A 54,591-nucleotide genomic window follows, 5' to 3' on the forward strand; every position below is an offset into this window, starting at 1 on the left:
AGCCGCAGCAGGCCGGTGCCGAGCGGCGCCGGCGGCACCTCCGCGCGCCATTCACGGGCCGCGGTCTCGACCAGGCCGCGGACGAGCGCGGCGATCAGCACGGTGGCGGCCGGGTCCAGGCAGACGTCGGCCACCCGGATCTCCACGGTCGGGTACGTGGCGGACAGCCGGGCGTCGAAGTAGATCATCCCCCGGTCCCGCAGGGCGCCGGTGCCCACCATCGCGGACACCTGCTCGTGGTACCGGTCCGCCGAGCGGAAGAGTTCCGTGGGCCCGGCCGACGGCCAGCGGCCCCAGACGCTGCTGCGGTAGCTCGCGTAGCCGCTGTCCCTGCCCTGCCAGAAGGGCGAGTTCGCGCTGATCGCCACCAGGACGGAGAGCCACGGGCGGATCCGGTCGAGCACCGCGACGCCCTCCTCGTCCGACTCGACCGAGACATGGACATGGCAGCCGCAGGTGAGCTGTTCCTGTGTGGTCAGCCCGAACTCCTGCGCCATCCAGCCGTACCGCTCACCGGCCGCCAGCGACGGGCTGACGGGCAGCGGCGACGTCGCCAGAGCGGCGACCGCCGCTCCCAGCCGTTCGGCGTGGCGGGCGGCCTCCGCGCGCCAGCGGACGATCTCGTCGGCGAGAGTGTCCATCTCGGCCTGCGGGTGCGTGGCGAACTCGAGCTGCTCCCGCTGGAGCTCCGCCTCGAACACCTGCCGGGCGTCGCCCCCCTCGCGTCCGGCCGCGGCGAGCACCGCCGCGGACAGCGCCTGCGGCTCCCCGGAGTCGGGATCGACGAGGAGCAGCTCCTCTTCCACGCCCACGGTGCGCACGCCCATCACTTCTCCCCATCGGCCGCAGTCGAGACCTCTCAGGTGCCCGGACTCGCCCGCTCGATGCGCGTACGGGCGCCCGCTCCAGAAGTGGAAGCCGGATCGAAGGTCCGTCGTAGCGCCGCGTATGTGTGCGAAGTAGGGGCAGACGCACCCTATGGAGCGCTTTGCCCGGCTGCGGAAGCAGCCCGTCCCCCACCATCCGACCGACATGTGCGGCGTGCGCGCCGACGGCCGGGCCGGGCACGCGGCGAGATTCCGGCCGGAGGCGTGTCCCCTGCCCGGGACGGAGCCGGAGCCGTGATACCGGGCGCGGCGGGCGCCGTCGCTCTGCTGGCCGCTCTGCTGCTCCCGGCACTGCTCCTCGGACTGGTGGTCGCGCTGGACCGCTACGAGGAGCGGCTGTTCTCGACGAGCGGCGCACGGGGGCGGCACGCGGCCCGGAAGCCGGTGGCCGAGGGCCGTCGCGCGGCGGCCAGGGTCCGGCCGAAGCCGCCCGCCGCGACGCAGTGACGCAGTGACGCCCGGAGGCTGCGGCGAACCCTGCCGGTGATCGGCGGTTCCCGCCCACCCCGTCCGCCCCGTTTGCGGGCATTTCCGAGCCACCGGAGGGTAGGCGGGGACGGCCCATGGAAGCAGGGACGCGCAGCGAGGAGGAGTCGATCGTGCCCGAGCAGAACGACGAGGCCAGGAACCCGGTGTCGAAGCACCCGGAGCCGGATTTCCCCCAGCAGGAGCAGCAGCACCCGGGCTGGACCGGGCCGATGGACCCGCCGCCGGACCACGGCGAGGAGAGCTACCGGGGCAGCGGTCTGCTCAGCGACCTCAAGGTCGTGCTGACGGGGGGCGACTCGGGCATCGGCCGTGCGGTCGCGCTCGCCTTCGCACGCGAGGGCGCCGATGTGCTGTTCACGCATCTCCCGGAGGAGGAGAAGGAGGCGGCGCGCACACGCGCGCTGGTCGAGGACGCGGGCCGCAGGGCGGTCGCCGTGGCCTGCGACATCCGGGAGGAGGAGCAGTGCCGGCAGCTGGTCGACCGGGCCGTGACCGAGTTCGGACGCATCGACATCCTGGTCAACAACGCGGCCTACCAGATGTCGCAGCCGGACGGGATCAGCGCGATCACCACGGAGCAGTTCGACCGGGTCATGCGCACGAATCTGTACGGCATGTTCTGGCTGTCGAAGATGTCGCTGCCCCACATGCGCCGGGGCGGCTGCATCATCAACTCCACCTCCGTACAGGCCTACAAGGCCAGCCCGCATCTGCTCGACTACGCCATGACGAAGGGCGCGATCGTCACCTTCACCCAGGGGCTGGCGCAGATGGTCGCGTCGGACGGGATCCGCGTCAACGCCGTGGCGCCCGGGCCCGTATGGACGCCGCTGATCCCCGCGACCATGCCGGACACCGCCGAGTTCGGGAAGCAGTCGCCGCTCGGCCGGCCCGCGCAGCCCGCGGAGATGGCGCCCGCCTATGTCTTCCTCGCGTCACCGCAGGCGAGCTACATCACGGCCGAGATCGTCAACGCGACGGGCGGGACCCCGCTGCCCTGACCGGCCGCCCTGCCCCTCACTGCCCCGCTCCCTGGCCGCGCCCGCCGTCCAGTACGCGCAGCAGCCGGGCCACCTCCGTGGCGACGGCGTCGCGGGCGGGGCCGAGGTATTTACGGGGATCGACAGTCTCCTGACGGGCATCGAGGATGTCGCGGGCGGCCCGGGTGAACACCTTGTTGAGCTGGGTGGCGATGTTCACCTTCGTCATGCCGGCCTCGACCGCCTTGGTGAGGCCGGGGTCCCCGACGCCGGAGGAGCCGTGCAGGACGAGCGGCACGCTCACGGCGTCCCGCAGCCGGGTGATGAGTTCGAAGTCGAGGACGGCGTCGCGGGTGAGCATGGCGTGCGAGCTGCCCACGGCGACCGCGAGGGCGTCGACGGCGGTGGCGGCGACGAAGTCGCGCGCCTCTTCGGGATCGGTGCGTACGCCGGGGGCGTGCGCACCGTCCTTGCCGCCGACCTCGCCGAGTTCCGCCTCGACCCATACGTGCTCGGCATGGCAGCGCGCCGCGATCTCCCGGGTCTTCGCCACGTTCGTCGCGTACGGGAGGCCGGAGGCGTCGAACATCACGGAGGTGAAGCCGAATTCGACGGCCTCGTGCACCAGCTCCGCGGACTGGGCGTGGTCCAGGTGGACGGCGACGGGGGCGCTCGACGCGCGGGCGACGGCGAGCGTCGCGAGCCCGATCGGCGCCAGCGAGCCGTGGTAGCGGACGGTGTTCTCGCTGATCTGCAGGATCACCGGCCGTCCGGCGGCCTCCGCGCCGCGAACGATGGCCTCGGCGTGTTCGAGCTGCACGACGTTGAACGCGCCGACGCCCACGCCGTCCCGGGTCGCGGAGCGGACGATGTCGTCAGTGGGCGTGAGCGGCATGGGCTTCCTCCACGGATGCGGCGGTACGAAAGCGGCGGCTGGGGCCGTCGTCAGGCACGGCTGTTCTCGAGGACGACGGACCGGGTGAGATTGCGGGGCCGGTCGGGGTCCTGGCCGCGCGACACGGCGATGAGGACCGCGAGCCGCTGGGCGCGGACCAGGTCGGCGAGCGGGTCGAGGTCCGGGCCGGTGCCCGTACCGCTGCCGGTGGAGTCGGCGACGAGGGTGCCACCGACGTGTGCGACGTCGTCCGCCAGGCCGTGCGGGAGCGGGCCGAACGCCCAGGCGACGCGGCCGGGACCGGTGATGCTGATCGGGCCGTGGCGGTACTCCATCGCCGGGTACGCCTCGGTCCAGGCGCCGGCGGCCTCCCGCATCTTCAGCCCGGCCTCCAGCGCCAGGCCGTAGGTCCAGCCGGTGCCGAGGAAGGTGAACTGCTCGGCACCGCACACGGCGGCGTCGAGCGGCTCCAGGACGGCCCGTTCGGCGTCGCGGATCGCCTCGTCGAGGGTCCGTACGCCGGCGGGCAGGGCGCCGTCCGCCTCCAGATGGGCGCGCAGCAGCGCGAGGTTGGCGGTGGCGAACCGGGTCTGGACGACGGACTCCTCGTCGGCGAAGTCCAGTACGGCGACGGCGTCGGCGGCCCGCATGACGGGGGTCGCGGGATCGGCGGTGATCGCCCCGGTGGGCACCGTGCCCTTCACCCGGTGCAGCAGGTCGAGGACCTCGGTGGTGGTGCCGGACCTGGTGATGGCGAGGACGCGGTCGTAGCGGCGGCCGTGCGGGAACTCGGAGGCGGCGAAGGCGTCGGTCTCGCCGTGACCGCCGCTCTCGCGCAGGGCGGCGTAGGACTGGGCCATGAACCAGGAGGTGCCGCAGCCGACGACGGCGACGCGCTCCCCGCGGCGGGGCAGGGCCGCGGTGTGCCGGGGCAGTGACTGGGCCGCCTGTCGCCATACGGCGGGCTGGGTGGCGATCTCGGCCGAGGTGCGGGAGGAGGTGTGGGCGGACACAGTGGCGTACTCCTTCGGGGAAGGGCGGGGCGGTGCGGATACGGCTGGGCCAGGACCGGTCTACTGCACCGGACCGGCGGTGGGGCCGGACGCCACCTGGCGTTCGGTGAAGGCGAACACGCGCCTGTCGGCAAGGACACCATGCCTCATCTGCATGAAGCTGCGCAATATGCGTCTCTTTCGAGCAATTGCGAGCACCCGTTCCATCCTGCCGGCGGGGCGTTGTGCGAACGTTGCCGTGATGCCCTCGCTCACCTGCCCGCTCCCGTGTCCCTTAGCGTGTCGAGAGCGCAGGGACCGATGCCCGAAGGAGTCCGACACATGTCCAAACACGAGCGGTGGAGCAGACTGCTGGAGTTGCTGGCCGCCGAGGGCAGGCTGGACGTCGAGGACGCCGCGACGGCCCTGGAGGTGTCGCCCGCGACCATCAGGCGGGATCTGGACGAGCTCGCCGAGCAGCAGATGCTGGTCCGCACCCGGGGCGGAGCCGTCGCGCACGGCGTCTCCTACGAACTGCCCCTGCGCTACAAGTCCTCCCGGCACGCCTCCGAGAAGCAGCGCATCGCCGCGGCCGTCGCCGAGCTCATCGGCGAGGGCGACGTGGTGGGTCTCAACGGGGGCACCACCACGACCGAGGTGGCGAGGGCTCTGGCACTGCGCGCCGGAGCGGGCCGGCGGGACTCGCCGGACGCGTCCGGCCCCTCGCTCACCGTCGTCACCAACGCGCTCAACATCGCGGGTGAGCTGGCCGTGCGCCCCCAGATCAAGATCGTGGTCACCGGCGGTGTGGCCCGGCCCCAGACGTACGAACTCGTCGGTCCGCTGACCGTGGGGGTGTTGAACGAGGTCGTCCTGGACGTCGCCGTCCTCGGCGTCGACGGCGTCGACCCCCGGCTGGGCCTGATGACCCACCAGGAGGACGAGGCCAGCATCAGCCGGCTCTTCGCCGAGCGGGCGCGCCGGGTCATCGTGGTCACCGACTCGTCGAAGATGGGCAGGCGCGCCTTCGCCAGGATCTGTGGGCTGGACCGCGTCGACGTCCTGGTGACCGACTCGGCGCTGTCGGCCGACATGGCGGCCCGGCTCGCCGAGGCCGGTATCAAGGTCCACGCCGTCTGACACGGCCACCGCGGACCACGGACGACGCCGGCGGCCGTGCGGCGGGGTCACCCGGACACGTCAGGGCGCGATCGCCATGTCGAAGACGTGGATGTGCCCGTTGCTCGGCAGGACCACGAACTCCACCTGCTTCGCGGGGTCCAGCGGGATCGAGTGGGCGAAGATCCGGTACGCGATGCCCGCGTTCCCGTACCCGCTCGGCCGGTTGCGGCCGTCGGACGAGGCGACCAGGGTCGCGCCATGGGCGTTCGCGGGATCGAACGACCAGTTGGGGAAGCCGAACGAGCCGGTGCCGCTGGTGCCGTCCGTGTAGTACACGGTGGCGCTGCCCGCCGCTCCGCCGGTGACGCCGGAGCCGAGGAGGACCAGCTTGCTTCCCTGGCCGCTCATGCTGATCGCCTGGCCGGTGCTGGACACGTTGCCCTTGGTGCCCGGCGCCGCGTCGGGCCAGGTCAGGTCGGCGCCCAGTGCCTTCACCCGGGCGCCCGGCGTGAGGCCCACGTCGGCGAGCTTCTGCGCGGAGAAGCTGTTGCCGTCACCGTCGTAGTCGCCCGGCGCGGTGTCGCTCTCGTCGGTGACGCCCACGTTGTTGTAGGCGGCGGCGAGGTTCGCCAGCGGGGTGCCGCTCGTCTGGGTGCGGGTGCCCGTCGCGGAGCCGGCGCCGTCCCCGCCCTTGTAGGCGGCCGTGGCGGTGAAGGTCCGTACGGTGAATCCGGACCGCTGCTCCGGCACCTGGATCCGGAACTCGGCGGCGGTGGTGGCGCCGGCGGCGAACGTGCCGGTGAAGCTGCGCGCCGCCGGCTGGACGGCCCAGCCGGCGGGGCCCTTGAACGACACCTCCAGGGACCGCATCCGGTCGGGTCCGGCGTTCTTGACGGTCACCGTCACCGAAGAGACGGCCGGTCCGTCCAGGTCGACCGGGGAAATCGTCACCTCGGTCGCCGCGGCGGCCGGGGCGGGTTCCGGTTCGGCGGCGACCGCGGCGGGCGCGGGGACGAGCAGCGTCGCTGCCACCGCCATGGCTCTGAGAGAGGTGATCAGTCCGGCTGGTCTCACTGACTGCTCCTTCGGTCGGGGGCGGGTGAGGGTGCTCAGGCGACGGGGGGCATCTCGGAGGTGCGGGAGTCGAGGCCCATGCGCAGATTCACCCAGGAGCCCCGGGTGAAGTCGGGGATCTCGACCGGACGGCCGCCCGCCGCGAGGGACTTGACGCTCAGCGGCACCGGCGCGCACCAGGCGGCGGAGTCGTAGACGTCGATGTCGGGGACGAGTCCGGCCCGCATCAGCTGGACGGTGCGCCACTGCAGCACGTAGTCCATGCCGCCGTGGCCGCCGTTGTTCGCGGCGTCGTCGCCGATCTTCTTCCACAGCCAGTGGTCGAACTCCTTGCGGTACGCGTCGAACGACCTCCACGCGTGGCCGCTGTGGTCGGGCTCGACGTAGATGCGGCCACCGCCGGTCGCCATGACGCCCGCGTAGTCCTCGAAGATGCCGCGGCTGCCGGCCAGGCTGTTGATCCGGCTGTACGGGCGGGGCGAGCTGACGTCGTGCTCGGCCCTGATGACCCGGCCCTTCGCGGTGTCGATCAGACAGGTGACCAGGTCGCCGTTGATGTAGGTCTCGTTCCACGAGGGGTGGGACCTCGGGACGAACCGCTCGCGGTAGTCGGCCAGTCCCTTGGGCTCGGTCGCGGTGGCCCGCAGTACCGTCATGCGGTCGCCGCGGTTGATGTCCATGGCGGCGGCGACCGGCGCGAGACCGTGCATCGCGTAGAAGGAGGCGGTGCTGCGGGTGTGCCACAGGCGCCGCCAGGCGTCGGTGTAGTACGTGTCGGAGAAGAGCAGGGCGCGCAGGTCGTGCAGATAGCCGCCGTGGCCGTTGGTGACGTCGCCGAACAGGCCCTCGTGCGCCATCTTCAGCATCGCCAGCTCGTTGCGCCCGTAGGAGCAGTTCTCCGCGAGCATCAGATGGCGGCGGGTGCGCTCCGAGGTGTCCACGAGGTCCCACAACTCGTCCAGTTCGGTGGCGACGGGCAGTTCCACGATGACGTGCTTGCCGGCCAGCAGCGCGTCCTTGCCCTGGCGGTAGTGGAACTCCCAGGGCGTGGCGATGTAGACGAGGTCGATGTCGTCACGCCGCAGCAGCTGTGCGTACGACTCGTCGGAGCCGCCGTACTCGGCGGGGCGCGGCTTCCCGTCGGCGGCCAGCCGGTCGGCGGTGCGCCCGGCCCGGTCCGCGCGGATGTCGCAGACGGCGGTCACGGTGCAGCCGGGGACGGCGGACCAGCCACGGCTCATCCCGGAGCCCCGGTTGCCGAGCCCGATCACGCCGACGCGGACGGTCCGGTGGACGTCGTAGGGCACGTCGATCATGGACTTCTGGCCCGGCGCCCGCCGCGGTGCGGGCGCCGGCGCCGGCGCGCCGCGGTCGAGGGGCGCCGCGTGCGCGGAGCCGGCGCCGGCCGCCAGCGCCCCGGTGGCCAGCGCTCCTCCCAGCAGCAAACGGCGTGAGACGGCGGGGATTTCAGGCATGAGGGCACGCTCCTCGGTCCGCGATTCGGCATCACTGGCGGGGACGACTCTCGCGGGACCGGCGCTGACATGTCAATAGATGTTCATAAGGCCGCCGTTACGAACAAGAACAAGCAAGGCGACAGGGGTCAGTGAGCACTGTGCGGGACCACCGTCACTCCGCGTCCCCGCGTACGAGCCACTGTCCCGCCGCGCCCAGGAGCGCCCGGACGCCGAGTTCGATGGTCGGGTCCTGGAGTGGGGCGTACAGCGGCGAGTGGTTGTACGGCACGCCCGGCGGCAGCCCGCCGCCCGTCAGCGCGGCCGGTGACGGGTCCGGGAACAGGGCCGGGTCCGCGCCGCCGAAGTGCCAGAAGACAGAGGGCACCTTCATGGAGGACCCGAAGGCGCCGAAGTCCTCGCTGCCGGTGATGGGTCGCGGCAGCGTCCACACCTGGGCCTCGCCCAGCACCGCTTCGAGTCCCGCCGTCGCGGTGGCCGTCGCGTCGGCGTCGTTGAGCATGAGGGGAAAGCTGTTGAGCGCGGTGATCTCCGGTTCCTTCGGCGCGCCGGCCGCGAGCGCCTCCGCCCGTACGATCCGTTCGACCGACGCGAGCACCCGGGTGCGTACGGCCGGGTCGGAGCTGCGGATGTTGATCTTCATCTCCGCCGTGTCCGGGATGATGTTCTCCTGGGTACCGCTGTGCAGGGATCCCACCGTGACGACGGCGGCCTGGTTCGCCCCCACCTCGCGGGACACCACGGTCTGCAGCCGCATCACGAGCGCGGCCGCCATCACCACCGGGTCGACGGTGTGCTCGGGCGCGGACCCGTGGCCGCCGCGGCCGAAGAGCCGTACGAAGAAGCTGTCGGAGGCGCTCATGACGGCGCCGGGCCGGGTGGCGGCGATGCCGGTCGGGATGGGCCCCACATGCTGGGCCAGGCACACGTCGGGGCGGGGGAAGCGCTCGGCGAAACCGTCGTCGATCATGGCCTGCGCCCCGCTGACCTCCTCGGCCGGCTGAAAGACGGCGACCACCGTGCCGCGCCACGCGTCCCGGTTGGCGGCGAGCAGGGCGGTCGCGCCCAGCAGGCAGGTGACGTGCATGTCGTGGCCGCAGGCGTGCATGACGGGCACCTCGGCGCCGTCCGCGTCGACGCCGGTCCGCGTGGAGGCGTAGGGCAGCCCGGTCGCCTCCAGCACGGGCAGGCCGTCCATGTCCGCCCGCAGCAGGACGACGGGCCCGGCGGCGGACCGGAGGACGCCGACCACGCCCGTGCCGCCCACGCGTTCGGTGACCTCCCAGCCCTGGTCCCGCAGCAGCTTCGCGACGACGCCCGCGGTGCGCACCTCCTGGAACGCCAGCTCGGGGTGGGCGTGCAGGTCCTGGTAGAGCTCCCGCAGTGCGGGGAGCCGTGCGTCGAGTCCGGTCAACAGCGGCGTCGCTCTCATCGGCGAGTGCGTCCTTTCCACGGCGGCTGGGCGGGATCACGGCGGTCCCGCGGGATCACCCGGCCACTGTGTCAGCCGGCCGGGTCCTCGCGGCGTGGGTTGGGTGACTCCTTGATGAAGCGGCGCAGTTCGGCGCAGAGGGCGCCGGGGTTGTCGAGCGGGACGAGGGTGCGGGCGCCGGGAATCTCGACGTACTCGCCGCGGGGCAGCAGGTCGGCGAGCCGCCGGCCGGTCGCGGGGGGCATCATCCGGTCCTCGGCTCCCCAGGCGACGAGCGCGGGGCCGCGGAACCCGCGCAGCCGCTCCGCCGCCCGCAGATAGGTGTCCTTGCGGGTGCTGCGCAGGAAGGCGTCGAAGTCCCGCCGGATCCGCCGGTCCGTGAGCAGCGGCCCGTACCAGCGGCGGACCATCGCGTAGGAGATGGGGTGCTTCGCCATGCCGCCGAGCGCGTTCGGCAGCCGGACCAGGAAGGGCACCCGGAAGGACTGCAGCAGCAGGAAGACGCCGCCGGGGATCCGGGACAGGACCTGCAGGGTCCTGCCCTGCACGCCGGGCGGGTAGTTCTCCAGCGCCTCGCACGAGGTGAGCACGAGCCGGTGGACCCGCTCGTCCCGTACGCCGACGAGCAGTTGGGCCGTCCCTGCGTCGTTCTGCACAAGGGTGACGTCCCGCAGGCCGAGCCGTTCCAGGAACTCGGCCACCAGGTCCGCCACGCCCTGTGCGGACACGTCGGCCCCGGGGTTCATCGGGGTGCGGTGGCTGCCGAGCGGCAGGACGGGCACCACGACGCGGAAGTCGGCGCTCAGCTCGTCCGTCACCCGGTCCCACACCGAGTCGTCGAAGGCGAGGCCGTGCAGCAGGACGACGACCTCGCCGCTTCCCCCGGTGTCCCGGTACGCGATGGTCCCGGCGCTCAACTCGATCTCCGACATCGGCATCTGTCCGGCCTCCTATTGGATTGATCGATCTAGTGAGAGACTAGCCGAGATGAGAACGACAGGCGATACCAGAGCGCGCATCCTGACCGCGGCGACCGAGCTCTTCCGGCGCCAGGGGTACACGGCGACCGGCATGAAGCAGATCCTCGCCACGGCGGACGCCACCTACGGCTCCGCATACCACTTCTTTCCCGGCGGCAAGTCGCAGCTGGGCGAGGAGGTGGTCCGCACCTCCGGCGCGGCCTACCTGGGACTGATCTCCGAGCTGTTCCAGGACCGGGGAACCGGCCCGGCGGAGACGACCGCGCAGGCGTTCACCGGGGCCGCGCAGACGCTGCTCGACCTGGACTTCGCCGACCCGTGTCCCATCGCGACCATCGCCATGGAGGTCGCCGGCACGAACGAGACGCTGCGGCTGGCCACCGCGGAGGTGTTCGCCTCCTGGACCGATGCCCTCGCCGGCTACTACGGCTCCTGCGGCGTCGCCGAGCCCCGCGCGACGGCGACCGCCGTGCTCGCGCTCCTCGAGGGCGCCTTCATGCTGGGCCGCGCCGCCCGCTCCACCGCCCCCGTCCTCGACGTCGCCCCCGCGGCCGCGGCCGTCGTCCGCGCCGCCGCCGGATGATCCGCGTGACTGCCACACGCTCGCTACCCGTGAAAGGAGACGCCCCCGTGATCGTCGTCGCCGGTGAGGCCCTGATCGACCTGGTGCCGCAGACCGGCGGCGGGCCGCCGGCACCTTTGCTGCCCGCCCGGGGCGGCGGCCCGTACAACACCGCGATCGCGCTCGGCCGGCTCGGCGCCCGGGTCGCGTTCTGTTCCCGGATCTCCACCGACGCCTTCGGCGAGTCGCTGACCGAGCGGCTGCGCGAGGCGGGCGTCGGGCTCGAACTGGTGCAGCGCGGTCCCGAGCCCACCACGCTGGCCGTCGCGTCGATCGGCGCCGGCGGCGCCGCGGCCTACACCTTCTATGTGGAGGGCACCGCCGACCGGCTCTTCGAGCTGCCGCCCGAGCTGCCCGCCGCCACCCGCGCCCTGTCGCTGGGCACCTGCTCGCTGGTGCTGGAGCCGGGGGCGAGCGCGTACGAGGAGCTGATGCGCCGGGAGGCCGGGCGGGGCGTCTTCGTCGCGCTGGACCCGAACGTCCGGCCCGGTCTGATCCCGGACGCGGACGCCTACCGGGCCCGGTTCAGGAGCTGGCTCCCCCATGTCTCGCTGCTCAAGCTGAGCGAGGAGGACGCCGGCTGGCTCGGCGCCGACGCCCGGGAGCTGGTGACCGCCGGTCCCGCCGCGGTCGTGACCACCCACGGCGGGGACGGGCTGACGGTCCTCACCCGCGGCGGGACCGCCGTCTCCGTCCCCGCCGAGCCGGTCGAGGTGGTCGACACCATCGGGGCGGGCGACACGGTGAACGCGGCACTCCTGCACGCCCTGGCCGAGCGGAACCTGCTGTCCCCGGACGCCGTGGCGTCGCTGTCGCCGGGCGGCTGGCGCGAGGTGCTGGGCCTCGCCGCCAGGGCCGCGGCGCTCACCTGCGCGAAGGCTGGGGCGGAGCCTCCGTACGCCCGCGAGCTGTAGCACGGCCCGGCTGGGGCACCGGGGCGTGACGTACGTCATTTGCCGCTGGGGACGACGGCGGTAGTTTCGCCTCACCATCCCTTGAGGTCTCACCGTTCCCCATACCTCACCATCCCTCGAAGCCTCACCCATTCTTCCGAAACGGGCGGCCCGCTGTGCATGCTGATCTGTCGCCGCTCATAGCCGCGACCACCACCTGGCTGACCCGCGCCTACCCTGCGGTCGGCGGGGCGATGGCGTCCGCGCTGTGCGAGGCGCAGGCGCGCCAGGCGGTCACGGTCGCCGCGCTGCTGCGGTATCCGACGCCGATGGACGCCTCCCTAGCCGCCCTGGCCGGCCCGGGCGGCTCCGGCAGGCTCGACGGTCTGAGCGACACGGGCCACGCCGGCGGCGACTCACCGCAGGAACATGCGTGGCGGAGCTGGGTGGACGAGGTCGTCGCGAGCTGGGCCGCGTGTCTGCTCGGCAGCCCGGAGCTCGCCGCCGACGCGGTGGCCGGGCTCGCGGAGGAGGTCCCCGGGGTGTACCGGCGTCTCGTCTCGCCCGACGGGAGCGACCGGCGGGCGGCCGCGCTGCTGCGCCATCCGGACCTGCTGGCCCCGGTCGCCGAGCTGCACGCCGAGCAACTCCGTACGAGACTCCGCGCCGCCGTCCCCGACGCGGCCTGACACGCGCGGACCCGCCGCGCGAAAAGATCGCGGACCGGTCATGAAATCCACCAGGTGGCCGCCGCCCGGTGCGCGCGCCGGAGCCGGGCACCCGCGTTAGGGTCGCCGGTGAGGCGGGGCAGCCAGGCCCGTGGGGGGATTCTTCGCAGCGAGCGAGAGAGGACGCCAGGACATGGGACACGGCGGAAACGTCATCCAGGAGTTGACGGCCGACCACCGCGAGGTCGACCAGCTGTTCGCCGAGATCGACGCGTTGGGCCCCGGGGCCCCTGGGCGCCGGGAACTGGCGGACGAGCTGACCAAGGAACTCGTGCGGCACTCGGTCGCCGAGGAGGAGTACCTGTACCCCGCGGTCCGCCGCTTCGTGGACGACGGTGACGACCTGGCGGACCAGGAGGTCGCCGACCATGCCGAGGTCGAGCGCCTGTTGAAGGAGCTGGAGGGCTGCGACGCGGGCGACCCCCGTTTCGACACCCTGATCACGCAGCTGAAGACGTCGGTCACCTCGCACGTCTCCGACGAGGAGAAGCGGCTGTTCCCGCTGCTCGCCGAGTCGTGCAAGCCCGACTTCCTGATGGAACTGGGAGAGAAGGTCCGCCGGGCCAAGGAGACCGCCCCGACCCGCCCGCACCCCTCGACCCCGGACACGCCGCCGGCCAACAAGCTTCTCGCCCCCGGCATGGGCATGGTGGACCGGGTCCGCGATCTCCTCACGAGCCGCGGCAAGGGCTGACCGCCGCAGCGCACAGCGCGTCCCAGGAGCCCGGCCCCCGCGCGGGGGCCGGGCTCCTCGCCGTGCGCGTCGCCGGCGCCGGCGTCGGTGCCGGGTCAGTGTGTCGGTGTCGGTGTAGCTGTCAGACCTGGACGCCCGGGACGCCGTCCACGACGACGACGCCGGCGCGGGTGGTGATCGGGGCGCCGGGCCTGGTCACGTACGGCAGGACCCGGAAGTCGCTCGTCCAGCGCTCGCGGTCGACATGGACGCGCACATAGCCGCGCTGTGCGTTGAAGAACTTCATGTGCGGGTTGGCGGCGAGGAACTTGGTGCCGTCGGCGTTCATGTCGGCGCCGTCGCCGCCGCTGGTGATGGACGTGCCCACGAACTCGGCCCCGACCGTGGCGGATTCCGGGTCGGCGTAGTCGCGCTTGAGGTCCCAGGCGTAGTTCTGGTGGCGGTCGCCCGTGATGACGACGAGGTTGCGCACGCCGCGGGCGTCGGCCTCGGAGAGCAGGCGGTTGCGCTCGGCCACGTAGCCGTCCCAGGGGTCCGTCCAGACGGTCGCGCCGGGGCCCGGGTCGTGGTCCGTCTGGCCCATCGGCGCCTGGTTGCCGAGCACCTGCCAGCGGGCGGGCGAACGGCTGAACCCCTTGAGGACCCAGTCGCGCTGGCGGGCCCCGAGCAGGGTGCGGTCCGGGGCGAAGCGGTCGGCGCAGTCGGCGGAGAGGCCGTCGCCGCAGGGCTGGTCGTCGCGGTACTGGCGGGTGTCGAGCATGGTGAAGTCGGCGAGCCGGCCGTAGGAGAGCCGGCGGTACATCTGGACGTCGGGACCGGCGGGCAGCTGGGCACGGCGCAGCGGCGCGTGCTCGTACAGGGCCTGGAAGGCGTCGGCCCTGCGCTGGACGAAGGGCTTCGGGTCCTGGTCCTTCTCGGGTATGCCGTCGGCCCAGTTGTTCTCGACCTCGTGGTCGTCGAAGGTCATGATCCACGGGAAGCGGGCGTGCGCCTGCTGGAGCGGGGCCTCGGACTTGTAGAGGCCGTACTGGAGCCGGTAGCGGGCGAGGTCGAGGGTCTCGGTGTGGAACCTGGCGTCGGTAGTCACACCGCGCCGGTTGGACTTGACGCCGTACTCGTAGAGGTAGTCGCCGAGATGCACCACCAGGTCGAGGTCCTCCTCCGCCATGTGCTCGTAGGCGGTGAAGTAGCCGTCCTGCCAGGCCTGGCAGGAGGCGAAGGCGAACCTGAGCTCCTTGGGGGTCGTCCACGGCAGCGGGGTGGTCCGGGTGCGGCCGGCCGGTGAGATGTAGGAGCCGGCACGGAAGCGGTAGTAGTACTCGCGGTCGGGCTCCAGGCCGTGGATCTCGGGGTGCACCGAGTGCGCCAGTTCGGGCGTGGCGACGACGCTGCCGCGGCGCACGGCGCGCCGGAACCGCTCGTCCCGGGCGACCTCGTAGTGGACGCGGACGGGCTTCGCCGGCATGCCGCCCTTGCCGTCCTGGGCGAACGGATCGGGGGCCAGGCGGGTCCAGAGCACCACGCCGTCGGACAGCGGCTCGCCCGAGGCGACGCCGAGCGAGAAGGGGTCACTCTTCATGGCCGGGGCGGCGAAGGCCGCGCCGGAGCCCCACTCGCCGGTGCCGAGCATCAGCGCGGCCGCGCCCACGCCGCCGAGACCGAGCAGCTGCCGCCGGGAAAAAGGACGTACGCCCACAGGATCCTCCTTGGCCGTTCGGTGGGAACAGCCGGGAGTCTTCTGGCGGTTGGTGTCGGACGACCGCCCGCGATGTGGCCGCTGCCCCAGATCTGCGTGAACGGCCGTCCGGCCGGTGCCCGGTGCGGCATGGCGGCCGCCCGCATTGCCCGGTGCGCGGCTCTGGGAACCTGTGGACCCCGGCGCTACCCTCCGCCGCATGATTCCGACCGTGGTGTGGGGTACGGGCAATGTCGGCCGGGCGGCCATCCGCGCCGTGGCGGCGCATCCGGCGCTCGGTCTGGCGGCCGTGGTGGTCCACGACCCGGCGAAAACCGGCCGGGACGCGGGTGAACTCGCCGGTCTGGGGCGGAAGCTGGGCGTCGCGGCCACCGACGACTCCGGCGCGGTCCTGGCCGCCCGCCCCCGCGCGGTGGTGTACGCGGCGTCCGGCGACCTCCGCCCCGACGACGCCCTCGCGGACGTGCTGCGGGTGATCCGGGCGGGAGCGGTGGTCGTCACGCCGTCGCTGTACGGCCTCTACGACCGGCGGGGCGCCCCGCCGGAGCTGCGGGAGCCGGTGCTGTCCGCGGTCGAGGAGGGCGGCGGTTCGCTCTTCGTCTCCGGCGTCGACCCCGGCTGGGGCAACGACGTGCTGCCGCTGCTGGTCAGCGGGCTCGCCACCACGGTGGACGCCGTCCGCTGCCAGGAGATCTTCGACTACTCCACGTACGACCAGCCCGACTCGGTCCGGCAACTGATCGGCATGGGGCAGCCGATGGCGTACCAGCCGCCGATGCTCGCGCCGTCCGTCCCGACCATGGTGTGGGGCGGGCAGATACGGCTGATGGCGAGGGCGCTCGGCGCCGAGGTGGACGAGATCCGGGAGACCGTGGACCGGTGCCCGCTGGACACCCGGGTGACCACCCGGTCGATGGGCGGGTTCGAGGCGGGCACCCAGGGCGCGGTGCGGTTCGAGGTGCAGGGCGTCGTCGGCGGTGAACCCCGCATCGTCGTCGAGCACATCACCCGTATCCATCCGTCCTGCGCGCCCCACTGGCCCTCGCCGCCCGACGGCGCCGGCGCCCACCGGGTGATCATCGAGGGCCGTCCGCGGATCAAGGTGACGGTCTCGGCCACCGACGAGGACGAGAACCGGTCCGCGGGCGGGAACGCCACCGCGGTGGGCCGGCTGGTGAACGCCCTCGACTGGCTGGTGGACGCCGGCCCCGGACTGTACGACGCGCTCGACGTCCCGCTGCGCCCCGCGGCCGGCCGACTCGGAAGGAGACCGCTGTGAACATCGACGTCCCCGAGGGCAGGAACCCGATCGAGTACGTGTGGGGCGAGATGGTCCCGGGCATCGGGCCCGCCGCCGCGGACCTCTCCCTGGCGGTCTACGCCCGGACGACGCTGGGGCTGCGGGAGTTCGAGGCCGCGCGGTTGCGGATCGCGCAGATCAACGGGTGTCTGTTCTGCCTCGACTGGCGGACGGATCGCGACGGGCAGCGGGTCGAGGACTCGTTCGCGGACGCGGTGACCCGGTGGCGCACCACCGACGCCTTCGACGACCGCACCAGGCTGGCCGCCGAGTACGCCGAGCGGTACGCCCTGGATCACCACGGCCTCGACGACGCGTTCTGGGCGCGGATGACCGCGCACTACAGCCAGCGCGAGATCGTGGAGCTGAGCATGAGCATCGGCTCCTGGCTGGCGTTCGGCCGTCTCAACCGTGTGCTGGGCCTGGACACCGCGTGCGCCCTGCCCGGGCATTGAGGGCCGGCGCGGCGCGGCCGGTCACAGGTCCTTGGCGATGATCTCCTCGATGTTCCGCTCGGCGAGGGCCGTGATGGTGACGAACGGGTTGACGCTCGCGTTCCCGGGGATCAGCGCGCCGTCGATGACGTACAGCCCCCGGTAGCCGTGTAGCCGGCCGTGGTTGTCCGTGGCCCGGTCCAGCACCGCGCCGCCGAGCGGGTGGTACGTGAGGTGGTCGCCCCAGATCTTGTACGCGCCGAAGAGGTCGGTCCGGTAGATCGTCCCCTCCTTGGCGTTGATCCGGTCGAAGATGGTCCGCGCGGCGTGGATCGACGGCTGCTTCCACGCGGTGCGCCAGTCCAGGTCCACCCGTCCCGCCGCGGCGTTCCAGGTGAACGCGGCCCGGTGCGGATTCCTGGTGATGGACAGATAGAACGAGGCGTAGGTCTCGATCCCGGTCGGCAGCGGCGCCACTTCGGCGAACACCCCGCCGGCGGCCCAGTTGTCGATGCCGGCCGTGGGCATGGCGGACTGGAGGCTGCCGGTCGCGTCCCACATGTGGTTGGCGCGGCCGCACATGACGTTGCCGTTGTCGCCCCAGCCCCTGCCGGTCTCGTCGTTGAGAGCGGGCAGCGCACCGGTGGCCTTCAGCCTGGTCAGCAGCTTGCTGGTGCCGACGCTGCCGGCCGCGAAGAACACCTTGTCCGCGGTGACGGTCTTGGTCTCCGTGACGGCTCCGGTGGTGTCGGTCCGGTCGATGCCGACGGTGTAGCCGCCGGCCGCCGGGGCGACCGAAGTGACCTGGTGGAGCGGCGAGATGGTGACCCGCCCGGTGGCCAGGGCACGGGCGAGATACGTCTTCCGCAGGGTCTTCTTGCCGTGGTTGTTGCCGAAGAGGACCTCGCCCGCCAGCGCCGAGCGGGGGGCGGCGCCGGCCGCTTCCTGTTCCATGTAGTCCCAGTCGTACACATTGGGCACGAAGACGAACGGGAAGCCGGAGCGCTCCGCGTGCTGACGGCCGACCCGGGCGTACCGGTAGCAGTCGGTGCTCTCCCACCAGCCCTGGTCCACCTGGCCGACGCCGAGCCCGGCGTTGGCGCGCGGGTAGTAGACGTCGTACATCTCGTCGGCGTCCACGGTGGGCAGGACGGCAGGGAAGTTCTCCCGCCGTGGCGTGACCGCCATGCCGCCGTTGACGAGGGAGCCGCCGCCGACGCCCCGGCCCTGGTAGACGGTGATGCCGCCGAACTCCTCGGCGTCCAGGACCCCGGTGTACCGGGGGACGTCCTTGTCGAGGGGGAAGCCGAGGAAGTTGCTCAGCGGCTGTCTGGTCCTGGTGCGCAGCCAGAACGACCGGTGGTCGGGCCTGGTGGTGTTGGCGAAGATCCTGCCGTCGGGGCCGGGTGTGTCCCAGGCCATGCCCATCTCGACCATGTGCACCTCGACGCCGGCCCGGGCCAGGCGTAAGGCGGCGACGGAGCCGCCGTATCCGGTGCCGACGACGAGTGCCGGGACGTGCGCCCCGGAGGCGATGGGCGCGGCGGTGGTAGTGGCGGCCGTGGTCGTTGTGGCGTGGGCCCTCGTCGCGCCGGCGAGGAGTGCGCCGCCGAGAACGGAACCGGTTCCAGTGATGAGGTCACGACGGGACACACCCCGAACGGGCTTGTCCTGCCTGGGGCAGGGATTCATGTGACATTCCTCACTCTTGGCTGAAGGGGAACACGTTCTACTGCCACCCGTGTTAAAAGTCACGGCATACCGATGGGTAACGTCCGCCCGGGAGGCGGGCGGGCAGGCCGGGCAAGTGGACTGGTCTAGATTGTGGTTGGACAGGTCAGCGATCACATCGACCGGACGGGGGCCCCACAGTGACGGACGTCGTGGAGGAGCGGAGCGGTGTGCAGGTCCTGATGTGCGATCCGGCGGGGCCCAAGGTGGCCACCACGCAGGACGCGCTGGACCTCATCGGCGCGGTCTTCCTCGGTGCCGAGATGGTGGCCGTGCCCGCGGAGCGGCTGGACGAGCAGTTCTTCTCGCTGGGCACCCGCTTCGCGGGCGAGGTCATGCAGAAGTTCGTCAACTACCGGCTCCGCCTGGCCGTCGTCGGCGACATCTCCCGCCACCTCGAGGCCAGTTCGGCGCTGCGCGCCCTGGTCCACGAGTCGAACCGCTCCGACCACATCTGGTTCGTGCCCGATGTCGACGCGCTCGACGCCCGTCTGAAGACCCTGGCCTGAGAGCGTGAGAGCCTGGGAGCCCGCGCCGCACGCGGCACCGCGGCGTCGAGCCCCGGTCAGTGGCCGCGGGGCGCGTACATGATCACGGCCATCCCCGCGAGGCACACCAGGGCCCCGATCACGTCGTAGCGGTCGGGCCGGTAGCCGTCGGCGACCATGCCCCACAGGATCGATCCGGCCACGAAGATTCCGCCGTACGCGGCGAGGACGCGCCCGAAGTTGTCGTCACTCTGCAGGGTCGCCACCACGCCGTAGAGGCCGAGGGCGATGACGCCCGCGCCGGTCCAGAGCCGGCCGCGGTGCTCCCGGATGCCCTGCCACACCAGCCAGGCCCCGCCGATCTCGAACAGGGCGGCGACGACGAACAGGGCCACGGAACGCGCAACGGTCATGATCCGGCACCCTACCGGCGGCCCCCGCCCCCTCTTTCGTACCGTCACCGCCGGTACGCACCCCCGGCTACCGCACCCCCGGCTACCGCACGCGCGGCCCGCACGGGTCGGCCGATCGGTGGACCCCGCCGTCAGCCGTTGCGCGCGGCGAGAGGGGCCGCCATGGCGACGAGAAGCGGCGGAACCGGCCGCAGGATGGGACGCAGAGCGGGCGCTGCCCTCTCCCCCGGTCCCCGAGCCCTGTCCGGAGTCGACGCTCATGAACCACCCGAAGAACCGCGCCGCCGCCGCGCTGGCGGCCGCCGTCCTCGTCACCGGGTGCACCGTGAACGGGCAGACCCCCGAGCGGCAGCCGGCCTCTGCTGCTCCCGAGCGGTCCGCGCCGTCGGGCCGTACCCCGTCCGGCACGCTCCTGCTCGCCGACTTCGGCGCGGACACCGTCACGTTCGCCGATCCGGACCGGGGCGCGTTCGACTCGGTGGAGGTCGGCACCGCGCCGTACGGTCTGGTCGTCGGCGGCGACGGGCGGGCCTGGGTCGCCACCGCCGAGGGGGTCGCCGTCGTGGACACGGACTCCCGCAGGCGGACCGCCCGCATCCCGTACGAGACGGACGGGATCGGGGAGCCCGGGCACGGCGAGTACCGCGGCGGCGGCATGGGCATCGCGCTCGCCCCCGACGGCCGGCAGGTGTACGTCGGCGTGAACCGGCCCGGCGGCAACGGCACGGTCGAGGTGATCGACACCCGCACGCTGGAGGTCACGGACGTCGCGGAGGTGGGCCGCCGCCCGTTCGACGTGGACGTCTCCCGGGACGGCCGCCAGGTGTACGTGACCAGTCACGACTCCTTCGACGTCACCGTGGTGGAGACGGACGGCCTCGGCACCCGGCGCATCGAGGTCGCGCCGTACGGCACCGCCGGCGGACTGGGCTCGTGGCTCAAGCCGCACTACGCCGTCGTGCGGCCCTCGGACGGGCGGCTGCTGCTGCCGTTCGAGGGTGAGCGGCTCGTCGTCCTCGACCCCGGCACCGGCGCCACGCGTGTCGAGCCCATGACGGCCGGCACCCACCAGCACGGTGCGGCGGTCACCGCCGACGGGACGCTGCTGGTCGTCGGCACCGGCCCGATCGACCCGGCCCGCGACCGCGGCCCGTCCCTGACCGTGCGCGCCCCGGACGGCTCCGAGCGCGTCGTCCCGCTCGACGGGCCCCACGAGGACGTCGCCGTCTCCCGCGACGGCCGTACCGCGTACGTCACCGGGGGCTTCACCCGTGACGGCTACTGGAACGGCGTCACGGTCGTGGACCTGGCCTCCGGCGACACCCGCCGCGTGGCGGCGGGCGAACGTCCCCTGGGCGTCGGGGTCCTGTGACTCCCGTGCCGGAACACCCGGCGGTCCGGCGGTGGATCAGGCGTGCGTGATCTCGGTCATCTCGAAGTCCGCCTTGGCGGCGCCGCAGTCGGGGCAGGACCAGCCGTCGGGGATGTCCTCCCACCGGGTGCCGGGCGCGATGCCCTCCTCCGGCCAGCCTTCTGCCTCGTCGTACACGAACCCGCACACCAGGCACTGCCACTTCTTCATGCGCTCTCCAGCTGCTCGAAGTCGATCTTCTCCCGGACGCCGCAGTCGGGGCAGCACCAGTCGTCCGGTACCAGCCGCCACGGGGTGCCCGCCGGGAAGCCCTCGCGGGGCGCGCCGCCTTCTTCGTCGTAGACGTACTCGCAGACGGGGCAGCGGTAGCGGCTCATGGGGCGTCTCCGTAGCGGGCGAGGACGGCGGGGCGCCTGGACGGCTGGATGTTGGCGCGGGTGACGTCACCGTCGTAGTGGGCCATGACGCGGGGGTCCATGACGCGGCGCCACAGCGGCGGGAAGTAGGCGAGGAGGATCATCCCCGCGTAGCCGGTGGGCAGTTCGGGCGCCTCGTCGAAGTGGCGCAGGGCCTGGTAGCGGCGGGTGGGGTTGGCGTGGTGGTCGCTGTGCCGCTGCAGGTGGTAGAGGAAGACGTTGGTGGCGACGTTGTCGCTGTTCCAGCTGTGCCGGGGTGCGCAGCGCTCGTAGCGGCCAGAGGCGGTGCGCTCGCGCAGCAGGCCGTAGTGCTCGGTGTAGTTGATGACTTCCAGCAGGCAGAAGCCGAAGACCGCCTGGATGAAGAGGTACGGCAGGATGCCGGGTCCGAACGCGGCCGTCAGCGCGCCGAAGAGGACGAGGGACATGGCCCACGCGTTGAGCACGTCGTTGTGCGGCGTCCACGGTCCCTTGCCGAGCCGGCCGAGGCGCGTCCTCTCCAGCTGCCAGGCGGAGCGCAGGCTGCCGGTGACGGTGCGCGGCAGGAAGCGCCAGAAGGACTCGCCGAGACGGGCGCTGGCCGGGTCCTCGGGGGTGGCCACGCGGACGTGGTGGCCGCGGTTGTGCTCGATGTAGAAGTGGCCGTAACACGTCTGCGCCAGGGCGATCTTGGAGAGCCAGCGCTCCACCGACTCCTTCTTGTGCCCCAGTTCGTGCGCGGTGTTGATACCGATGCCGGCGACGCCGCCGAGCGTGATCGTGAGGCCCAGCCGGTCGGGAAGGCCGAGGCCGCCGTGGGTGAGCAGCCAGCAGCCCACGACCAGTCCCGTGTACTGGACGGGGAGGTAGAGAAAGATGCACCAGCGGTAGTAGCGGTCCTGTTCCAGCCAGGCCAGCGCGCTGTCCGGCGGGTTGGCCGAGTCCTTGCCGAGGAGATGGTCCACGACGGGGAAGATCACGTACAGCAGGACGACTCCGGTCCACCAGAAGGCGCCGTGTCCGGTGGCCGTCACCAGTCCCCAGGCCAGGAAGGGGAACATCGGCACGATCAGGCCGATCAGCCAGAGGTAGCGCTTGGGGTCGCGCCAGGCGATACGTGCTTCGCCGGCCGCGGTCGTTCCTTCCATGGTTCGGCTCCCACCTTCAAAAGGCGACACCTGCAAGCCCCGACGTCCAGCATTTAGACAGTCGGACCGGAGAGTGTCAATGGGTTGGGCAGACCGTGGAAATCGCTAGAGTGGGGCGCACGATGACACGCTTTCGCGAGAATGTCCGGTCGCTGCTCCGGGAGCAGGTGCTGGACGCGGCCCATGAACTCGTCGCCGCCGAGGGCTGGGGCAAGCTGCGCCTGGCGGCGATCGCGCGCGGGGCGGGGATCAGCCGGCAGACCCTCTACAACGAGTTCGGCTCCAAGGAGGCCATCGGCCGTGCTCTCGTCGAGCGGGAGGCCGAACGGTTCATGGTCGGCATCCAGCGGGAACTGGACGCGCACGGTGAGGACCTGGAGGCCGCCGCCGCGGCCGGGGTCGGCTTCACCCTGCGGCAGGCGGCCGACAACGCGCTCATCAAGGGCGTGCTCACCAGCGCCCGCGACGGCGGTGAGGACGATCTGCTGTCGTACCTGACGACGAAACCGGAGCCGGTCTTCAACACGGCGACGGACATGCTCGACGCGTACGCGGCCGACGCCTGGCCGGAGATCGACGCGGAGTCGCGCAGTCTCGCCGTGGAGACGGTCGTCCGGCTGACGCTCAGTCACATCGTCCAGCCCGGCGCCTCCCCCGAGGAATCGGCCCGCCGCATCGCTCAGATCACGGCCCGGGCGGCCCGGCCCCCGCACTGACCCGGGCGCCTGCCTTCGGCACGGCAGGCGGGGCAGGTTCAGCGCCGCCGCGCACGGGCGCGGGCGCGGACCCGGCCGAGGAGGGCCTCGACCTGCCGGCCGACGCCGGCCGCGTCCCGCACCGGGGCCGGGAACGCGATGCGGCGGTCCGCGTACCCGGAGGCGTACTCGCACCGGAGGGTGATCCCGTGGCGGTCCATCGCGAACGGCACGACGCGCACGGCTCCGCGCAGCAGTTCCGGGTCGGCGAGCCGGGCGAGCTGCGCCACGACGTACCGGTGGTCCTCGTCGAGGTGGTTCAGCATCGCGGCCTCCGCGCTCGCCAGCGCGTCCGGCTCGGCCCGGTGGAGGTCGTCGGGGCCGACATGCTCGACGAGCCCGTGCCGCCGGATGCTCGCCCGCGCGGCGTCGAGCCGGAGCATCAGGACTCCGGGTACGGGCTGGGTCACCGACGGCGTGAGCCGGCCGGCGAGGATGACGCGCGCCCGGACCCGGTCGCGGACCGCGGCGGGGGCGATGTCCGTGAACTCCAGCAGCGCGGCGAGCACTCCGTGGGGGGCGCACACGGCTTCGACGGCCAGCGGGCTGTCCGCCGGCGCGTGCAGCAGCAGCCGGCCCGAGTCGTCCACGCTGTGCATCGCGACCAGGTCGTAGGTGTTGTCGTCGGTCGTCAGGCTCAGGGAGCCGGCGGCCGCTATGACGGAGCGGATGCGCTCGGCGTTGCTCGGCCCGGCGGGACGGGCCTTGGCAAAGACCATCGGATCTCCTCAAGTTAGGCTTACCTAAGCTAGCATCGCGCGCCCGGCGCCGGCCCCCTTTCGCAGCTATCCGTGCGGGCGCTGCGCGGCCATGCGTATACGTAGACGCGCAGCGCCCCGGACGCGGGCGCGGCCCGACCGTCGCGCCCCGGCACGCAACCCCCGGCGCCTCCCCGAACGCCGGGCGGCAGCCGCCCGGACGCCGCACGCCCGTACCTACAGCGCACCGCGGCCCGCGCCCGTGGAGGTCAACCGCCCGTCGCTGTACGCCCATTCGAATCGTCATTGCGGAGTGTGATCTGTTGCCCATGGGCGACACCCGGGGAGCACCCGGCGCGTTGGGGGTGCCGTGACGTCGCGGCAGTGACGGTTCCGCACCGCGATTGCCGACGCCGCCGGCGGCCTTGCCTGCGGCCGACGAGATGGACCGACGGGGAGCAGCGAAGTGTGGACAGGTGCCGTCTCGGACGGCGAAGAGCGTGCGGGCAGCGGACCCGTGGCCGGTGGCCCGATCGGAAGGGAGGCGGAGGCGTCGCGTCTGAGCGGCCTTCTGGTGGAGTCCCGGCTGGTCACCGTCGCCGGCTGCGTCGGGGTGGGCAAGAGCTGCCTGGCCGCCTTCGTGACCGGGACGACGCGCGGCGACTGGGACCGGGTGCTGCGGGTGCGGCGGCACGGCGCCCGGCCCGGCCCGCCCGGCGCGCTGACCAACGCGGTCCTGCACGCCGCGACGGGCAGGGGATCGCGGCCGGGCTCGGCGGAGTCCTCCGTCCTCGACGACGTGGTGCGCGCGCTGCGCAGGGGAAGGCCGCTGCTGTTCCTCGACGACGTCGACCCGGTGCACCGGGAAGGCGTCGGTCTGGTGCAGGCCCTGCTGCACGCCGTGCCGCAGCTGCGCGTGCTGGTCACCTCGCGGCGACCTCTCGGGCTCGGCGACGAACGGGTGCTGCGCCTGGCGCCGCTGAGTACCGTGCCGGTGGCCGGCCGCGAGGGTCCGCCGCCGGCGGTGGAACTGTTCCTCGACAGGGCACGCGCCGCGCGGGAGGGCTTCACCGTCGCCGACGGGGACCTGGACGCGGTGACGGCCGTCTGCCGCAGCGTGGACGGCCTCCCGCTCGCCGTCGAGCTGGCCGCGGCGCAGATGGCGTGCAGCGACCCGCAGGACCTGGCCGGCCTGCTCGGGCACCACCAGTGCTGGCTGACCAGCCGCCGGGTGGCGCTCCCCCGGCACCGCTCGCTGCGCCGCGCCGTCGCGTCGGCCTATGTGCTGTGCGACCGGGAGGAACGGGTCGTCTGGGCGAGGACCAGTGTCTTCGCCGGTTCCTTCGACGCCTCGGCGGCCGCCTTCGTGTGCGCGGGCGGCAGCGTGGCGGCCCACGAGGTGCCCGCCTGTCTCGCGGAACTGGCGGCCACGGGAGTGCTGCAGCCGGTCGGCGATCCGGGCGGGATGGGCGAGCCCCGGTACCGCATGGCGCCCGCCGCACGGGACTTCGGGACCGAACGGCTCGAGCAGGCTGGTGAGTTGGCCGTGGCAAAGGACCGGCACGCCATGCACGGACGGCGGGTGGCGGCGACGGCCGAGTTCCTGTGGAACAGCGGCCGCCAGCCGCAGGCCGTCCAGCTCGTACAGGAGGAGCGGGACAACCTCGTGGCCATGCTCGACCATGTCCCGCACCAGATCGACCAGGCGGCCCCGCTGCTGGAGGCCGTCGTGAACCTGTGGTTCTGGTGGACGGTGTACGGCTGCGCGGAGGAGGGCCGCCGATATCTCGAACTGCTGCTGCCGCTGTGCCACGAGGAGCACCCGGCCGTCGTACGGGGCATGTGGCTGGAGGCATGGCTGACCGCGGGACGCGATCCCCGGGCGGCCTGCGAACTGCTGCACCACGCGTGGACAGCGGCGGTCATGGCCGGCGACGACGCCACGGTCGGCCGCGTCGCCCATGTGCAGGGAGTGCTCGCCATGCACCAGGGCGATCCGGCGGCCGCTGCCGAGCACTTCCAGGAAGCCGTACGCGCCGTCCCCGCCCAGGCGCCGGCCGGGCCCTCCACCGCGGTCAGTCTGGCGGCCCTGGCCGTCGCCCAGTCCGGCGAGGCCCCGGGCGCGGCCCGGCACACCGCCCGCCGGGCCCTTACCCAGTCAGGGGTCCGCATCGACAACTGGGCGTGCATCGTCGCGCGCTACGCCCTCGCGCTGGCCGATCACCAGGAGGGCCGCAAGGGCCGTGCCCTGCGGCGGGCGCGCAGGACGCTCGCGTCCCTGGACCGCCGCTGGCCCGCTCCGCACGGGACCACGGCCGCGCTGGAACAGCTGATCGCGGACATCGAGGCCGGCCGTCCGGCACGCGCCCGGCTCTGCCCGGACTCCCCGACCGGGGCAGCCGTCCCCCTGCCCCGCCTCATCAGCCGGCTTCCCTGCCCCTGACCACCGGCCAGGCCGCACCGGCGGGGGCGGACGGCACGTGAAGAGGGTGACGGCTGCCGCACCGACTGGGCAGCCACCACCTCCACGCCGCCGGGAGGAGCAAGGCACGAGCACCACGCCATGACAGTCGAGGTGGGGGAGCAACTGCCGGCCCGCGGACCTCTGCCACCCCCGGCGGCGTTCACATCATGTCCGCCCCGCGACCCCCGGCAACCGCGATCCGGCCGCCGTCGGTATACGGAAATCCCGGCGACGACGGCGCCGTCGGTACACCTACGCCGAGGGCCACACCGACTCCTCCGGCTGCTCCGGGCGCTCCGGGTGGTCCTGAGGCTCTTGCGGCTCCCGCTGCTCCTGCGCCGGGATCTCTACGTGTGAGGAGAGCGGGAGTCCCGCTCCCCCAGGCGCTGCACCACCGACTTGTCGACCAGCCCGATGAGCGCTTCGAGCACGTCCTCGCGCGAAACAGCGCGCCGTCGGCGCACACCTGCTCGACCGTGGCCAGGTCGAACGGACCGGCGAAGACCGACAGCCGCTGCCACAGCTGCCGTTCCCGGCGGGTGCACAGCTCGTACGAACCAGCCGATCGCCTTCCTCAGCGTCTGGTGCCGCGGGGACGCCGTGCGCAGCCCGCCGTGAGCGTGTCCAGCCTGCGGTCGAGCCGGGCCGCGAGCTCCGGCAGCGGCACGGCGCGCAGGCGTACGGCCGCGAGTTCCAGCGCCAGCGGGATGCCGTCCAGCCGCTCGGCGAGGTGGGCCAGTTGCCCGCGGTTGTCCGCCGTGACGGCGAACCCCGGCACGACGGCCGCCGCCCGCTCGACGAACAGGTCCACGGCGTCCTGCGTGCCGAACTGCGCGAGCTGCACACACCGCTCGCCGGGTACGTCCAGCGGCTGCCGGCTGGTGGCGAGGACGCTCACCCCCTCCGCCTCGCGCAGCAGGATGTCGCAGAGCATCCCGCAGGCGTCGAGCACGTGTTCGCAGGTGTCGAGCACGATGAGCAGCCGTCGCCCCCGCAGATGCGCCACCACGGCGTCGATCGGCGCCATGCCGAGCTGCTCGGGCGCGTCGAGCACGGTCGCGAGCGTCGCGGGAAGCAGCTCGGCATCCCGCAGCGACGACAGCTCGACCAGCCAGATTCCGTCGGGGAAACGTTTCCGCACGGCGGCGGCCGCACGCGCGCCGTACGGCTCTTGCCGACACCACCGGGCCCGACCAGGGTCACCAGTCGTGATCCCGCCAACCCCGTTTCGATCAGGCGGAGCTCCTCGACGCGGCCGACGAAGCTCGTACGCTCCACCGGCAGCTCTCCGCGTCTGCGCTGCCCGCATCCGAATCCCATGGCACCCCCGTGGCCATCGTTCCGCCGCCCCCAGTGGGCACCGGCGCGCCACAGCGTACGCAAGTCGTCACGTGGGGTGATGCGAGTGCGGCGCGATCACCTGATCGGGTCATTCTCCGGCCAGGGCCACGGGCGACCTGACGGCCGTCGGGCACGGGACTCGCTCAGCGCGGGCTGCGCCCCGTACGCCGTCCCATGCGCAGGCCCAGGAACAGCACGGCGGCCAGGAAGACGACCACGCCGATGATCAGCAGATAGAACAGGCCCTCGACGGCGACGCCGATGATGCCCAGGACGACCGCGACAAGGAGGAGGAGCAGGAAGGTCGACATCGTGGTGCCTTTCTCGCGGGCTTCACACTCGTGGTGACATTCCGGTCAGCGTCGCGCGAGTCGCCGTTCGCCGCCGGTTCCGGTCCGGTGGTCCATCTCGTAGTGCTTGAAGACGGCGGGCTCGTCCTCGGCGGGCAGCACCCCGTCGAGGTCGATCGAGGGCGCGCTCTTGGCCAGCTTCTTCGCCACGGCCACCTGGACGTAGTCGGGGCCGACCCGCGCGTCGTACAGCGGCACGAAGGCCAGGCGATGACGGGTGGGGAGGCCGATCTTCACGGTGCAGAAGGCGGGCAGATCGGTGCCCGTGTCGACGTAGACGGCCTCCAGCGTGCCGATCTTTTCGCCGCCGACGTCGACCACGTCCCGGCCGCGCCACTCTCTGATGTCATTGCACTCGAACACGGGATGCTCCCCCGGACTTCGAACGGTGGGATCGACGAGTACCCGGAGGGCCCGTTCTCATGCACCGCACGGGAACGACGGGGCGGGTCGGGCCGGGTACATCACCACACGCTCGCACGGCCGGCCCGCCGTCGCACTCCGGCCACCCCACCCCGGTCCGGCCCGCCGGCTGTCCTGTTCCCGCCCCTGTGCCGGTCCCCACTGCGCACACTGAGGCGGACGCCCGCCCTCCCCGGACGGGCCGGCCCTCTCCCAGGCGGTGAACCGTGAAGACGTCCCGATCCACCGAACCGACCGGCACGGCCGCGCTCCTCGTCAACAGCCGCGGCGAGTACCTGCTGCATCTGCGCGACGCGCACAAGCCCATCTGCGATCCCGGCACGTGGTCCCTGGTCGGCGGCGGCCCCGAGCGCGGGGAGTCCCCCGACGAGGCAGTGGCCCGTGAGATCCGGGAGGAGACGGGGCTCGTGATCCCCGGCCTGACCCGGTTCACCACGACGCTCGCACACGGTCCGGACATGACGGAGGGGCACATCCAGGTGTACGCGGGCCGGTGGGACGGCGACGCCGACAGCCTCCCGGTGACCGAGGGGATCATGTTCCGGTGGTTCACCGTGGCCGCCATGGAGCAACTGACCATGTGCCCATGGGCGTACGAGGCGATCCTGGCCCACCACGCCCGTATGCCCGCTCCGCGCGGCGACCGCCCGGCGCCCTCCCGCCACGGCGGGGCGGGAGCGGTGAAGAACGTGATCGGCGCGCACCTCTACCTCGAGCGCGACGGGCGCACCCTGCTGGGGCTGCGAGCCCCCGGGGTGCCGTACGCGCCGGAGCACTGGCATGCGCCGGCCGGGCATGTGGAGCGCGAATCGGTGCGGGCCTGCGTGGCGCGGGAGGCCGGTGAGGAGGCCGGTCTCGTCATCGCCGAGACGGACCTGACGCTCGTGCACACGGTGCATGTGCTCGACTCCGAGGGCGCCGAGCCGCGCCTCCAGTTGTTCTTCGCGGCGCGGCGCTGGGAGGGAGAGCCCCGGATCCTCGAACCGGACCGGTGTGTGCGCTGGGCGTGGTGGCCGCTGGACGCCCTGCCGGACCGGACGGTGCCCTACACCCGGGCCGCGATCGACGGCATCCGCGCCGGGCGTTCCTACACCGAACTCGGCTGGGCATGAGGGAGATCCCGAAGAGCACGGTCAGTCGACGTACGACTCGAGTGTGCCGCGGCGCCGGACGTCGAGCGTGGCGCAGTGGAACGAGCCGCCGAACGGCGCGTAGTGCAGCAGGTCGCACGGGATCGGCTCGAAGCCCCACCGTTCGAGCGTGCGCAGCATCCCGGTGTGGTGCCGCTCCGCGATGACCCGCTTCTCGTCGATCATGAGGACGTTCATGCTGAGCCACTTGCCGCACATCGAGGTCAGTTTGAGCAGGCGCTCGTCGATCGGGTCCGGCTCGGGCGCGACCAGGACGTCCCACGAGCTCAGGACGTCGGGCAGGCGGTCGACGTCGATGTATTCGGGGTTGACCATGACCTTGCCGGGCGCAAGCAGGACGAACGTGGTGTCGATGTGCATCGGTGTGCGGCAGCGGCTCTCGATCTCGTGGATGCGGTAGCCGGGGCCGAGGTGGCGGCGCAGCCAGTCGATGCCCATCCGGTTGGTGACATTGCTGCGGGTGACGAACAGGTCCCGGCCCGCACGCACGAAGTCCGCCGCGTCGAACACCGGCTCGAACTCGGTGAGGATGTAGCGCATCGGCTCGCCGTCCCTGGGGGCGCGGAAGTCCGGCTCGAACAGTTCGTCGGTGAGCTGCGGCCTCGGCGCCGCCGTCCAGCGCGCGCCACGCCGGAAGTAGTCCTTGAGGACGGTGCGATAGGAGTGGGTCTCGAAGTACCGGCACGGCCAGGCCATCGGGGTTTCGATGATCTCGTCGCCGATCACCAGCATGCTGTCGCGCGGACAGGTGTTGCAGAAACCGCGTGACGACCAGTCGGGAGTGCTGAAGCGCTGTCTGTGGTCGACCGGGTCCGGGCGCCTGACCGTGACGCCGAGGGACTCCAGCAGAGCGACGAACTGATCGAGCTCCTGCTGTGCCTGCTCGACCAGTCTGCCCGGATATCTGAACCCGGCGGCGAGCCCCTGCAGCCGGGCGCCCCACGGTGGGATGTTGCAGGCCACCACCGGGTGGCTGGAGGGGATCGTCGCACCGTCGAGACGCCCGACGATGATCTCCTCCAGCGGGTCCCACTCGTTGTGCGATCCGACCGGCGACACGAGGGGTTCCGTGGCTTTCGCGGTCGTGACCGCCGGCTCCGGCATCATGCGCGGACCGCCGCTGACGTGAGGGAACGGCCGTGTGCCGCCGCTTCCACCGGAATGCCCGGCCTGTGCGCTACCGCCATGCTCAACCACTTTCGATCACCCGCAATCCAGCAACCCATCGTATCCGATTCGTTACTTGAAGCGACCGTACGCGGACTCTTTCGTTACACGGCGCTCACCGGTCCATGACGGCGGCGTACGCCAGCTCGGCCGTCTCCTCCGGCGTGCCGTCGATGGGGATCGCCGCCCCGGACTCGTCGGGCCCCAGCGGCTCCAGCGCGTCGATCTGGGACCGCAGCAGGCTCGCCGGCATGAAGTGGCCCTTGCGTGCCGCGAGCCGGCCCGCGATGAGCTCCGCCGAGCCGTCGAGGTGAAGAAAGAAGACGTCGGGCGACGCGGCGGCCAGACGGTCGCGGTAGCCGCGTTTGAGCGCCGAGCAGGTGACCACTCCTCCGCGGCCGGCGTGCCCGGCCAGCCAGGCGGCGATCGCGTCGAGCCACGGGCGGCGGTCCTCGTCGTCCAGGGGGACGCCGGCCCGCATCTTGGCGACGTTGTGCGGCGAATGGAAGTCGTCGGCCTCGGCGTACGGCACGGCGAGACGCCCGGCGAGCTTCTGGCCGATGGTCGTCTTCCCCGACCCCGAGACGCCCGTTACGACGATCAGGGGTGCGCTCACGTCGCATCATCGGCCGACGCGTCGAGGGTCACGACCACCTTCATGTCGTCGGGCCGCGCCGTGAACGCCTCGCCGGCGCGGTCGAGTGGCACTCTGCGGGTGATGAAGCCCTCCAGCCACGACAGGTCGGCCTTCGCCAGCGCGTCCGCCGCCAGTCGGTAGTGCCGCAGGTTGGCGTTGACCGAGCCCACCACGGCATCGTTCTCCAGCACGATCTCCCGGTTGATGGTGCCGGCCTCGACGCTCAGCTTCCGCCCGGTGGGCGAGACACCGGTCAGGCACACGACGCCGTAGCACGCGGTACCGGACACCGCCTCGAACACCACCTCGGCCGCGCCGGTCGCCTCGATCACGACGTCCGGGCGGAGCGACGACATCGCCTTCCCGGCGTCCTCCGAGTGGTAGGTCGCGCCGAGCGCCGTGATCAGCGACGGTTTCGGCCCCTCGGTGACGCGGTCCAGCACGTGCACCTCCAGGCCGCGCTGTACACCGAGCAGGGCGGCGAGCGCCCCGATCGGCCCGGCGCCCGTCACAAGCACCCGCTCCGGTTCGAACCACGACCGGCCGCCGATCCGTTCGACCTGCTCCCACGCCTTGGCGACCACGGACGCCGGCTCCAGCAGCACCCCGACGCGTTCCAGCCGTGGGTCGAGCCGCACCGCGTAGTCGGTCTCCACGCACCATGCCTGGGCGCCGTACCCGTCGATCTCCTTGATGCCGCGCTCGGTGTACCGGCCGTTGCGGCACATGTCGAACTCGCCCCGCGCACACGCCCCGCAGGGCGCCGGATCGGGCCGGCGCACCACTCCGACGACCAGATCGCCGGCCGAGAACCCGCTGTCCGGCGGGGCCTGCCGGACCCGCCCCAGCGACTCGTGGCCCAGCACCAGCCGGTCCCGCCCCGGCGGCGCCCATCCGTAGGCGCCGTCGACGATCTCCCTGTCCGTGCCGCAGACTCCCATGGCGAGACCGTCCACCAGGATCTGCCCCTCCTGCGGGTCCGGCGCGGGCAGCTCCCGGACCTCCAGCGAATTCTTGACGTGCGGGCGGACGGTCAGTGCGCGCATCGGCTTCCCTTCTCCGTCGGGCGGACCGCGAGAACCACGGGCCGGGTGTCCCGGCGCGGAAACCGAAAACTCGACGAGGAGTACGGAGGACGGGGAGCGGATCAGCGGCTGCCGGAGGCGGTCTCGGCCCCGTCCGGCACGCGCCGGTGAACGCCGCGTTCCGCGGCGGCGTGCCACCACCCGGGCGGGGACGGGCCGGTGACCTCGGCGGTGGGCTGGTCCGGATGCAGACCGTGCCGCCGCAGGGCGCCGGCGTGGACGCGAACGCCGAACCAGCCGTGCCAGTGGCCGTCCGGTCCGATCCCGCAGGCGAGTTCCCAGCGGATCTCGTCCTGGCCGAAGGGCATCCAGTCGATCCCGCGGTCACGCAGTCAAGCGCGTACGGCCGCCATCGGCCGGGGGCGGCCCGGCAGGTTCTCGTAGGCGGCCACAGTGATCCAGTCAGGGCTCGGCGTGTCCATGGCGTCCATGATGCCGGGGCCCGGGCGAGCCAGGCTCTTCGTCCGCCGCCGGCGAGAACGCCGCAGCCGCGTTCACGGCCGCTTGTCCCCGGCCGCCAGCACGGTTGCGGCCTCGTGGAGGGCTTGGTCGAGCAGGATCGGGTCGTTGAGGGTTCCTCTGCCGTCGGGCGGTACGAGCCAGCGCGTTCCGCCGGGGGCCCGGCCGGGGCAGGGGACGACGATCCATGTGCCCCGGCCCGCGCCGCGCGCGTCCGTGCCGGTCCAGCGGTCCGCGGTGCCGGGGGGCACGAAGAATCCGGTGCGGGTGCCGCCCAGGTCGGCCAGCACCGGGCCCGGGGAGTCGACGCGGCGGGCGAGCACGTCGAAGGCCGGATAGCCGATTCTTCCGGGGACGAGCAGGACGTCCCACAGTTTGCCCGCCGGCAGAAGCTGGTCTGGAAGGGGTTGCGCTCCCACTCCAGGCGGAGCGCGGGGCTCGGGTGCGGCCGCCGCCAGCCACGCCACCGCTGCCCTGGTCATCGATTCGTTCACGGCTGATCTCCCTGTCGCTGCACGCCGCAGACGCGGCGTCATGAGGGAGAGGCGGTTGTGCGGCAGCCATGACGCGGGTCCGTTCACATTGCCCCGAACGGCCTATCCGGCGAACGTCCATCCACGACGCCGGGCACCCGGCCTCCGCGCCGCTCACGGCTCAGCGCGGCACGGCTCAGTGCGGGCGGCACGGCTCAGCGCAGGTCGAACCTCATCAGGACCCGGGGATGACCGGCCAGCACCGAGGTGGTGTCGGCGGCGTGGACGAATCCGGCGCGCTCGAAGTTCTTCCGGAGGCCCGCGTACGCCATCGTCAGGTCGACCTTGGCGTCGCCGTTGTCGAGCGGGTACGCCTCGACCGCCGGGGCGCCCCGGGTGCGGGCGAAGTCGACGGCGCCGGCGATGAGAGCGTGCGAGAGGCCCTGCTTGCGGTGGCCGGGGCGGACACGGATGCACCACAGCGACCAGACCGGCAGGTCGTCGATGTGCGGGATCTTCCGGTTGCGCGCGAACGTCGTGTCCGAGCGGGGTGCCACGGCGGCCCAGCCGACCGGCTCACCGCCGTCGTACGCGAGGACTCCCGGCGGGGGCACTGTCCGGCAGAGCTCTGCGACGTACTCGCCGCGGGCCGGTCCACGCAGTTCGTTGTTGAGCCTGGACGGGATCCGGTAGCTCAGGCACCAGCAGACGTTGGCTCCGGGCGACTTGGGACCGAGCACGGAGCGGACGTCCTCGAAGACGGAGGCCGGACGCACTTCGATGGCCATGGCACCACGATGTCACAACGCTCGTGGCGACACCGCGCGGCCGGCGGGCTCCTCGGACTCCCCCGGCTCCTCCGGCCTCTGCGACTCCTCCGGCTCCCAGCGCAGCAGGTCGCCCGGCTGGCAGTCGAGCACCTCGCAGAGCGCGGCGAGCGTCGCGAAGCGCACCGCCTTGGCGCGGCCGTTCTTGAGGACCGCCAGGTTGGCGGGGGTGATCCCGACCCGTTCCGCCAGCTCCCCCACGGACATCTTCCGCCTGGCCAGCATCACGTCGATGTCGACGGCGATCGGCATCAGATCACCTCGTCCAGCTCGTCCAGCTCGGCCCGCATCCGCGCCGCCTCGACGTCGCGTGCGACGGCCTGGCCGAGCAGCATCCGCAGGACGAGCACGATGAGCGCGACTCCCAGGAGCGCCAGGACGATCCCGCAGATCAGCAGGACCACGCCCGGCGCGACGGCTTCGCCGGGCGCCAGGACGACCGCGAGCGCGAACACGACAAGGGCGGCCGGCACGAACGCCCCGATGACGATGTGTACATACCGGAACGCGGCGTGGGAGAACACCCTGCCGCGTCGCACCATCGTCACCAGCCGCCACACAGAGACCAGGACGACCTGGGCCGTCGCGATGCCCAGGACCGTGATCACCAGGATCGGGGTGCGCAGGTACGCCAGGCGGTCTTCCGGTACCGCCGCCGCATCATCACCAGACCTCCCGCCACTCCCAGCCCCACGAGCGTGAGCAGGCTGCCCTTGATCACGGGCCCGTACCACTCGTAGTCGGTGGTGTAGGCGGTGGGGCGGGTGGCCCCGGCGTCCAGGCGTACGCCGGGGATGGCGGCCGGCAGCCGGACCCGGCGCTGCCGGTGGGCCGGGCCTTCGAACTCGCCGGGACCGTCTTGAAGGACGACCACGCAAACCGGCCGCTCACCGACGACGTGGCGGAGGCCGCCGAACTGCTGGACTCCTTCGCGCGCCTGGCCTGACCCGTAAAAGCCGCCCGCCCCGAGCATGCCGTCGTCGGCGCTCGGGGCGGGCGGTCGGGGCCGTATCAGTCGATGAGTCCGGTCGGTGGCCCGGGTGGCTCAGTGGCCGGCGGTGAGCTGGCCGGCGAGCTTGCCGTGCATGTCGGCGCTGGGCTTGTTGAGGCCGATGATGGTGACCTTCTTGCCGCGCTGGTTGTACTTGGTCTCGATGGCGTCGAGGGCGGCGACCGAGGAGGCGTCCCAGATGTGGGCGTCGGAGAGGTCGATGACGACGTCGTCCGGGTCGTCCTTGTAGTCGAACTGGTAGACGAGGTCGTTGGAGGAGGCGAAGAACAGCTCGCCGGTGACCGCGTAGACGACCTGGTTGCCGTCCGGGTCCACGACTCCGGTGACCTCTGCGAGGTGCGCGACCCGCTTGGCGAAGATGACCATCGCGGTGATCGAGCCGAGCACCACGCCGATGGCGAGGTTGTGGGTGACGACCACGGCGGCGACGGTGACGACCATGACGGTGGTCTCACCGACCGGCATCCGCTTGAGCGTCTTGGGCTGGACCGAGTGCCAGTCGAACGTGGCGACGGACACCATGACCATCACGGCGACCAGCGCGGCCATGGGGATGTCGGAGACGACCGGGCCGAAGACGATGCACAGGACCATCAGGAACGCACCGGCCAGGAACGTGGACAGCCGGGTACGGGCGCCCGACACCTTCACGTTGATCATGGTCTGGCCGATCATGGCGCAGCCGCCCATGCCGCCGAAGAAGCCGGTGATCACGTTGGCGATGCCCTGGCCGAGGGATTCGCGGGTCTTGTTGGAGTGGGTGTCGGTGATGTCGTCGACGAGCTTGGCGGTCATCAGCGACTCCATCAGCCCGACCAGCGCGAAGGCGAAGGCATAGGGGGCGATGGTGGTCAGCGTGTCCATCGTGAACGGCACGTCCGGCAGGCCGGGGACGGGGAGCGACGAGGGGAGGTCGCCCTTGTCGCCGACGGTCGGCACCGCGATGCCGGCGGCGACGGTGATGACGGTCAGGATGACGATGGAGACCAGCGGGGCCGGGACGACCTTGGTGATCCTCGGGAAGAACACCATCAGCGCCAGTCCGCCGACGATCAGCGGATAGACCGCCCACGGCACGTCCATCATCTCCGGGACCTGCGCCATGAAGATCAGGATGGCGAGAGCGTTGACGAAACCGACCATGACCGAGCGGGGGACGAACCGCATCAGCTTCGCGACGCCGAGGGCGCCCAGGACGATCTGGATCAGTCCGCCCAGGATCACGGCGGCGATCAGATGGCCGAGGCCGTACTCATGGTTCAGCGGTGCGATGACCAGCGCCATCGCACCGGTCGCTGCCGAGATCATGGCCTTGCGGCCACCCACGATGGAGATCACCACGGCCATCGTGAACGACGCGAACAGGCCGACGGCGGGGTCGACACCGGCGATGATCGAGAAGGAGATCGCCTCGGGAATCAGCGCCAGGGCCACGACGAGACCGGCCAGCACCTCGGTACGGAAAACCTTCGGAGAAGCGAGCCAGTCCGGCTTCGACATACGCAGCTCGGGACCTGCGGTCAGCGGTGAAGACATGCAACCGTTTCTGTTCAGGCGCACACATCCACCTGACGGATGCAAGCGCGTCGTACTCGACTCCGCCTCGGGGCGGAATCCCGGCGGCCCGGCCTCGACGGGGGCCCTGCCGGTGCGAGTGACAGCCGAAACGGCTGCCGATCGGGCATCATTGCCCGGAAGTCTTCGGGTGCCGGCGGGCCCGATCAGGGCCCGGCTCCGGCTGAGGCGCCCCTTCCGCGCTTGCGCAGCACGGGCGGCCTCGACCAACACTGTACCCTGACGTGAGGGCAGAGTGCGACTTGCGGCTTATGAAATGCAGGTAAACACGAGCTCGGATCATGTGATCCCAGACACGTGCGCCGGGGACCTCGCTCGTTGGAAATTTCCGGGAAACGCAGAAGGAGAAGGCGTGACGATGACAGAGCGGCAGATGCAGATCGGCGAGGTCGCCGAGCGGACCGGTTTGTCGCTGCGCACCATCCGTCACTACGAGGAAGTCGGCCTCGTCGCCCCTTCCGCCCGGAGCAAGGGCGGCTTCCGCCTCTACACCGAGGCCGACGTCGAGCGCCTGATGGTCATCCGCCGCATGAAGCCGCTGGACTTCTCGCTCGAGGAGATGCGGGACCTGCTGGAGATCACCGACCGGCTCGCCGACACCGACGCGGAGGTCCCCACCGACGAGAAGGCCCGGCTGCGCGAACGCCTCGACTCCTACCGCAAGGTCGCGGACGCCCGCTGCGAAACGCTGCGCGCGCAACTGATGGCGGCAGAGGACTTCGCCGCGACGCTCCGCCGCAGGCTCGGGAACTGACGGCGGGGGCGGCACCGGGCGCGGGACGCCACCGTCCCGCCCACTGCCCGCGGGACCGGCCGCGACGGGGTGACGCCTGATCCAGGGCCCCGTCGTGGCCGGAGGCCGCGGTGATCGCCCGGCGGCAGGTGTGGTCGACGACGCCGGGGACGTTCGTACGCGACGACGGGGACGGACCAGCAGGTGGCCCTCGTCGTGCGGGGCGGGCCGGGCCCGGTAGCCGTACCCGCGCCCCCGCTCAGGCCGTCGGCTCCGGGGCGATCTCCGCGATCAGGCTCTCGACGCGCTTCTTGATCTCGTCGCGGATCGGGCGGACGGCCTCGAGGCCCTGGCCGGCCGGGTCCTCGAGCGTCCAGTCCAGGTAGCGCTTGCCGGGGAAGACCGGGCAGGTGTCGCCGCAGCCCATGGTGATGCAGACGTCGGACGCCTTGACCGCGTCGACCGTGAGGATCTTCGGCGTCTCGGCGGTGATGTCGATGCCGACTTCGCGCATCGCTTCGACGGCCGCCGGGTTGACCTGGTCGGCCGGTGCCGAGCCTGCCGAGCGGACCTCGACGCGGTCGCCGGCCAGGTGGCTGAGCCACGCGGCGGCCATCTGGGACCGGCCGGCGTTGTGGACACAGACGAACAGCACGGAGGGCTTCTCGGACATCAGCCAGATCTCTCTTGTCTCACTTCGACATCAGGCACCGGTGACATCAGCACCTGGTGGCTTCAGCGGCCACTGATGTGACAGTATCAGCCCATGATGACGTCAGTCGACACTGAACTGATCCGGGTGCTCGCCGACCCGCTCAGGCTCCGGATCGTGACCCTTCTCGCCCAGGAGACGCTCTGCACGACCCATCTCGTGGAAGAGACGGGCGCGCGGCAGACCAACCTCTCCAACCACCTGAGAGTGCTGCGCGAGGCCGGGGTCGTCGAGACCGAGCCGTGCGGCCGCTTCACGTACTACAAGCTGCGCCCGGACGTCATCGAGGCCGTGGCGGGATCCTTCGCGGAGCTCGCCAGTGCCGCCCGTGCCACCCAAGCCGCCGACACGAAGAGGGCATGTCCGTGACCCGCACCGAAGCGCCCGCGACGACCGAGGAAGCCTCGGTCGTCGCGAAGCTTTCGACGCTCGACCGTTTTCTCGCCGTCTGGATCCTGATCGCCATGGGCCTCGGGCTCGGCCTCGGCCGGCTGATCCCCGGTCTGAACGACGCCCTCGCGAAGGTCGAGATCGGCGGCATCTCGCTGCCGATCGCCGTCGGCCTGCTGATCATGATGTATCCGGTCCTGGCGAAGGTCCGCTACGACAGGCTCGACGCCGTCACCGGCGACCGTCGGCTGATGATCTCCTCGCTCGTCGTCAACTGGGTCCTCGGCCCCGCCGTCATGTTCGCGCTGGCATGGACGTTCCTGCCGGACCTGCCCGAGTACCGCACCGGCCTGATCATCGTCGGCCTCGCCCGCTGCATCGCCATGGTCATCATCTGGAACGACCTGGCCTGCGGCGACCGTGAGGCGGCCGCCGTCCTGGTGGCGCTCAACTCCGTCTTCCAGGTCATCGCCTTCGGCCTGCTCGGCTGGTTCTACCTCGACCTGCTGCCCGGCTGGCTCGGCCTCGGCAACGGCGAGACCCTCGACATCTCCATGTGGCAGATCGCCCTCAACGTCGTCATCTTCCTCGGCGTCCCGCTACTGGCCGGCTTCCTGACCCGCCGCATCGGGGAGCAGAAGCTCGGCCGCGAGTCCTACGAGAGCGACTTCCTCCCGAAGATCGGCCCCTGGGCGCTGTACGGACTGCTCTTCACGATCGTCATCCTCTTCGCCCTCCAGGGGAAGACGATCACCTCCCAGCCGCTGGACGTCGCCCGCATCGCCCTGCCCCTGCTGGTGTACTTCGCGGTGATGTGGTTCGGCACCTTCCTGCTCGGCAAGCTGATCGGCCTCACCTACGAGCGCACCACGACGCTGGCGTTCACCGCGGCCGGCAACAACTTCGAGCTCGCCATCGCGGTCGCCATCGCCACCTTCGGTGTCACGTCCGGGCAGGCCCTGTCCGGTGTCGTCGGGCCGCTCATCGAGGTCCCCGTCCTGGTCGCACTCGTCTATGTGTCGCTGGCCTGGCACAAGAAGTTCACGGCGGCCGTGTGACCCGGCACGCCGATGTGGTGGTGATCGGCGGCGGCCAGTCCGGGCTCGCCGCCGGTTACCACCTGCGCCGCCTCGGCGTGGACTTCACCGTCCTCGACGCACGGTCCACACCCGGCGGCGCCTGGCCGCACGCCTGGGACTCGCTGCGCCTCTTCTCCCCCGCCGCGTACTCCTCGCTGCCCGGCCGCCCCATGCCGCCGCAGCCCGGCGCGACGTATCCGGACGCGCGGCACGTCGTCGACTACCTCGCCGACTACGAGCAGCGCTACGACCTGCCCGTCCAGCGCCCGGTCCGGGTGCGATCGGTGCACCGCGACGGGGCGTTCCTGCGCGTCGAGGCCGACTCGGGCGCATGGCGTGCCCGGGCGGTGGTCAGCGCGACCGGCACCTGGTGGCGGCCCTTCGTGCCCGCCGTACCCGGTCGCGACCGCTTCACCGGCCGGCAGGTGCACACCGCCGACTACCGGGGGCCCGCCGACCACGCCGGGCAGCGCGTGGTCGTCGTCGGTGGCGGCAACTCGGGCGCCCAGATCGCCGCCGACCTCGCACACGACACCGAACTCACCTGGGTCACCCTGCGCCCGCCCCGCTTCCTCGCCGACGACATCGACGGCCGCACCCTCTTCGACGCGGCCACCGCCCGCCGCCGCGCCCTCGACGAAGGCCGCACCGACACCGGCGGGGTCGCGTCGCTCGGGGACATCGTCGCCGTGCCGCCCGTACGGGAAGCGCGTGACGCGGGGCTGCTGAAGGCGTCCCCGACGTTCGCGCGCCTCACGGCCCACGGCGTTCAGTGGGCCGACGGGACCACCGCGGAGGCGGACACGGTCGTCTGGTGCACCGGCTTCCGCCCGGCGCTCTCCCACCTCGCGCCCCTCGGTCTGCGCGGCCCGCGCGGCCACATCCCCACCACCGGCACCCGCGCCACCGCCGAACCGAGGCTGCACCTGCTCGGCTACGGCGACTGGACCGGCCCCGCCTCCGCCACCCTCATCGGCGTCGGACGCCCGGCCCGCGACGCCGCCCGGGAGATCGCGGAGCTGCTGCGGAACCGGAACCGACCTGCGGATCCGGCCAGCGGGGGCTGACCTGCGGAGCCGGTCCGTGTGCCGCTCAGGGGTGGAGCAGTTGCAGCCGGCCGGGCATGGGCTCCAGGCGCAGGGGCGCGCGTACGTCGTGCGCCGGTGTGCCGTCGACGTCCAGCCGGTAGGTGCCCCAAGGGCGTTCGTACCTTATGCGGCGGACGCGCCGGGTGGCGACGGCCGCGCTGTGCACCCGCAGGACGCCGTCCGCCGTGAGCTCGATGTGCAGCGGCAGGCCGGCGGGGGTGGCGATCTTCTCGTTGTCGATCAGGAGGTAGGCGCTGCCGGGGTGCGGCTGGAGGCAGGTGATGGTCAGCCGGCGCACGGCGATGTCGAGCACGTCGCCGGACAGCTGGATGCCGATGACGGAGTGCCGCTGGGCGCCGTGGAGGGCGGGCGCATCGCCTCCGTCGGCGTCTTCTCGGGCCGGGCGCTCGGTGAGCAGCGGCAGGTTCTGCAGGGCCGCGGCCCGCAGCGCCTGGTCGTACGGGCCGGCGGCGCGTACGAGGAGATGGTGGCGCTGCCGCTGTCCGCTCTGCGGTATGCGGTGGCGTTCCCCGGCATCCGGTGCGGCACTGAGTTCCACGCTCCGGACGCCGTGCTGGGCGAGGCCCTCGCGCAGGAGTCGGGCCCGCTCGCGGTCGCCGCGGCTCCAGCCCCGCAGGATGCCCAACACGCGTCGCCCGGCGGGCAGTTCCTCGGCGAGGCGCACGGCGGCGGACATCAGGCGCTCCGCGCCGCTGTCGCTGTCCCGGCTCTCGACACCAGAGGTAGGAGGAGGCGTACGGGACGGCATTGCGGGTCTCCTTGCGTGTGTCACGGCGCTGTGCCCCTGAAGGGAGGACGCACGGCCGCGCTCCCCCGTCGTGGATCGCGGGGCCAGCCAGTCCGGAACGGTGTCAGGGCAGGACGCCGGAGCCGCGGGCAGCGGCGGTGAGGCCACCCCAGGAGCTCCGCGGCACCCCGCCCGGGTGATCCCGGGGCGGGATCACCGGCAGAAGCTCCCGACCACGCATCTCCAACCTAGTGCGAGGGTTGGCCACTTGTGAATTCCTTCCGGGCAGCACCAGTTGAGCGGTGGACTCTCACCCTGATGTAGAGTCCTCTGTCGTCGGCGATCACTGGACACGTCCTGCCGACGCGGCGGTCCCCGGTAGATCCTCCACCCGACGGTGGCCGGGGCCGCCCACTCGCCGCTCTGTCCGCGGTGCGCCCGTTCAGCGGAGCCGCGCGGCCGGCTAGTCGTGGGCGGCCAGGAGGTGTTCGAGGCGGGCGTCGGGGAAGGCCCGCTCGAAGGAGTTGGCCTGCCAGCGGTCCGGGAACAGGGCGAGCACGGCCTTGTCGCGGATCCGGGTCAGCGCCTCGCCCTTCACCAGCCGGGAGCCGTTCAGGTCCGCGGCGCCGGCCGCGTCGGTGGCGCGCGCCAGATGGTAGGGCAGCATCTCCAGCCGTACCGGAGCGGAGAACTCGCCTGCCATCCGGGCGGACACGACGTCGAACTGCATGGGACCGACGGCCGCGAGGACCGGAGCCTGGTCGCCGCGCACGTCCGACACGAGCACCTGGACGACACCCTCCTCGTCCAACTGGGCGATGCCGCGCCGGAACTGCTTCGAGCGGCCGATGTCCTCGGGGCGCACGACCGCGAAGTGCTCCGGCGCGAAGGTCGGCATCGGCGGGAAGAGCGCGGGCGGCCCGGCGTACAACGTGTCCCCCACGCGCAGCGAGGCCGCGTTGACGAGACCCACCACATCGCCGGGGTAGGCGGTGTCGACCATGGAGCGGTCCTGGCCGAAGACGCTGTGCGCGTACTTGGTCGCGAACGGTTTCCCGGAGACGGCCCGGGTCACCGTCGCGCCGCGCTCGAAAACGCCCGAGCAGACCCGCAGGAAGGCGATCCGGTCCCGGTGCGAGGGGTCCATGTTGGCCTGCACCTTGAACACCAGCCCCGAGAACGGCGCTTCCACCGGTCGGCTGCCGCCGCCCTCCAGCGGGCGGGGGCCGGGCGGCGGGGCGAGGTCCACGATCGCGTCCAGCAGCAGCCGGACACCGATGTTCGAGATCGCCGCACCGAAGAACACGGGGGTGGAGGAGCCCGCAAGGAACGAGTCGCGGTCGAATCCGGCCTCGTCCGCGTGCAGAAGTTCCAGTTCCTCCATGGCCTGTTCCCAGTCGGCGCCTTCCACGAGGGCTGCCTCCTCGGCCGGGACCGTCTCCTCGATCGCCTCGCGGGCGCCGCCGGGCGTGCGGGTGTAGCGCAGCATCTGCCCGGGTTCGCGTGCGTCGATCAGGCCGCGCATGTGACCCGAGACACCGACCGGCCAAGTGACCGGGGTGGGCCGCAGCCGGAACTCGCGCTCGATCTCGTCCAGCAGCTCCAGCGCTTCACGGCCGGGCCGGTCCCACTTGTTGATGAAGGTGATCACGGGGATACCGCGATGACGGCAGACGTCGAAGAGCTTGCGGGTCTGCTCCTCCAGGCCCTTGGCCGCGTCGATCAGCATCACCGCGCAGTCCACCGCCGCCAGCACCCGGTAGGTGTCCTCGGAGAAGTCCGCGTGCCCGGGGGTGTCGAGCAGGTTCAGCACACACCCGCGATGCGCGAACTGAAGCACCGCCGACGTGACGGAGATCCCGCGTGCCTTCTCCATCTCCATCCAGTCCGACGCGACTCCGCGCCGGCCCGACTTCCCGTGCACAGCTCCGGCCTCGAGGATCGCGTGCGCATGGAGGGCCAGGGCCTCGGTGAGGGTGGACTTGCCCGCGTCGGGATGGCTGATGACGGCGAAGGTCCGCCGCCGGGCCGCCTCGGAGGCCGCGCCCTGGATGGTGGCGTTCATCGGCGTCCCGCCTTCGAGGCCGTCGGGGCACCGCCGAGGCGGGCCGGCTGCCCGTACGGGTAACGGGCGCGTCGCCCGGCCGCCCCCGGCTCCCGCCGCAGGTCCTCGCGGCGCTCGTCGGCCCGCACCCAGTGTTTCCGCAACCTTGTCACCAATTCCTCGTACGCGTGCTCAGTACTCATCGTTCCGGAGCGGGGCCCGCCCGGGCCCGCCGTGTCGGGCAGCGCCCGCACCGTGGCCGGGCCGAAGCCGAGCGGTCGCATCTGCCGGCCAGTGGGGCCGGGGCGCCTCCGCCTCGGCACAGTGCCATCAGGCCCGTGCGCCCGGACACCTCGCCCATCCGCATCGGCTTTCCGCCCACAGTAACCGCCTGCGCCGTCTCGTCCTCGCCACCCACTCCAAACCTACCCTGACGTCAGGGTAGGTTGGCAATCGCCGCAGCGGGGGCGGAGCGGTGGTCAGGTCGGCGTGTGTCCGATCCGGCCATGGGACCGGTACCGCCGATGGACCTGCGCGCGGGCCGTGTGCAACGGTCGACCGCGGTGCTCCCACGGACGGCGGCCGGCAGGCCGTGGACGGTCGGGACGCACCTGCGAGAAGTACGTCGAGCGGCCGCGTGCGGGGCCGGTCGAGGACAGGGCATTTCAGTACCGCCCGGCGAGTCGGCCCTCCCGGTGTCCCGACCGGAGGAGCGCGATGCACGCGGTGGCCACCCTCACCAGCCGCGGCACCGCTGCATCGCCCGGCATCTTTCGGCCAAAAACAGCGCATAGGCCGTGCGCCCCGTCACCGGGGGCGGCACCGGGCTCCTCGCACGGAGCGGCCCCGGTGCACCGGCAGAACACTCTTCGATCAAAGGGGTTGGAATGAGCGTGTACGACTACGTCGTCGTCGGCGCCGGATCCGCGGGCTCCGTGCTGGCGGCACGGCTGTCGGAGGACCCCGACGTGCGGGTTGCGCTGATCGAGGCGGGCGGCCCCGACACGGCGCAGGAGATCCATGTCCCGGCGGCCTTCCCCCAGTTGTTCAAGAGCGGCCTGGACTGGGACCTCGACACCGACCCGGAGCCCGGGCTCGGCGACCGCCGGACCTACGTCCCCCGGGGCAAGATGTTCGGCGGCACCAGCTCGATGAACGCGATGATCTACATCCGGGGCAACCGCGCCGACTACGACGGCTGGGCCGCGGCCGGGGCCACGGGCTGGTCGTACGACGACGTTCTGCCGTACTTCCGGCGCGCCGAGGACAACGAGCGCGGCGAGGACGAGTTCCACGGCGTGGGCGGGCCGCTGACGGTGAGCGACGGCAGGTCCGGGCACCCGCTCTGCTCGGCCTTCGTAGAGGCCGCCGAGCAGGCGGGCCACAAGGCGAACGACGACTTCAACGGCGAGACGCAGTTCGGCGTCGGGCGCTACCAGGTGACGCAGCGCGGCGGGATGCGATGCAGCACGGCCGTCGCCTATCTGCACCCCGCCCTCGCCCGGCCGAACCTCACCGTGCTCTCCTCCGCCCTCGCCCACCGCGTGGTGCTCGAAGGCGGCCGGGCGACGGGCGTCGAGGTCGAGCGGAACGGCGCGGTAGACGTCGTCCGCGCCGAGCGCGAGGTGATCCTTTCCGCGGGCGCCTACGAGTCCCCGAAGCTGCTGATGCTCTCCGGGATCGGGCCGGCCGCCGCGCTGACGGCGTTCGGCATGGAGGTCGTAGCCGATCTGCCGGTCGGCCAGGGCCTGCAGGACCACTACATGGCGCTGCTGACCTTCCGTACCGACGTCGAATCGCTGCTCGGCGCGGCGACCGCGGAGAACGCGGCGCTGCTGCAGAGCGAGGGGCGCGGCCCGCTGACGTCCAACATCGCCGAGACCGGCGGCTTCTTCCGCAGCCGGGACGAACTGGACGCCCCGGACGTGCAGTTCCACGCCGCCCCCGGGCTCTTCCACCAGGAAGGACTCGGCACGACCAACGAGCACGGCCTGTCCTTCGGCCCGTGCGTGCTCACCCCGACCAGCCGGGGCACGGTCACGCTGCGCTCCCCGCGCCCGGACGTCGCGCCCCGGATCCTGCACAACTACCTGATGACGGCCGAGGACCGGGACTGCATCGTCGCCGGGATCCGCATCGCCCTGGAGATCGCCGCGCAGCGGTCGGTGGCCGACATCGTCACCGGGCCCTTCGGCGACGCACCGGCCTCGGACTCCGAAGCGGACCTCCTGGCGTGGGCGCGGCGGTCCGGCCAGTCGCTGTACCACCCGACGTCGACCTGTCCCATCGGCACGGTCGTCGACCCCGAGCTGCGCGTGTACGGCGTGCCGGGCCTGCGGGTCGTCGACGCCTCGGTGTTCCCGACGGTGCCGCGCGGCAACACCAACGCGCCCACCGTCATGGCCGCGGAGAAGGCCGCCGACCTGATCAAGGGCGGCAACGGCCTCGAGGGAGCCGCGTGACGACGACGGCCCTGCCGACGACCGGGACCTGAGGGGCGAGCCGGACGCTTCCTGCGCCGTCGCCCGCAACGGCGGCGCAGGAACCGGGCGCCCTGCCTGCTTGGAACACGCTGGCCGGACGGTTCACATGCTGACCGCAGTCCTGCAACCGGTGCGCGCCCATGTGGGTGCACGCGGTCACCGCGGAACTGATGCCTCCGGATACGCCGTTGGGGCGGCGTGACACCCGTTCAGCCTATCTGCCAGCGCTCGGTGGAGGCCGTGCTCCTAGGGTCGAACCGACCGTCTCGGGGCACATGAGGAGGTCCAAGTGAATCGCCGTACCGCTGTGGCCGGCATAGCTCTGGCTTTCGCCTTCATCGCTCCGCTCTCCGGCGTGGCACATGCCCAGCCCGATCTCGACTGCCGCGACTTCCGCTTCCAGGAAGACGCACAGGCGGTGTTCAACCGCGATCGCAGCGACCCGCACCGGCTGGATGAGGATCCGGGGCCGGATGACGGCATCGCGTGCGAAGTCCTGCCGAGGCGGGGCAGCATCTCCGCCACCCGCGCGCCCGCGCCCGCGAGCCCGACCGTGATGCCCACCCGAGGAACCGAGGGTGGTACGGGCGGCGCGGCACCGGAGTCGGGCAACCTGGAGATCGGCATCGGCCTCGGCCTGGCGGTCGGCGCGACCGCAGGCGTTGTGTACACGGTGGTCCGGCGCCGGCGCCGGACCTGACCACGACCGGGCCCCGGCCCGGCCGCCCTTCGTCCCTCCCGACCTCTCGCGGGAGGGACGATCCATGCCGGGGACCGTCCTCTAGCCGGTCGGCCTGCAGGCCGCCAGTACCGTTTCCGCGATCAGGTGTGGCGCGTCCGCCTGGTCCAGCCGCCCCTTGGCCACATCCTCCGCCGCCCCCTTGATCACATGATGCAGGACGCTGGCCAGCCAACTGGCGGGCAGGTCCCGGCGGAAGACTCCCTCCGCCTGGCCCCGTCCGATCAGGTCGCCGACGCGGTGCTCCGGCTTGGCGTGGAGTTCGCGGAGCCGGCCGGGCGGCAGGGCCGCCTGCGCGGCTTCGAGGAGGGCGCTCGACTGGGCGATCAGCAGCCAGCTCGATCCGATCAGACTGCGCAGCGCTTCACGGGGATCACCTGCGAGGTCCAGCTCCGCCAGGACCTCCTCCCCCCGGCCGATCAGTCGCGTCAGTGCGGTCTCGACCAGGGCGTCCCGGGAGGGGAAGTGGCCGTAGAGGGTGACCCGGCCGACTCCCGCCGCCTGAGCGATCTCGCCCACGCTCACGTCGGGGTTCCGGCTCAGGCATGCCACTGCCGCATCGATGATCTTCTCCACGTTCTGCTGCGCATCGGACCTCCGTGCGGACTTGGCCACCGAACGTGACATACAACCTCCCCCTTCGAACTCGAACAGCCATGTTTGAGTTACAGTACCCAACGGAACTTGAACACCCGTGTTCGACTTAACCCGAAAGGGCTCAAAGTCATGACCGAATCCGTTGCGGCCACCCCAGAGACGAACAGTCCCGATCCACGGCGCTGGAAGATCCTCGGGCTCGTAGGCGTCGCCCAGTTGATGCTGATCCTCGATGTCACCGTCGTGGCGATCGCCCTGCCCCACATGGGGGCGGAGCTTTCACTCGAGCGGGAGACGCTCACCTGGGTCGTGAGCGGTTACACCCTCGCCTTCGGCGGACTGCTCCTCCTCGGCGGCCGCGCCGCCGACCTGTTCGGCGCCCGGCGGCTCCTGCTGGTGGGCCTGGCGTTGTTCGCCGCCGCGTCCCTGGTCGCCGGGCTGGCGACCTCCGGCCCCATGCTGCTGGGCGGTCGCGTCACCCAGGGGCTGGCGGCGGCGATGATGTCCCCGTCGGCTCTCGCGCTGGTCGTCACGCTCTTCGAGGGCGACGAGCGGAACAAGGCGCTCGGAATCTGGTCCGCACTGGGCGGCAGCGGCGCGGCCCTGGGCGTTCTCCTCGGCGGACTCCTCACCGCGGGACCGGGATGGCCGTGGGTCTTCTACATCAACGTCCCCGTCGGCGTGGTGCTGCTCCTGACCCTCCGGACGCAGCTTCCCCGGCAGCAGCGCTCCGGCGCGAACGGCCGGCTCGACGTACCGGGCGCGGTGCTGGTGACGGCCGCGACCGGCACGTTGACGTACGCGCTCATCAGGGCCGGCGACCAGGGGTGGGCGACACTGACGACGGCCGCTCTGTTCCTGGCGGCGGTGGTGCTCTACGCGGCGTTCGTCGTGCGCCAGCGCCTGGCGGCGAGCCCGCTCATGGACGTCAAACTCCTGGTCCGGCGACCGGTCGCGGCGGGCACCGTGCTCATTCTCGTGGCCACGGCACTGATGATCATGGTGTTCTTCCTCGGCACGTTCTACCTGCAGGACCACCGCGAGTACGGCGCGCTCATGACGGGTGTCCTCTTCCTGCCCGTGGCGCTGCTGACCATGGCGGGCGCCAGCGCCGCCGGCAAGATCATCGGCCGCACGGGGCCGCGGGTCCTGGGAGTCGTCGGGCTCCTCGTCGCGGCCGTCGGCATGACGGTGCCCGCGCTCTGGAGCGGCACGGTGGCCATGGTCGCCGGCGTGGGCGTCGCAGCGGCTGGAACCGGAGTGGTGTTCGTGGTGGCTTCCGCCACGGCGCTGGGGCAGATCGAACCCCATGAAGCCGGCCTGGCTTCCGGCATCGTCAGCACGTTCCACGAGTTCGGCGCCTCACTCGGCGCCGCGGTCGTGTCCAGCATGGCGGCGGCCAGTATCGCCGGAACGGACGCCGCGGGGTTCTCCCGCGGCTTCGCGACCGGCGCGGTCGTGGCCGTCGTCGCCGCTCTGCTGGCCTTCGTCATCACGCCGAGCCCGCGCCCGGCGGCGGCGTAGCCGAACGCGGCAGGAGGCCGGTGGGAACATGGTTCCCACCGGCCTCGCCGCTGCGTCGAGGAACAGCAGCCCCGCAGCTTCCGAGCCGGAAGCGCTACGCGAGGAGTTCCTCGACCGGGAGCTCGACGCGTCGGTCGATCCGGTCGTGCTCCCAGGTCCGCGTGTCGATCAGCCACCACCGCTCCACCTCGATCAGGTACAGGCGGTGCTCGGCCGGCGCCCGCAGGGATGCCGGGGGCAACGCCCACCGGGCACGCTCCGCCGCGTCCGGGAACACGGCCTCGTAGAAGGCGGAGCGGTACCGGTCCAGGTCACCGGCCGGTACCTCCGCACAGGTTCCGGTGAACTGGGCGCCGTCGACAGCGGCAATGTCCAGTCCGGCGGCACCGGCGCCGAGGAAGAGCGAGCCGCTGATCCGCGGCGACAAGGCGATGTCGCGGCTGTGCCGGGATCCGCTCGCCGAGCCGAACAGGAAACGCAACGGGTCGCCGAGCCAGGCGTACTCCATCGTCGCCACCCAGGGACGCCCGTCCGGAGAAACCGTCGCGAGGTTCAAGTACCGGGCCTCGTCGAGGAGTCGGCGGGTCCGGTCCACCATGCTGTCCAGGTCCGCGGCGGTCACCGCGGGCCGCGGGGGCGGGGAGCTGTCAGGCATCCGATTCTCCAGGGTTGCGGGACACGCGCGGCCGTCGTCCGAGCGCGCTCGATGGGGGCCCTGTGCCGGTCACCGTGCGGCGACCGGCACAGGGAGCGCCGGTTGCTACGTGTGGCGCAGGAAAACGGGCAGCGCGGTGAGGCCGTTGCCGATGAAGGTGCGTTCGTGCTCCGTCTCGTCGGGCTTGATGGCGAGTTGGAGCCGGGGGAAGCGGTCGAACAGGGCCGGCAGCGCCACCAGGGCCTCGAGCCGGGCCAGATGTGAACCCGGGCAGAAGTGGGCCCCCTGGCTGAAGGCGATGTGGTCCTTGTCCGCCCGGTCGATGTCGAAGACGTCGGGCTTGTCGTGGACGGCGGGGTCGCGCCCGTGTGCTCCGTAGGCGATCAGGATCGCGTCACCGGCCCGGATGACGACGCCTTCGCCGAGGTCGATGTCCTCGACGGCCCATCGCATCGGGAGGTGCATGACGGGGCAGTGGAGACGCAGCGACTCCTCGATCGCGTCGTTCCACCGGCCCGGTTCGGCGTCGCGCAGGGTCCGGAGCTGTTCGGGGTGGGCGAGCAGTTCTCGCACGGTGTGATCGAGCAGGTTGATCGTGGTCGTGCTGCCGCCGCCGAGCATGAGGAGCAGCGTCGATATCAACTCGTGTTCCGTGAGGGGGTCGTTGCCCTCCTCACGGGCGGCGAGGAGGAAGCTGGTGAGGTCGTCACCCGGGTCCTGGCGTTTGGTGTCGATAAGGGTGCGCATCGTCGAGACGAGGTCGTCGTTGATGGCGAGCGACTCCTCCTCGGTGACGTCGGTTTCGCCGACCGCCACGAAGAGGTGCAGTACCCTGGCGCGCTGGTCGGCGGGCACACCGAACAGGTCGCAGATCATCTCGGTCGGCACCCGGTAGGAGAAGGCTGCGTGCAGGTCCACGGCCTCGTCGGCCGGCCGGGCCGCGAGTTCGTCCAGGAGCCGGTTCACGATGGCCTCGACCTGCGGTCGCATCGCCTGGACGCGCCGAGGGGTGAACGCCGGCGTGATCAGCTTCCGCAGCCGCGCGTGGTCCTTGCCCTCCGCGGTGGCCATGGAGTCCACGTCAACCCACGGGGACAGCCAGGGCACCGAGCCCGGCTCGTAGCTCGGTACGTTCTTCTTGAGGTTCCGTGAGACGCCCGGGTGCGTCAGCAGCAGCCTGACGACGTCGCCGCGCGTGACCGACCAGGCCCCGACGCCTTCGGGCAGCTGGACGGGGACGGCGGGCCCCATCTCACGCAGCCGGTCGACCTGTTCGTACATGCACCGGCCGCCCGAGCTGTCGAGGGCCGTGGTGGGGGCCGTACTGAAGGAAATCATGTGTACCCCTTACAGCTAGCTGGTTCCAGAATTCGGTGCCGTGCCGGGTCCGACGGAGCGCTTCACCCGGTGACGGTGTCCTGCGTGAGGGAGCGCCAGAACGCGGCCTCGTAGGCATGGACCATCCGGGCCGTCCGCACGGCCTCGACCGGGTCGTCGCCCTCGGCAAGGCCCTCCTCGAGCGTGGCCGCGGCCTGGTCCAGGAGTTCGCGCGGTGTGTCGGCGAAGAAGAGGAAGTGCTCGATCGCCTCCTCGCCGAACCCGTACTGGGACCACAACGCATCGGCGGTACGCGCGTACTGGCGTCCCGACGCCTCCACGTTGGCCAGCAGGGCGAGGGCCATGTCACTGCGTGAGCCGAAGAGCGCCGTCTGTGTCAGGAAGGCAGGGTAGGCCTGCGCGAACGGGGCCGGCTCGTGGGCGGCCAGCTGCTGCTCGTCCACGCCGAGCGCGGCGGCGAAGTCCAGCAGCAGTCGCAGGGCCTGCCCCTCTCCTTCGGCCATCGAGAGGAAGAGGTCACCGGCCGGGGGTGACGGGAACCGGGAAGCCAGCAGGGCGAAGCTGCGCCGGTCGCTGCGTACGAGGCGGTACAGCTCACCGGCCAGCGCCGTGAGCGCTGCCTTCGGCAGCCGGCCCGCTTCGAGCAGATCCAGGAACCGGTTCTCCGCGGGCTGTTCGGCCACCTGCTGCCGCGCCGACTCGATCAGGTTGGTGACGTCGTCGTCCATCGCGTACTCCTTGTCTTGTGCGGGTTCAGCCGGTACGTCCGCCTGCCGGCACGGTGCGCCGCAGATTCGGTCCGGTCGCCGGCCCCGGCTTCGGTGTCGCGATCCACGGGCCGTCGACGGAGGGGTCGATGACGCCTTCCTCCAGCCAGGTGAACCGGGCGTCGAGCACCTGCCGGGCGAGCCCGCGATCGCCCGCGTCGGTGTTGTGCGTCAGCCGCTCGAAGAGTTCCGTGACCCGCTGCCGGGACTGCGAGCAGAACGCGTCGGCGAGTTGCGCCGGTGTGTCGCCGTGGTCGGTGAGGGCTTCGGCGTAGGCGCAGCTCGCACTCATCGCGTACAGCTCCGCACCTATGTCCACGATCCGGCCCAAGCGGCGCTGGTGGTCGGCGAGTTCGCTGTCCGGCTGAGCGGCCGACTCGCCGCTCCACTGCGCCAGTCTGCGTGCCGCCCGGGCGGCGAAGCGCCTGTGTCCGGCCAGGGAGTCCCCGTCGTCGGCCGGTGCCTCGCCGATGTCCTCGGCCGCCGGCAAACTTTCGGTCCCTGCGCGGTGGCGTTCGACGACCGCCGCGGCGATGAACGCTCTCAACGCCTCGGTGGAGCCGTCGAAGATCCGCCCGATCCTCAGGTCGCGCAGCAACTGCTCCGCCGGGACACCGCGTTCACCCCTGGCCGCCGCCGACCGGGCCGTCTCGAATCCGCGGCCGCCCCGCAGCTGTACGAGCTCGTCCGCGACCAGCCATGCCTGTTCCGAGGCGAAGAGCTTCGCCAGCTCGGCGTCGAGCCGAGTGTCGGCGCTGCCCAGGTCCGCCAGGCGGCCGGAGACCTCGACCATGGCCTCCAGCGCGAACGCGGTCGACGCGATGAAGGCCAACTTGCCCGCGACCGCCTCCTGGTCCCCGATCGGCCGCCCCCACTGCACCCGGGCGCCGGCCCATTCGCGTGCGATCTTCAGGCTCCACTTGGCCGCCGCGGCGCACACGGCGGGCAGCGACAGCCGGCCGGTGTCCTGCGCCGCAAGGGCGACCTCCAGTCCCGCGCCCTCGTCGCCGATCCGGTTGCCCGCCGGAACGACGACGTCGTGCAGCCGGATGACACCGTTCTCGAGGCCGCGCAGCCCGAGGAAGGAGCTGCGGTGCTCGACCGTGACACCGGGAGAGTCGGCTTCCACCACGAACACGGTCATGCCGCCGTGGCCCGCCTCCGGGCCGGGCACGATGGCCGGCACCATGAGCAGGTCCGCGATGACGCCGTTGGTGGCCCACAGCTTCACGCCGCTCAGCGTGTACGTGCCCGCTGTCCGGTCGGGCACCGCTGTGGTGTGCATCCGGTACGGGTCGTTGCCGATGTCCGGTTCGGTGAGCGCGAACGCCGAGATCTCACGTGCGCATCGCGGCAGGAACGCCCGCTTCTGCTCCTCGGTGCCGAACAGGGTGACGGGTTGCGGCAGTCCGATGGACTGGTGTGCCGCCAGCAGTTCCCCGAGGGCGGAGTGGACGGTGGTGACGATCATCAGCGCCCGGAGGTAGCACAGGCCGGACAGGCCGAGCCCGCCGTACCTCCGCGGAATCTTGATGCAGAAGGCGCCGAGGTCCTTCAGCCCTTCGATCACGTCGTCCGGGATGCGGTCGTCCCGTTCGATGAGTTCGCCGTCGATGTTCTTCTCGCAGAACTCCCGCAGGGAGGCGAGGAATCGCGTCTCCTCCTCGCCGAGAAGCCTCGGGTCACCGGCGGGCAGGGTGAGCAGGTCGGTGCGGAGCCGTCCGAGGAACAGCTCCGCACCGAAGCCCGGCGCCGTCACCGACTCGCCGCGGGTACGGCTTCGATGATGGACAGCGGTCCGGCGGCGCCGAGCCGGACGGACCGCACGGTGAAGCCCGTCGTGTCGAGCATGGCGCGGAACTCGCTCTCGGTCCGCTCCTGTCCGCCGGTGTTGACGAGCATGTTGAGGTCGGTGAAGAACATGATCGGCTGCTGAGTCGACGCGGTCTCGGGAAGGACGGAGCCCACGATCAGCAGGGTGGCCGAGTCGGGCATCTGCGACCGGCAGGAGCGCAGCAGCGCCAGGGAGTCCTCGTCGCTCCAGTCCTGGAAGACGCTCTTGATGATGTAGAGGTCGCCGTCCGAGGGGATGTCCTGGAAGAAGTCGCCGGCCCGTGCCTCGCAGCGGTCCGAGATGCCTGCCTTCTCCAGGACCTCGGGCGCCTCGGCCACACCGGCGGCGCTGTCGAACACGATTCCCTTCAGGTGGGGGTGGTGGGGAAGAATGGCCGACAGGAGCGTGCCGTCGCCGCCGCCGAGGTCCACCACCTTCCTGGCGTGCGAGAAGTCGTAGCCGGCGGCGAGCTGGGCGGCCGCGATCCTGGACTCCTCGCTCATCGCCTCGTTGAACAGCCGGTTGGCCTCGCCCTGGTCGGCCACGTAGCTGTAGAAGTCCTTCCCGTACACGTGGTCGAACGCGCGCTCCCCGGTGGTGACCGAGTGGCCGAGGCCCTGCCAGGCGCGGAGCAGGATGGGGTGGCAGAACATACGGGAGAAGGCGCGCAGGGAGTCGGGGGAGTCGGAACGCAGCTGGGCGCCGACGTCGGTCAGCGCGAAGCGGCCCGGCTCGGGTTCCGTGACGAGTCCGACGGCCGTCAGCGTGCGCAGCAGGCGCCGCAGCGACGGCTCGTGGGTGCCGCTCTCCGCGGCCATCTCGTCGCTGCCCCGCACCTCGTCCTTCATCAGGTCGGCTATCCCCAGGTCGGCCGCGACACCGATCGAGTGGGCGGTCATGTATCCGCCGATCCGCTCGATCAGCGCGGCGCGCAGGCGCATCTTCTCGGTGGGGTTGTTCGCAGCTGCAGTCATCGGGATTCGTCCTCCGTGGTCGATCGTCAAAGGGACCGGGGCCGGTCCGGGATCACAGATGTTCGAAGGTGCCGGGTGTTCAGGAGGGCAGGGCCGGGTCGGTGAGCCGATGGCGGACCCAGACGTTGGGCTCGATGTAGACGGCGTGGTCGTTGTCGACGTCCACCACGACCGGGGCCAGGGCGCCGGCCACTTCGACGGGTCCGCTGGTGTCGAACGGCAGCCCGGT

General features: G+C 71.9%; 56 protein-coding genes and 3 pseudogenes (2 of these 59 cut by a window edge). 21 read left to right on the forward strand and 38 right to left on the reverse strand.

Annotated features, from left to right (window positions below; translation table 11 throughout):
* Positions 1-827: the 5' portion of a glutamate--cysteine ligase 2 gene (locus ACWD01_RS14855; protein ID WP_451161715.1), read on the reverse strand. Its footprint begins 274 nt before the window's first position; only the first 827 of its 1,101 coding nucleotides appear in the window; it begins with the start codon at positions 825-827; its stop codon lies beyond the left edge, outside the window.
* Positions 828-1,091: 264 nt separating this feature from the next.
* On the opposite strand from ACWD01_RS14855, the gene ACWD01_RS14860 reads away from it, so the two are divergent.
* Together ACWD01_RS14860 and ACWD01_RS14865 are read left to right on the forward strand one after the other, a co-directional pair.
* Positions 1,092-1,334 (forward strand): hypothetical protein, encoded by a 243-nt coding sequence (locus ACWD01_RS14860; protein WP_451161717.1) that lies wholly within the window; start codon positions 1,092-1,094, stop codon positions 1,332-1,334.
* Positions 1,335-1,450: 116 nt separating this feature from the next.
* Complete coding sequence (locus ACWD01_RS14865) at positions 1,451-2,377, forward strand: SDR family oxidoreductase (protein ID WP_451161719.1); 927 nt, start codon at positions 1,451-1,453, stop codon at positions 2,375-2,377.
* A gap of 16 nt (positions 2,378-2,393) precedes the next feature.
* Here the strand turns inward: ACWD01_RS14865 and ACWD01_RS14870 are convergent, their stop codons facing one another.
* The 3 genes from ACWD01_RS14870 to ACWD01_RS14880 are packed head-to-tail and all read right to left on the reverse strand — an operon-like array spanning position 2,394 to position 4,519.
* On the reverse strand, positions 2,394-3,251 hold the full coding sequence (locus ACWD01_RS14870) for a class II fructose-bisphosphate aldolase (protein WP_451161721.1): 858 nt from the start codon (positions 3,249-3,251) through the stop codon (positions 2,394-2,396).
* A gap of 50 nt (positions 3,252-3,301) precedes the next feature.
* Complete coding sequence (locus tag ACWD01_RS14875) at positions 3,302-4,264, reverse strand: SIS domain-containing protein (RefSeq protein WP_451161723.1); 963 nt, start codon at positions 4,262-4,264, stop codon at positions 3,302-3,304.
* 60 nt (positions 4,265-4,324) lie between these two features.
* Positions 4,325-4,519, reverse strand: a complete 195-nt coding sequence (locus tag ACWD01_RS14880) for a hypothetical protein (RefSeq protein WP_451161725.1) — start codon at positions 4,517-4,519, stop codon at positions 4,325-4,327.
* Positions 4,520-4,585: 66 nt separating this feature from the next.
* On the opposite strand from ACWD01_RS14880, the gene ACWD01_RS14885 reads away from it, so the two are divergent.
* A complete protein-coding gene (locus ACWD01_RS14885) occupies positions 4,586-5,383 on the forward strand; it encodes a DeoR/GlpR family DNA-binding transcription regulator (RefSeq protein ID WP_451161727.1) in 798 nt (265 codons plus the stop codon).
* A gap of 60 nt (positions 5,384-5,443) precedes the next feature.
* Here the strand turns inward: ACWD01_RS14885 and ACWD01_RS14890 are convergent, their stop codons facing one another.
* From ACWD01_RS14890 to ACWD01_RS14905, 4 genes are all read right to left on the reverse strand, one after another.
* Complete coding sequence (locus ACWD01_RS14890) at positions 5,444-6,403, reverse strand: NEW3 domain-containing protein (RefSeq protein WP_451161911.1); 960 nt, start codon at positions 6,401-6,403, stop codon at positions 5,444-5,446.
* A 71-nt stretch (positions 6,404-6,474) separates the two neighbouring features.
* On the reverse strand, positions 6,475-7,914 hold the full coding sequence (locus tag ACWD01_RS14895) for a Gfo/Idh/MocA family protein (protein ID WP_451161729.1): 1,440 nt from the start codon (positions 7,912-7,914) through the stop codon (positions 6,475-6,477).
* Between the two features lie 154 nt (positions 7,915-8,068).
* Positions 8,069-9,346: an amidohydrolase gene (locus ACWD01_RS14900; RefSeq protein WP_451161731.1), complete on the reverse strand. Its 1,278-nt coding sequence runs from the start codon at positions 9,344-9,346 to the stop codon at positions 8,069-8,071.
* 71 nt (positions 9,347-9,417) lie between these two features.
* The gene (locus ACWD01_RS14905) at positions 9,418-10,278 is read right to left on the reverse strand and encodes an alpha/beta fold hydrolase (protein WP_451161913.1); all 861 of its coding nucleotides are present in this window, start codon (positions 10,276-10,278) and stop codon (positions 9,418-9,420) included.
* Positions 10,279-10,333: 55 nt separating this feature from the next.
* On the opposite strand from ACWD01_RS14905, the gene ACWD01_RS14910 reads away from it, so the two are divergent.
* From ACWD01_RS14910 to ACWD01_RS14925, 4 genes are all read left to right on the forward strand, one after another.
* Positions 10,334-10,909 carry a TetR/AcrR family transcriptional regulator gene (locus ACWD01_RS14910; RefSeq protein ID WP_451161733.1) on the forward strand — a complete coding sequence of 192 codons (576 nt, stop codon included), beginning with the start codon at positions 10,334-10,336 and terminating at the stop codon, positions 10,907-10,909.
* 47 nt (positions 10,910-10,956) lie between these two features.
* A complete protein-coding gene (locus ACWD01_RS14915) occupies positions 10,957-11,862 on the forward strand; it encodes a carbohydrate kinase family protein (protein WP_451161735.1) in 906 nt (301 codons plus the stop codon).
* Between the two features lie 155 nt (positions 11,863-12,017).
* Complete coding sequence (locus tag ACWD01_RS14920; RefSeq protein ID WP_451161737.1) at positions 12,018-12,530, forward strand: hypothetical protein; 513 nt, start codon at positions 12,018-12,020, stop codon at positions 12,528-12,530.
* 172 nt (positions 12,531-12,702) lie between these two features.
* Positions 12,703-13,263 (forward strand): hemerythrin domain-containing protein, encoded by a 561-nt coding sequence (locus ACWD01_RS14925; protein WP_451161739.1) that lies wholly within the window; start codon positions 12,703-12,705, stop codon positions 13,261-13,263.
* Between the two features lie 121 nt (positions 13,264-13,384).
* On the opposite strand, the gene ACWD01_RS14930 is transcribed toward ACWD01_RS14925, so the two are convergent.
* Positions 13,385-14,893, reverse strand: coding sequence for an alkaline phosphatase D family protein (locus tag ACWD01_RS14930; protein WP_451161915.1), 1,509 nt, complete (start codon positions 14,891-14,893; stop codon positions 13,385-13,387).
* Between the two features lie 265 nt (positions 14,894-15,158).
* Here ACWD01_RS14930 and ACWD01_RS14935 point away from each other — a divergent pair, with 265 nt between their 5' ends.
* A complete protein-coding gene (locus tag ACWD01_RS14935; RefSeq protein ID WP_451161741.1) occupies positions 15,159-16,238 on the forward strand; it encodes an NAD(P)H-dependent amine dehydrogenase family protein in 1,080 nt (359 codons plus the stop codon).
* Positions 16,235-16,714 carry a carboxymuconolactone decarboxylase family protein gene (locus ACWD01_RS14940; protein WP_451161743.1) on the forward strand — a complete coding sequence of 160 codons (480 nt, stop codon included), beginning with the start codon at positions 16,235-16,237 and terminating at the stop codon, positions 16,712-16,714. Before ACWD01_RS14935 ends, ACWD01_RS14940 begins: the two co-directional genes overlap by 4 nt.
* Before the next feature lie 21 nt (positions 16,715-16,735).
* Here the strand turns inward: ACWD01_RS14940 and ACWD01_RS14945 are convergent, their stop codons facing one another.
* Entirely contained in the window at positions 16,736-18,385 is a 1,650-nt protein-coding gene (locus ACWD01_RS14945; RefSeq protein ID WP_451161745.1) for a GMC oxidoreductase, read from the reverse strand.
* Between the two features lie 179 nt (positions 18,386-18,564).
* Here ACWD01_RS14945 and ACWD01_RS14950 point away from each other — a divergent pair, with 179 nt between their 5' ends.
* Entirely contained in the window at positions 18,565-18,933 is a 369-nt protein-coding gene (locus tag ACWD01_RS14950; protein WP_451161747.1) for a DUF4180 domain-containing protein, read from the forward strand.
* 56 nt (positions 18,934-18,989) lie between these two features.
* Here ACWD01_RS14950 and ACWD01_RS14955 read toward each other — a convergent pair whose 3' ends face one another.
* Complete coding sequence (locus tag ACWD01_RS14955) at positions 18,990-19,325, reverse strand: YnfA family protein (RefSeq protein ID WP_451161749.1); 336 nt, start codon at positions 19,323-19,325, stop codon at positions 18,990-18,992.
* 259 nt (positions 19,326-19,584) lie between these two features.
* Between ACWD01_RS14955 and ACWD01_RS14960 the strand changes: the two genes are divergently transcribed.
* Entirely contained in the window at positions 19,585-20,697 is a 1,113-nt protein-coding gene (locus tag ACWD01_RS14960; RefSeq protein ID WP_451161751.1) for a hypothetical protein, read from the forward strand.
* A gap of 36 nt (positions 20,698-20,733) precedes the next feature.
* Here ACWD01_RS14960 and ACWD01_RS14965 read toward each other — a convergent pair whose 3' ends face one another.
* From ACWD01_RS14965 to ACWD01_RS14975, 3 genes are read right to left on the reverse strand one after another with little or no spacing between them, the layout of a single operon-like run.
* Positions 20,734-20,907, reverse strand: a complete 174-nt coding sequence (locus ACWD01_RS14965) for a rubredoxin (protein WP_451161753.1) — start codon at positions 20,905-20,907, stop codon at positions 20,734-20,736.
* Positions 20,904-21,074, reverse strand: coding sequence for a rubredoxin (locus tag ACWD01_RS14970; protein WP_451161755.1), 171 nt, complete (start codon positions 21,072-21,074; stop codon positions 20,904-20,906). The genes ACWD01_RS14965 and ACWD01_RS14970 overlap by 4 nt, the downstream gene beginning before the upstream one ends.
* Positions 21,071-22,240 carry an alkane 1-monooxygenase gene (locus ACWD01_RS14975; protein WP_451161757.1) on the reverse strand — a complete coding sequence of 390 codons (1,170 nt, stop codon included), beginning with the start codon at positions 22,238-22,240 and terminating at the stop codon, positions 21,071-21,073. Before ACWD01_RS14975 ends, ACWD01_RS14970 begins: the two co-directional genes overlap by 4 nt.
* A 122-nt stretch (positions 22,241-22,362) precedes the next feature.
* Between ACWD01_RS14975 and ACWD01_RS14980 the strand changes: the two genes are divergently transcribed.
* A complete protein-coding gene (locus ACWD01_RS14980; protein ID WP_451161759.1) occupies positions 22,363-22,956 on the forward strand; it encodes a TetR family transcriptional regulator in 594 nt (197 codons plus the stop codon).
* Positions 22,957-22,994: 38 nt separating this feature from the next.
* Here ACWD01_RS14980 and ACWD01_RS14985 read toward each other — a convergent pair whose 3' ends face one another.
* Positions 22,995-23,714 carry a DUF2470 domain-containing protein gene (locus ACWD01_RS14985; RefSeq protein WP_451161761.1) on the reverse strand — a complete coding sequence of 240 codons (720 nt, stop codon included), beginning with the start codon at positions 23,712-23,714 and terminating at the stop codon, positions 22,995-22,997.
* Positions 23,715-24,159: 445 nt separating this feature from the next.
* On the opposite strand from ACWD01_RS14985, the gene ACWD01_RS14990 reads away from it, so the two are divergent.
* On the forward strand, positions 24,160-26,136 hold the full coding sequence (locus ACWD01_RS14990) for an ATP-binding protein (protein ID WP_451161763.1): 1,977 nt from the start codon (positions 24,160-24,162) through the stop codon (positions 26,134-26,136).
* A gap of 383 nt (positions 26,137-26,519) precedes the next feature.
* Here the strand turns inward: ACWD01_RS14990 and ACWD01_RS14995 are convergent.
* From ACWD01_RS14995 to ACWD01_RS15005, 3 genes and pseudogenes are all read right to left on the reverse strand, one after another.
* Positions 26,520-27,477: pseudogene (locus ACWD01_RS14995) on the reverse strand (ATP-binding protein); the annotation flags it as partial.
* Between the two features lie 164 nt (positions 27,478-27,641).
* Positions 27,642-27,809: a hypothetical protein gene (locus tag ACWD01_RS15000; protein ID WP_451161765.1), complete on the reverse strand. Its 168-nt coding sequence runs from the start codon at positions 27,807-27,809 to the stop codon at positions 27,642-27,644.
* A 45-nt stretch (positions 27,810-27,854) separates the two neighbouring features.
* Positions 27,855-28,211 (reverse strand): PRC-barrel domain-containing protein, encoded by a 357-nt coding sequence (locus ACWD01_RS15005; RefSeq protein ID WP_451161767.1) that lies wholly within the window; start codon positions 28,209-28,211, stop codon positions 27,855-27,857.
* A 266-nt stretch (positions 28,212-28,477) separates the two neighbouring features.
* Between ACWD01_RS15005 and ACWD01_RS15010 the strand changes: the two genes are divergently transcribed.
* Positions 28,478-29,383, forward strand: coding sequence for an NUDIX hydrolase (locus ACWD01_RS15010; protein ID WP_451161769.1), 906 nt, complete (start codon positions 28,478-28,480; stop codon positions 29,381-29,383).
* A 21-nt stretch (positions 29,384-29,404) separates the two neighbouring features.
* Here the strand turns inward: ACWD01_RS15010 and ACWD01_RS15015 are convergent, their stop codons facing one another.
* From ACWD01_RS15015 to ACWD01_RS15060, 10 genes and pseudogenes are all read right to left on the reverse strand, one after another.
* Positions 29,405-30,529 carry an amidinotransferase gene (locus tag ACWD01_RS15015; protein ID WP_451161771.1) on the reverse strand — a complete coding sequence of 375 codons (1,125 nt, stop codon included), beginning with the start codon at positions 30,527-30,529 and terminating at the stop codon, positions 29,405-29,407.
* Between the two features lie 175 nt (positions 30,530-30,704).
* The gene (locus ACWD01_RS15020) at positions 30,705-31,205 is read right to left on the reverse strand and encodes a gluconokinase (RefSeq protein WP_451161773.1); all 501 of its coding nucleotides are present in this window, start codon (positions 31,203-31,205) and stop codon (positions 30,705-30,707) included.
* A complete protein-coding gene (locus ACWD01_RS15025) occupies positions 31,202-32,272 on the reverse strand; it encodes a glucose 1-dehydrogenase (protein WP_451161775.1) in 1,071 nt (356 codons plus the stop codon). Before ACWD01_RS15025 ends, ACWD01_RS15020 begins: the two co-directional genes overlap by 4 nt.
* A 101-nt stretch (positions 32,273-32,373) precedes the next feature.
* Entirely contained in the window at positions 32,374-32,619 is a 246-nt protein-coding gene (locus ACWD01_RS15030; protein WP_451161777.1) for a hypothetical protein, read from the reverse strand.
* Positions 32,620-32,805: 186 nt separating this feature from the next.
* Positions 32,806-33,252 (reverse strand): annotated as a pseudogene (locus tag ACWD01_RS15035) (hypothetical protein).
* A 206-nt stretch (positions 33,253-33,458) separates the two neighbouring features.
* Entirely contained in the window at positions 33,459-34,031 is a 573-nt protein-coding gene (locus ACWD01_RS15040) for a GNAT family N-acetyltransferase (protein ID WP_451161779.1), read from the reverse strand.
* 12 nt (positions 34,032-34,043) lie between these two features.
* Positions 34,044-34,322: a helix-turn-helix domain-containing protein gene (locus ACWD01_RS15045; RefSeq protein ID WP_451161781.1), complete on the reverse strand. Its 279-nt coding sequence runs from the start codon at positions 34,320-34,322 to the stop codon at positions 34,044-34,046.
* Positions 34,322-34,702: pseudogene (locus ACWD01_RS15050) on the reverse strand (DUF2975 domain-containing protein); the annotation flags it as partial. The gene ACWD01_RS15045 and the pseudogene ACWD01_RS15050, both read right to left, overlap by 1 nt.
* Positions 34,675-34,944, reverse strand: a complete 270-nt coding sequence (locus ACWD01_RS15055; RefSeq protein ID WP_451161933.1) for a hypothetical protein — start codon at positions 34,942-34,944, stop codon at positions 34,675-34,677. The pseudogene ACWD01_RS15050 and the gene ACWD01_RS15055, both read right to left, overlap by 28 nt.
* Before the next feature lie 171 nt (positions 34,945-35,115).
* Positions 35,116-36,618, reverse strand: a complete 1,503-nt coding sequence (locus ACWD01_RS15060; RefSeq protein WP_451161783.1) for a SulP family inorganic anion transporter — start codon at positions 36,616-36,618, stop codon at positions 35,116-35,118.
* 397 nt (positions 36,619-37,015) lie between these two features.
* Here ACWD01_RS15060 and ACWD01_RS15065 point away from each other — a divergent pair, with 397 nt between their 5' ends.
* Positions 37,016-37,411 (forward strand): MerR family transcriptional regulator, encoded by a 396-nt coding sequence (locus ACWD01_RS15065; RefSeq protein ID WP_451161917.1) that lies wholly within the window; start codon positions 37,016-37,018, stop codon positions 37,409-37,411.
* Between the two features lie 238 nt (positions 37,412-37,649).
* Here ACWD01_RS15065 and ACWD01_RS15070 read toward each other — a convergent pair whose 3' ends face one another.
* Positions 37,650-38,063, reverse strand: a complete 414-nt coding sequence (locus ACWD01_RS15070) for an arsenate reductase ArsC (protein WP_451161785.1) — start codon at positions 38,061-38,063, stop codon at positions 37,650-37,652.
* A gap of 93 nt (positions 38,064-38,156) precedes the next feature.
* Here ACWD01_RS15070 and ACWD01_RS15075 point away from each other — a divergent pair, with 93 nt between their 5' ends.
* The 3 genes from ACWD01_RS15075 to ACWD01_RS15085 are packed head-to-tail and all read left to right on the forward strand — an operon-like array spanning position 38,157 to position 40,638.
* Positions 38,157-38,471 (forward strand): ArsR/SmtB family transcription factor, encoded by a 315-nt coding sequence (locus ACWD01_RS15075; protein ID WP_451161787.1) that lies wholly within the window; start codon positions 38,157-38,159, stop codon positions 38,469-38,471.
* The gene (gene arsB, locus ACWD01_RS15080; protein WP_451161919.1) at positions 38,468-39,550 is read left to right on the forward strand and encodes an ACR3 family arsenite efflux transporter; all 1,083 of its coding nucleotides are present in this window, start codon (positions 38,468-38,470) and stop codon (positions 39,548-39,550) included. The genes ACWD01_RS15075 and arsB overlap by 4 nt, the downstream gene beginning before the upstream one ends.
* Positions 39,547-40,638, forward strand: coding sequence for an ArsO family NAD(P)H-dependent flavin-containing monooxygenase (locus ACWD01_RS15085; RefSeq protein WP_451161789.1), 1,092 nt, complete (start codon positions 39,547-39,549; stop codon positions 40,636-40,638). The genes arsB and ACWD01_RS15085 overlap by 4 nt, the downstream gene beginning before the upstream one ends.
* 25 nt (positions 40,639-40,663) lie before the next feature.
* Here the strand turns inward: ACWD01_RS15085 and ACWD01_RS15090 are convergent, their stop codons facing one another.
* Both ACWD01_RS15090 and ACWD01_RS15095 read right to left on the reverse strand, forming a co-directional pair.
* Complete coding sequence (locus ACWD01_RS15090) at positions 40,664-41,428, reverse strand: hypothetical protein (RefSeq protein WP_451161791.1); 765 nt, start codon at positions 41,426-41,428, stop codon at positions 40,664-40,666.
* Positions 41,429-41,870: 442 nt separating this feature from the next.
* Positions 41,871-43,472, reverse strand: coding sequence for a peptide chain release factor 3 (locus tag ACWD01_RS15095; RefSeq protein ID WP_451161793.1), 1,602 nt, complete (start codon positions 43,470-43,472; stop codon positions 41,871-41,873).
* A gap of 866 nt (positions 43,473-44,338) precedes the next feature.
* On the opposite strand from ACWD01_RS15095, the gene ACWD01_RS15100 reads away from it, so the two are divergent.
* The gene (locus ACWD01_RS15100) at positions 44,339-45,913 is read left to right on the forward strand and encodes a GMC family oxidoreductase (protein WP_451161795.1); all 1,575 of its coding nucleotides are present in this window, start codon (positions 44,339-44,341) and stop codon (positions 45,911-45,913) included.
* Between the two features lie 310 nt (positions 45,914-46,223).
* Positions 46,224-46,634 carry an excalibur calcium-binding protein gene (locus tag ACWD01_RS15105; RefSeq protein WP_451161797.1) on the forward strand — a complete coding sequence of 137 codons (411 nt, stop codon included), beginning with the start codon at positions 46,224-46,226 and terminating at the stop codon, positions 46,632-46,634.
* 81 nt (positions 46,635-46,715) lie between these two features.
* Here the strand turns inward: ACWD01_RS15105 and ACWD01_RS15110 are convergent, their stop codons facing one another.
* Positions 46,716-47,300: a TetR/AcrR family transcriptional regulator gene (locus ACWD01_RS15110; RefSeq protein WP_451161799.1), complete on the reverse strand. Its 585-nt coding sequence runs from the start codon at positions 47,298-47,300 to the stop codon at positions 46,716-46,718.
* A gap of 99 nt (positions 47,301-47,399) precedes the next feature.
* Here ACWD01_RS15110 and ACWD01_RS15115 point away from each other — a divergent pair, with 99 nt between their 5' ends.
* Positions 47,400-48,794, forward strand: a complete 1,395-nt coding sequence (locus tag ACWD01_RS15115) for an MFS transporter (RefSeq protein ID WP_451161801.1) — start codon at positions 47,400-47,402, stop codon at positions 48,792-48,794.
* A 94-nt stretch (positions 48,795-48,888) separates the two neighbouring features.
* Here ACWD01_RS15115 and ACWD01_RS15120 read toward each other — a convergent pair whose 3' ends face one another.
* From ACWD01_RS15120 to ACWD01_RS15145, 6 genes are all read right to left on the reverse strand, one after another.
* Positions 48,889-49,449: a pyridoxamine 5'-phosphate oxidase family protein gene (locus ACWD01_RS15120; protein ID WP_451161803.1), complete on the reverse strand. Its 561-nt coding sequence runs from the start codon at positions 49,447-49,449 to the stop codon at positions 48,889-48,891.
* 105 nt (positions 49,450-49,554) lie between these two features.
* Positions 49,555-50,787 carry a cytochrome P450 family protein gene (locus ACWD01_RS15125; RefSeq protein WP_451161805.1) on the reverse strand — a complete coding sequence of 411 codons (1,233 nt, stop codon included), beginning with the start codon at positions 50,785-50,787 and terminating at the stop codon, positions 49,555-49,557.
* A 62-nt stretch (positions 50,788-50,849) separates the two neighbouring features.
* Positions 50,850-51,515, reverse strand: a complete 666-nt coding sequence (locus ACWD01_RS15130; RefSeq protein WP_451161807.1) for a thiaminase II/PqqC family protein — start codon at positions 51,513-51,515, stop codon at positions 50,850-50,852.
* Between the two features lie 25 nt (positions 51,516-51,540).
* Positions 51,541-53,313 (reverse strand): acyl-CoA dehydrogenase family protein, encoded by a 1,773-nt coding sequence (locus tag ACWD01_RS15135; protein WP_451161809.1) that lies wholly within the window; start codon positions 53,311-53,313, stop codon positions 51,541-51,543.
* The gene (locus tag ACWD01_RS15140) at positions 53,310-54,362 is read right to left on the reverse strand and encodes a methyltransferase (RefSeq protein ID WP_451161811.1); all 1,053 of its coding nucleotides are present in this window, start codon (positions 54,360-54,362) and stop codon (positions 53,310-53,312) included. The genes ACWD01_RS15135 and ACWD01_RS15140 overlap by 4 nt, the downstream gene beginning before the upstream one ends.
* 79 nt (positions 54,363-54,441) lie before the next feature.
* On the reverse strand, positions 54,442-54,591 hold the 3' end of the coding sequence (locus ACWD01_RS15145) for an N-acetyltransferase (protein ID WP_451161813.1). The gene runs 624 nt beyond the window's last position; the window shows 150 of its 774 coding nt (coding positions 625-774); its start codon lies off the right edge, out of view — the gene reads right to left on this strand; its stop codon occupies positions 54,442-54,444.

The organism is Streptomyces sp. NPDC002835, from assembly GCF_053591995.1.

Bases quoted from the DNA above. Each gene is read 5' to 3' on its own strand.
- ACWD01_RS14965 (WP_451161753.1), bottom strand. From the start codon at position 20,907: ATGAAGAAGTGGCAGTGCCTGGTGTGCGGGTTCGTGTACGACGAGGCA.
- ACWD01_RS14895 (WP_451161729.1), bottom strand. From the start codon at position 7,914: ATGCCTGAAATCCCCGCCGTCTCACGCCGTTTGCTGCTGGGAGGAGCG.
- ACWD01_RS14955 (WP_451161749.1), bottom strand. From the start codon at position 19,325: ATGACCGTTGCGCGTTCCGTGGCCCTGTTCGTCGTCGCCGCCCTGTTC.
- ACWD01_RS15015 (WP_451161771.1), bottom strand. From the start codon at position 30,529: ATGATGCCGGAGCCGGCGGTCACGACCGCGAAAGCCACGGAACCCCTC.
- ACWD01_RS14985 (WP_451161761.1), bottom strand. From the start codon at position 23,714: ATGGTCTTTGCCAAGGCCCGTCCCGCCGGGCCGAGCAACGCCGAGCGC.
- ACWD01_RS15100 (WP_451161795.1), top strand. From the start codon at position 44,339: ATGAGCGTGTACGACTACGTCGTCGTCGGCGCCGGATCCGCGGGCTCC.
- ACWD01_RS15065 (WP_451161917.1), top strand. From the start codon at position 37,016: ATGACAGAGCGGCAGATGCAGATCGGCGAGGTCGCCGAGCGGACCGGT.
- ACWD01_RS15120 (WP_451161803.1), bottom strand. From the start codon at position 49,449: ATGCCTGACAGCTCCCCGCCCCCGCGGCCCGCGGTGACCGCCGCGGAC.
- ACWD01_RS15130 (WP_451161807.1), bottom strand. From the start codon at position 51,515: ATGGACGACGACGTCACCAACCTGATCGAGTCGGCGCGGCAGCAGGTG.
- ACWD01_RS14885 (WP_451161727.1), top strand. From the start codon at position 4,586: ATGTCCAAACACGAGCGGTGGAGCAGACTGCTGGAGTTGCTGGCCGCC.
- ACWD01_RS15125 (WP_451161805.1), bottom strand. From the start codon at position 50,787: ATGATTTCCTTCAGTACGGCCCCCACCACGGCCCTCGACAGCTCGGGC.
- ACWD01_RS14970 (WP_451161755.1), bottom strand. From the start codon at position 21,074: ATGAGCCGCTACCGCTGCCCCGTCTGCGAGTACGTCTACGACGAAGAA.
- ACWD01_RS14910 (WP_451161733.1), top strand. From the start codon at position 10,334: ATGAGAACGACAGGCGATACCAGAGCGCGCATCCTGACCGCGGCGACC.
- ACWD01_RS14890 (WP_451161911.1), bottom strand. From the start codon at position 6,403: ATGGCGGTGGCAGCGACGCTGCTCGTCCCCGCGCCCGCCGCGGTCGCC.
- ACWD01_RS14980 (WP_451161759.1), top strand. From the start codon at position 22,363: ATGACACGCTTTCGCGAGAATGTCCGGTCGCTGCTCCGGGAGCAGGTG.
- ACWD01_RS15045 (WP_451161781.1), bottom strand. From the start codon at position 34,322: ATGCCGATCGCCGTCGACATCGACGTGATGCTGGCCAGGCGGAAGATG.
- ACWD01_RS15110 (WP_451161799.1), bottom strand. From the start codon at position 47,300: ATGTCACGTTCGGTGGCCAAGTCCGCACGGAGGTCCGATGCGCAGCAG.
- ACWD01_RS14905 (WP_451161913.1), bottom strand. From the start codon at position 10,278: ATGTCGGAGATCGAGTTGAGCGCCGGGACCATCGCGTACCGGGACACC.
- ACWD01_RS14925 (WP_451161739.1), top strand. From the start codon at position 12,703: ATGGGACACGGCGGAAACGTCATCCAGGAGTTGACGGCCGACCACCGC.
- ACWD01_RS15040 (WP_451161779.1), bottom strand. From the start codon at position 34,031: ATGGCCATCGAAGTGCGTCCGGCCTCCGTCTTCGAGGACGTCCGCTCC.
- ACWD01_RS14870 (WP_451161721.1), bottom strand. From the start codon at position 3,251: ATGCCGCTCACGCCCACTGACGACATCGTCCGCTCCGCGACCCGGGAC.
- ACWD01_RS15000 (WP_451161765.1), bottom strand. From the start codon at position 27,809: ATGTCGACCTTCCTGCTCCTCCTCCTTGTCGCGGTCGTCCTGGGCATC.
- ACWD01_RS15095 (WP_451161793.1), bottom strand. From the start codon at position 43,472: ATGAACGCCACCATCCAGGGCGCGGCCTCCGAGGCGGCCCGGCGGCGG.
- ACWD01_RS15025 (WP_451161775.1), bottom strand. From the start codon at position 32,272: ATGCGCGCACTGACCGTCCGCCCGCACGTCAAGAATTCGCTGGAGGTC.
- ACWD01_RS15070 (WP_451161785.1), bottom strand. From the start codon at position 38,063: ATGTCCGAGAAGCCCTCCGTGCTGTTCGTCTGTGTCCACAACGCCGGC.
- ACWD01_RS14930 (WP_451161915.1), bottom strand. From the start codon at position 14,893: ATGCTCGGCACCGGCGAGTGGGGCTCCGGCGCGGCCTTCGCCGCCCCG.
- ACWD01_RS15140 (WP_451161811.1), bottom strand. From the start codon at position 54,362: ATGACTGCAGCTGCGAACAACCCCACCGAGAAGATGCGCCTGCGCGCC.
- ACWD01_RS14865 (WP_451161719.1), top strand. From the start codon at position 1,451: ATGGAAGCAGGGACGCGCAGCGAGGAGGAGTCGATCGTGCCCGAGCAG.
- ACWD01_RS15115 (WP_451161801.1), top strand. From the start codon at position 47,400: ATGACCGAATCCGTTGCGGCCACCCCAGAGACGAACAGTCCCGATCCA.
- ACWD01_RS14935 (WP_451161741.1), top strand. From the start codon at position 15,159: ATGATTCCGACCGTGGTGTGGGGTACGGGCAATGTCGGCCGGGCGGCC.
- ACWD01_RS15030 (WP_451161777.1), bottom strand. From the start codon at position 32,619: ATGCCCTTCGGCCAGGACGAGATCCGCTGGGAACTCGCCTGCGGGATC.
- ACWD01_RS14975 (WP_451161757.1), bottom strand. From the start codon at position 22,240: ATGGAAGGAACGACCGCGGCCGGCGAAGCACGTATCGCCTGGCGCGAC.
- ACWD01_RS14945 (WP_451161745.1), bottom strand. From the start codon at position 18,385: ATGAATCCCTGCCCCAGGCAGGACAAGCCCGTTCGGGGTGTGTCCCGT.
- ACWD01_RS14960 (WP_451161751.1), top strand. From the start codon at position 19,585: ATGAACCACCCGAAGAACCGCGCCGCCGCCGCGCTGGCGGCCGCCGTC.
- ACWD01_RS15075 (WP_451161787.1), top strand. From the start codon at position 38,157: ATGATGACGTCAGTCGACACTGAACTGATCCGGGTGCTCGCCGACCCG.
- ACWD01_RS15060 (WP_451161783.1), bottom strand. From the start codon at position 36,618: ATGTCTTCACCGCTGACCGCAGGTCCCGAGCTGCGTATGTCGAAGCCG.
- ACWD01_RS15090 (WP_451161791.1), bottom strand. From the start codon at position 41,428: ATGCCGTCCCGTACGCCTCCTCCTACCTCTGGTGTCGAGAGCCGGGAC.
- ACWD01_RS14900 (WP_451161731.1), bottom strand. From the start codon at position 9,346: ATGAGAGCGACGCCGCTGTTGACCGGACTCGACGCACGGCTCCCCGCA.